This is a genomic window from Mycobacterium sp. IDUB_21 (genome assembly GCF_055419425.1).
Genome location: NZ_JBVAXQ010000001.1, coordinates 391,871 through 433,661, shown reverse-complemented (window position 1 = coordinate 433,661; position 41,791 = coordinate 391,871). Strand labels below are relative to the sequence as shown.

Genomic DNA, 41,791 nt, shown 5'->3' with positions numbered 1-41,791 from the left:
GCCACTGTTGTCAGTACCGGCCGCCCCATCAGCGCCACCACCACCAACCCCACCGACACCACCATTGCCGCCATCACCTTGAGCGCCCGCCACACCCGTGGCACCCGAAGCCGCCTGCCCGTCTCGGCCCGTACCACCGGCACCGCCCTGGCCGGCCGCGCCCGCGGCGCCACCAGTGCCACCGGCGCCACCCGCCGCGGCGTCACCACCATTGGTGCCCGCCGCCGCATTCGGATCTATCGCGGCGTCATACCCATTACCGCCGTTACCGCCGGTGCCACCGACACCACCGGTGCCGCCATTGCCGCCGGCACCGCCGACACCACCAAGACCTTCGACGCCATCGGTGGAGCCATGACCCGCTGCGCCGCCCTTGCCGCCGGAACCACCATTGCTGCCGGCCCCGCCGGCATCACCGGTGCCACCGGTATCACCGGCCGCACTCGCCGTGGTCGCCGTGCCGTCCGTGCCGTTGCCGCCGGTGTTGCCGACCCCACCGGTCGCCCCATCGAACCCGCGGCCACCCACACCGCCATCGCCACCGTCGCCACCAGCGCCCTGGGCGCCATCCAAACCACTGGCCGTCCCGGCAGCCGTCAAACCACCCGTACCGCCGGCGCCGCCGTCGCCACCCACACCACCATCACCGCCAGCACCACCGGCCACCCCCGCCGCCGTCGAGTCCACCCCGGCCACACCATCAGCACCCGCACCACCGACACCACCATTGCCACCCACACCCGCCGTGCCATCCACACCATCAGCGGCCGGGCCATTGAGGCCACTGCCGCCAGTACCACCGGCAGCGGCATTACCACCGTTGCCGCCCGTACCACCGGTGCCACCGTTATCACCCAGATTCACACCATCGACACCGACCGCACCGGTGGAACCATCCCCACCAGAACCACCGGCGCCACCGACACCACCCTCGCCCTGAACACCCGTGCTGCCATCAGCACCCGAGGCGACCTGGCCCGTGCGGCCGGTACCACCGGCACCACCATTGCCGGCCGCACCCCCGGCACCACCATTGCCGCCGCCGCCGCCGACCGCGCCATCACCACCACTAGTGCCCGCCAGCGCATTCGCATCGGTGGCCCCGTCATACCCATCGCCACCAGCGCCACCGGTGCCACCATTGCCGCCGGTGCCACCGTTTCCGCCGACACCACCCACGCCACCCAAGCCCTGCAGGCCATCGACAGAACCCTGCCCACCAGCCCCACCATTGCCACCGACACCACCATCGCTGCCGGCCCCACCAGCACCACCATCGGTGCCCTCAGTGCCCGCCGTACTCATCGTCGTCGCGGTGCCATCCGTGCCATTAGTGCCCGCGTCACCGACCCCACCAGCGCCACCATCAAAGCCCCGGCCACCCACACCACCATTGCCGCCAGCACCACCGATTCCCTGGACACCATCGAGACCACTGGCCGTCCCGGCCGCCGTCAAACCACCCGTACCGCCGGCACCGCCGTCGCCACCAACACCACCATCACCGCCGACACCACCCGCGACCCCCGCCGCCGTCGAGTCCACCCCGGCCACACCATCAGCACCCGCACCACCGACACCACCATTGCCACCCACACCCGCCGTGCCATCCACACCGCTGCCGGCGCCGCCGGTACCGCCCGCACCGGCATTGCCGCCGTTGCCGCCCGCACCACCGATGCCACCGTTATCACCCAGATTCACACCATCGACACCGACCGCACCCGTGGAACCATCCCCACCAGAACCACCGGCGCCACCGACACCCAGCGCGCTTCCGGTCCCGCCCACGCCGGCGTTACCGCCGCTGGTGCCCGCCGGAGCATTCGGATCACTCGCGGCGTCGTAGCCGTCGCCGCCGACGCCACCGTTGCCCTGCGGGCCGGTCGGGCCGGCACCGGCCTGCCCGTCACCGCCCGGTGTCGAGCCGGAGCCGCCCGTACCGCCCGCACCGGCGTCCCCGAGCGCACCGCCGTTGCCGCCGTTGCCGGCGTCGTGATGCAGCGCAGTGCCATCGGCGCCATCGCCGCCGTCGCCGGCCACACCCGCGTCGCCCCCGTCGCCGCCGGCGCCGCCGGCACCCTGAAGACCCGCGGTCGCGCCGTTGAGGCCCTGGCCACCGGCACCGCCCACACCGCCCGCGCCACCCGCCGCGCCACTCCCCCCGGCACCGCCGTCACCACCGTTGCCGTTACCGCCGTTCGCGAAGGTGCCCGCGGCGCCGAGGGCACCGTCACCACCGTTGCCACCCTGGCCGCCGTCGGCGCCGATTCCGCCCTGGCCGCCGTGCTTGCCGGCACCCGAACCGCTGCCACCGACACCGCCGGTGCCACCGGTTTGACCCGCGGTGCCGTCACCACCGGCCCCACCGGGCTGCGTGGCAGTGGCGCCGTTCGCGCCGGCTGCGCCCACGGTGCCGTCGCCACCGTTACCGCCGTTGCCGCTGCCGACGGCGTCGCCACCATTGCCGCCGCTGCCGCCGTTGGCTCCGCCGCTTCCGGCGTTACCTCCGTCGCCCTGCACGGTGCCGCCGTCGCCGCCGTCGCCGCCCTGGCCGCCGGTGCTTCCACCGGTTCCGGTGCCGCCTCCACCGGCGCCACCATTACCGCCATCGCCGATCGTCCCGCCGCTGCCGCCGGCACCGCCCGCACCCCCGGACACCCCCGGTGTCGTCGAGGTGAAGCCATCACCACCGTTACCGCCATGCGTCGCCGTGGGCGCCGGGTCCGATCCGTCGGCTCCGCCGGTGCCCGCCTGCCCGGTATCGGTTGCCCCGCCGGTACCGGCTGCGCCACCGGCACCACCTGCACCGGCAGCTCCGGCGTCACCGGCGTCGCCACCCTGACCGCCATCCGGATGAGTCACATCTCCGTCAGCGCCGTCCCCGCCGACACCTCCGGCCGCCGCATTGCCTCCGGCACCGCCGTCGCCGCCATTGCCGTTGGTGCCGGCCGTGCCGGTCGACGAGGTCGCCGCGCCGCCGCTGCCTCCGATGCCACCGGCCCCACCGGAACCGCCGTCGCCACCGGAGTGCCCGTCGGTTCCGGCGTCACCCGGGTTGGCGCCGTTCGTTCCGGCAAGGCCGGCCACTCCGTCACCGCCGCGACCGCCATCGCCCGCATTACCGCCGGCGCCTCCGTCGGCACCGGTCCCGCCGGCACCGCCAGCACCGCCGCTGCCGCCGTTGCCGCCCGAAATCCCCGGTGCGGCACCGGGATCGGCCGCCGGGTTGTAGCCGACACCGCCATTGCCGCCGACACCACCGGCACCGCCATCGCCGTCGGCGGCGTACGTTGCGCCGTCGGCTTCCAGTCCCCCGTGGCCGCCGTTGCCACCCGTGCCGCCGTTGCCACCCGCCGTCCCGTCGGGGTCGGCTGCGGTTCCATCGACACCGTCGATCCCGTTACCGCCGTTGCCGCCGCTACCGCCGACACCCCCGGCACCATCCGCGCCGCTGCCCTCGTGATCGGCGCTACCGGCCGCACCGCCATTACCGCCGACGCCACCGTTACCGCCGGAACCACCATTACCACCGTCAGCGGCGGTTCCACCGGCACCGGCCTGGCCGCCCTGACCACCAGCACCACCGTTACCGCCGTTGCCATACACCGCACCGCCGGCACCACCAACACCACCGTTGCCGCCGGCAGCACCCGCGCTGCCAGCCGTGCCGTTGCCGTCGGCGTCGGTAACCCCCTGCAAGCCCTGGCCACCGATACCACCGGCGCCACCATTACCACCGTTGCCGGTGTGCGGCCCGGCAGCACCACCGTTACCACCCAGTCCACCAGCGGTGGCCGCATAGCCATCGGTGGCATCCAAGCCATGCCCACCAACACCGCCGGCACCGCCGTTGCCGATACCGAGCTGACCCATGCCGTCGCCACCGTTACCACCGGCGCCCGCCAGGACCACGTTCCCGCTGTCGTCGACGAAAGCATCGGCACCGTTACCACCGGCACCGCCGTAACCCATCAGGCCGCCACCGGCACCGCCATCGCCACCGCTGCCCGCATACATGACGTCGTCGATGGTCACCGTCGAACCAGCAGCCGCATCCCCACCGGCGCCGCCGTTACCGAACAGGCCCGCCACACCACCATCAGAACCATCAATACCGTCGCCGCCATCACCGAACCAAGACCCACCATCCTGGGCAGCCACCAGATCACCATCACCGTTGATGAAGGCATCCGCGCCGTTGCACAACACGCCACACGAATCTCCCGTGGCGAACATCTGGTTCATCGGGTCCAGCCACCAGTCGTTGGCCGAATTGTTGATCGTGGCCTGCATCGAGTCATAGATCGACAGATACAACTGGTCATCGAAACTCACCCAGGCACCCGGGTCGCCACCGAACAACCCATCCCAGTCGTCAAAGGTCCACGCCGCCGACCCCGGCAGGTCCACCGCCGCACTCGAGTCGAACCACGCCAACGGGTCCAACCAGTCGAAGTCGAAATCAGCGTGAGCCGGCGAAGCCGCCAACGGCGACATCCCGAACGCCAGGAACGCCGCAACCGCACTGCCGGCACCCGCTACCCGGCGAGTGGCGCTGCCGCGCCGCCCGTTGGAGCCTGAACGCAACCGACGCCTCATGTGATCGCTGCCTTCCCACAGCCTCCACCCGGATCAGTGCCGCAGGTCACGTCCGCTCACGATTGTTACGTAAGGCTGTGAGACACATAGTAAGCTTTTATTTTTCCTGCACGTAAAAACAGCCGTTAAACAACAAAATCGCACCCCATCCGGTCAGATGGGGTGCGAGATTGTGACGTGTTTTTTCGGAAAAGCCTTACAGCTCGGTGGCCGAGCCTCCCGCTGCGGTGATCTTCTCGCGGGCGCTACCGCTGAACTTGTGCGCGGTGACGTCGGCCTTGACGCTGAGCTTGCCGTCGCCGAGCACCTTGACCAGCGTGTTCTTGCGAACCGCGCCCTTGGCGACCAGCTCGTCGAGGCCGATGGTGCCGCCGGACGGGAACAGCCGGTTGATGTCGCCGACGTTGACGACCTCGTACTCGGTGCGGAACCGGTTGCGGAAGCCCTTCAGCTTGGGCAGCCGCATGTGGATCGGCATCTGCCCACCCTCGAACCGGACCGGCACGTTCTTACGGGCCTTGGTGCCCTTGGTGCCGCGGCCCGCGGTCTTACCCTTGGAGCCTTCACCGCGACCGACGCGGGTGCGCTTGGTCTTCGACCCGGGCGCGGGGCGCAGGTCGTGCAGCTTGATGGTCATTCGGCTTCCTCCACTTGTACGAGGTGGTGGACAACCTTGATCAGCCCACGGGTCTGGGGGTTGTCCTCACGCACCACCGACTGGCGGATCTTGCGCAGGCCCAGGGTACGCAGGCTCTCACGCTGCTTCCAGCGCGCGCCGATCGTTCCCCGGACCTGGGTGATCTTCAGATTTGCCATGGTTATGCCGTGCCTTCCCGCGCGGCACTGGCGGCAAGCGCCTCGCTCTCCCGACGCGCCTTGAGCATCGCGGCCGGCGCGACGTCTTCGATGGGCAGACCGCGACGGGCCGCCACCTCTTCGGGACGCTGGATCATCTTGAGCGCGGCCACGGTGGCGTGCACCACGTTGATCGCGTTGTCGCTGCCCAGCGACTTGGACAGGATGTCGTGCACCCCGGCGCATTCCAGCACGGCACGCACCGCGCCGCCGGCGATCACACCGGTACCCGGGCTGGCCGGACGCAGGAACACCACACCGGCGGCGGCCTCACCCTGCACCGGGTGGACGATGGTGCCACCGATCAGCGGCACCCGGAAGAAGCTCTTGCGGGCCTCCTCGACGCCCTTGGCGATCGCGGCCGGCACCTCCTTGGCCTTGCCGTAGCCGACCCCGACCATGCCCTTGCCGTCGCCGACGATCACCAGCGCGGTGAAGCTGAACCGGCGGCCACCCTTGACCACCTTGGACACCCGGTTGATCGCGACAACGCGCTCCAGGTAGTTGCTCTTGTCGCCGTCCCGGTTGTCACGACCGCCGCGACCACCGTCGCGGCCACCGCGCCCGCCCCGGTTGTCACGGTTATCACGCCCGTCGGTACGGGGGGCGCTGCCCGTGTCGGGACCCGTCGAGGAGGCCCCTGTCGGCTGCTCCGCCATCATGCGGTCCTTCCAGTCATGTTCATGAAGTCAGTCATCTGGCGCATCAGAACTTCAATCCGCCCTCGCGCGCCGCGTCGGCCAGCGCCGCGATCCGTCCACCGTAGGTGTAGCCACCGCGGTCGAACACCACGGTGTCGACGCCGGCGGCCTTGGCGCGCTCGGCGATCAGTTGGCCGACCCGCACACTGTGCGCCTTCTTGTCGCCGTCCACACCCCGCACGTCGGCCTCGATCGAGGACGCCGCAGCCACGGTGTGACCGGCCAGGTCGTCGACCAGCTGGACGTGGATGTGCCGCGCGGAGCGGTTCACCACCAGGCGGGGACGCTCCGCCGTGCCGGCGAGCTTCTTGCGCAGCCGTGCGTGCCGACGCACCCGGTGGGTGCGACGGGCCTCCGAGACGCTCTGCCCGATGGGCTTGCGGGCCCCGGTGCCTGCTTGTGATTGCGCCATGACTACTTACCTGTCTTTCCGACCTTGCGGCGAACCTGTTCACCCTCGTAGCGCACGCCCTTGCCCTTGTAGGGGTCGGGGCGGCGCAGGCGACGGATGTTCGCCGAGATCTGACCGACCTTCTGCTTGTCGATGCCCGTGATCGAGAACTTGGTGGGCGTCTCCACCGCGAAGGTGATGCCGTCGGGAGCCTTGATCAGCACCGGGTGGCTGTAGCCCAGGGCGAACTCCAAGTCGGAGCCCTTGAGCACCACGCGGTAACCGACGCCGAAGATCTCCATCTTGCGGACGTAACCCTCGGAGACTCCGGTGACCAGGTTCGCCACCAGGGTGCGACTCAGGCCGTGCAACGAGCGGTTGCGACGCTCGTCGTCGGGACGGGTGACCACCAGGGCACCGTCGTCGTTGCGTGCCACCCGGATGGGCTCGGCCACCGTGAGTTCCAGGGTGCCCTTGGGCCCCTTGACCGAGACCTGCTGGCCGTCGATCGTCACGTCGACCCCGGACGGAACCGGGACCGGCTGCTTACCAATACGCGACATGTCTGCTACTCCCTCACCACACGTACGCGAGGACTTCGCCGCCCACGCCCTGTCTGGCAGCCTGACGGTCGGTGAGCAGGCCCGAGGACGTGGAGATGATCGCCACGCCCAGGCCGCCGAGCACCCGCGGCAGGCTGGTCGACTTCGCGTAGACCCGCAGTCCGGGCTTGGACACCCGGCGCAGACCGGCGAGACTGCGCTCCCGGTTCGGGCCGTACTTGAGGTTGACCACCAGCGCCTTGCCCACCCGGGCTTCTTCGACGTGGTAGTCGGTGATGTAACCCTCGCGCTTGAGGATCTCGGCGATGTTGGCCTTGATCTTCGAGTGCGGCAGGGTCACCTCGTCGTGATACGCCGAGTTGGCGTTACGCAGACGCGTCAAGAAGTCCGCGATCGGGTCCGTCATAGTCATTTAGCGCTGCTCCTCCGCCGTCACCAGCTGCTCTTCTGCACACCGGGCAGTTCGCCGGCGTGCGCCATCTCGCGAAGGCAGATTCGGCACAGGCCGAACTTGCGGAGTACCGCGCGCGGACGGCCGCACTTGTTGCAGCGGGTGTAGGCGCGCACCGCAAACTTGGGCTTGCGGGCCGCCTTGTTAACCAACGCCTTCTTCGCCATCAGGTCACTTCTCCTTGAACGGAAAGCCGAGTGCCCGCAGCAGCGCTCGTCCTTCGTCGTCGTTCGTCGCCGAGGTGACGACGGTGATGTTCATCCCCCGCGGGCGGTCGATGGAGTCCACGTCGATCTCGTGGAACATCGACTGCTCGGCCAGCCCGAAGGTGTAGTTGCCGGAGCCGTCGAACTGCTTGGGCGACAGGCCGCGGAAGTCGCGGATACGCGGCAGCGCAATCGAGGTGAGCCGGTCCAGGAACTCCCACATCCGGTCGCCGCGCAGCGTCACCCGGGCGCCGATCGGCATGCCTTCGCGCAGCTTGAACTGGGCGATCGACAGCCGCGCCTTGCGGATCTCCGGCCGCTGGCCGGTGATCAACGCCAGGTCGTTGACCGCGTTGTTGATCAGTTTGGCGTCGCGGGCGGCTTCTCCGACGCCCATGTTGACGACAACCTTCACCACGCCCGGGATCTGCATCACGTTGGCGTAGTTGAACTCTTTGTTCAGCGCGTCGCGGATTTCGTCGCGGTAACGCACCTTCAGCCGGGGCTGGGTCTTTTCTGCCGTAGTCATCCCTAGATGTCCTTGCCGTTGCGCTTGGAGACGCGAACCTTCTTGCCGGACTCGGCGTCCACCCGGTAGGCGACCCGGGTGGGCTTACCGTCGGAGTCGACGACCATCACGTTGGAGATGTGGATCGAGGCCTCCTGCGTGACGATCCCGCCCGAGGACGCGCCGGCCTGGTTGGCCGAGTCCGCGACGTGCTTCTTGATCCGGTTGACGCCCTGGACCAGCACCCGGTTACGGGTGGGGAAAGCCTTGAGGACCTTGCCCTTGGCGCCCTTGTCCTTGCCGGCGATGACCAGCACCGTGTCGCCCTTGTGGACCTTCATTTACAACACCTCCGGGGCCAGCGAGACGATCTTCATGAACCGCTTCTCGCGCAGTTCACGGCCGACCGGCCCGAAGATGCGCGTCCCGCGCGGGTCGTTGTCGGGCTTGATGATCACCGCGGCGTTCTCGTCGAACTTGATGTAACTGCCGTCGGCACGGCGACGCTCCTTGACGGTGCGCACCACCACGGCCTTGACGACGTCACCGCGCTTGACGTTGCCGCCCGGGATGGCGTCCTTGACGGTCGCGACGATGACATCACCGATGCCCGCGTAGCGCCGCCCGGAGCCGCCGAGCACCCGGATGCACAAGATCTCCTTGGCGCCGGTGTTGTCGGCGACCTTCAACCGCGATTCCTGCTGAATCACCAGATCTCCTCAATATTCGGGGCGACGCGCGGCATGGCGGTACCAGCCGGAGTCTCCCCGGACGTGCGTTGTCCTACAGTTCTTGCGAGGCCGAAGTGCACGCAGGGCCAACTTTCGCTGGCCGAGGTCTGCTCACGGCAACCCCTAGAGCTTAGGTGACGAGGCTCCCAGCACCAAATCGGTCTCCCACTACCCGCGAGCGTGCGTGCCCCCGGCCGACACGCCGCAGTTTTTACCGGAAGTACGCACCCTCACGAAGCCCATTAACATTGCTACCCTGCGGTGATGGCGACCCGCCTCGACACCGGTCGCATCCGGACTGCGCGTCAGGTGATCAACCCGATATTTCTCGACACCCCGCTGTATCGCTGCGAAGCTCTCGAACCCAGCCTGGGCTGCAGGTTGAGTATCAAACTCGAAACCGCAAACCCGGTGCGCAGCTTCAAGGCGCGGGGAACCGAGGTGGTCACCAGCCGACTGGCCGACAGTGGATTGCAGGCCGTGGTGTGTGCCAGCGCCGGCAATCTCGGCCACGCCCTGGCCTGGTCCGGCCGCCGCCGCGGAATCGACGTCACCGTCGTGGCATCGCGCTTCGCACCGCCAGCCAAGCTCGACCGCATCCGCGCCCTGGGTGCCAGGTTGAAACTGGCGGACGGCGACTTCGACACGGCACGCGAGCAGGCGGCCGCAATCGCTCAATCCGAGGGCATCCGGCTGATCGAAGACAGCCTGGATATCGAGACTTGCGAGGGTGCGGCGACCATCGGCCTGGAACTGGTGAACGCCGCGGGGTCGTTCGACTCCGTCCTGATCGCTCTCGGTGGCGGGGCACTGGCCACCGGTGTTGGTCATGTACTGAAAGCTCTCGCGCCTGAAGTAGAAGTGATCTGCGTCCAGCCTGCGGGCGCCCCGGCGATGACGCATTCGTGGCGCCAAAGACGGATCGTCACCACGGATTCGATCGACACCATCGCCGAAGGCGTCGCCAGCGGCCGTCCCATTCCCGCCGTACTGGACGACCTCCTGCTGGTCGCCGACGACGCGCTCCTGGTACAGGAGTCCTCGATCATCGCCGGCATGCGAATGCTTTTCGCCCATGCCGGTCTCGTCGTGGAACCGTCAGCCGCGCTCGGCATCGCGGCGATCCTCGAAAACCGGGAACGATTCGCCGGCCGGCACGTGGTCACAATCGTGTGTGGCAGCAATGTCGACGCAGACACGTTCTATCGCTGGGTCGGGTCGGCCGAGGGCTGAGCGTGCGCAATTCCGGTCGCGACACGGCGTGTCAGGCCGGGGACACGCCCGCTCGGCGCAGGGTGCTCACCCGCGCCGGTTAGTCCGCCACGCAGCGGAACCCGATGTGGCTGGTGGCGGTGTCCTGCGACTGCGGGGAGCGCGCCGCGGGCCGGTAACGGTGGCAGTACTCCGGAGCGCACAGATGCGATCCGCCCTTGAGGGTCTGACTGACGGCCGGATCGGCGGGCCCGGCCGGCGCGCAACAGGACTTCGGCGGTGTGTCGAGCCGGTGATGGGCGCTGAACTCGGTGGTCGTCCACTCCCAGACATTGCCGACCATGTCCAGCAGGCCCCACCCGTTCGGCGGGAACGTCCCCACCGGCGACGTCGCGAACCAGCCCGCGGCGCCGTCGTTGCGATGGGGAAAGGCGCCCTGCCAGGTGTTGGCCATCAGCACCCCGCCCGGCCTCTCCTCCTCGCCCCAGGGGTAGGTGGTGCTGCGACCCGCACGGGCGGCGTACTCCCACTCGGCTTCGGTCGGCAGACGCCGGCCGCTCCACCGGGCGTAGGCGGCCGCGTCGGGATAGGCGACCTGGACCACCGGGTGATCGGGCTTGTCCTCGACGGTGCTGCGCGGGCCGATCGGATGGCGCCAGTTCGCGCCGGGAACCCACCGCCACCACTGTCGCCAATCACGCAGGTCGACCGGCCCGGCGGTGGGGGTGAAGACCAGGGCACCCGGTTCGGCGGCGTAAACCGGATCGGGTTCCACCTCGGCGACAGTCACATACCCTGTCGCGGCGACGAATTCGGCGAACCGGGCATTGGTCACCGGATGTCGCTCGATCGCGAACGCCGCCACGGCCACGGTGTGAATCGGGGCCTCTTCGGGATAGAAGCTCGTCGAGCCCATCCGAAACACCCCACCGGGAACGTCGACAAGTTCGGTCAGCATCGCCTCAGTCCCGCGAAAACGCCGCCGCCAGGCTACTTTTCACATCGAGGTACGGCTCACCACTGACATCCACCGCGACGTCCGCGATGGTGCCGCCGGTGAAGCCGAACGGCACCCGGTACGCCGACGACACCGCCTGGCCGGTATTGCGCCCGACGCTCACCCCGCCGCCGGCCAACGCGAACGCGCCCGGCTGGGTCATCATGTCGGGCAGCGTGGCGACCACCGTGTCGTCGATGTAGAGCGAGGAATCGCCGACCGGCGTGTGACTGCCTTCTACCGTGCCGCTGCGTTCGAAACGCACTCCGAACATGTGTTGTCCCAACGGAATCGGATCAGGAGATGACAACCACTGTTCGCGCTCACCCAGGAAGTTGTAGACGTAGTGCAGTCGACCGTCCTGGATGAACAGCACCTGGCCGCCGTGCCGGGCACCCTGTTTGAACAGCACACCCTCAGCGGTGGCGGATTCGACCGTGACGCGCGCCAGCACCGAAAACGAGCGGCCACGCAACTCCACGCACGCGCCCAACGGAACCTCGGCGGTGTTCGGGTAGTAGCTGTAGCCGGTGCGGTCGCCAGCCAGGTACGGCCGCTGCCGACTCGTCATCTCGAAAATGTTGAGGTCGGCCAGCGGTAGCCCGTTGTACTTCTCCGCCTCGGTGAACCACAGCTCCCGGAGTTCTTCGAACTTCTCGGGATGTTCACCGGCCAGGTCGCGGCATTGACTGCGATCCTCCTCGATGTTGTACAGCTCCCAACGGTCGGCGTCGAAGTGGCCCCAGCCGGACGGCGTCGCCGCATGCACGGTGTTGGCGAACCAGCCCCGGTGCCAGATCCCGCGAGTACCGAGCATCGTGTAGAACTGGGTGTGCTTGCCGGTGTCTGCCGCCGGATCTGCAAGCGCCGCTTTGAAACTGACTCCCTCGAGCGGCCGTTGTGCAATGCCGCGCACCGTCTCGGGTGGAGTGATACCGAGCAGGTCGTAGACCGTCGGGGTCACGTCGCACACATTGACGTAGGTGTCGCGTACCTCGCCGTGGGCGGCGATTCCGTTGGGCCAGCTCACGATCGCAGGATCGGCGATACCGCCCTCGTGGGAGGCGTACCGCTTGTAGAGCTTGTAAGGCGTGTTGAACGCCATCGCCCATCCGACCGGGTAATGGTTATAGGTCTCCGGGCTTCCCAACTGATCGAAGAGTTTCATCGCCTCCTCGACGGTGTCGAGATAGCCGTTGAAGAACTTGTTCTCGTTGGGTGAACCGTTGGGCCCGCCCTCCCCGCTGGCGCCGTTGTCGGAGATCACCACGACGATGGTGTTGTCGAGTTGGCCGGATTCCTCCAGATAGTCCAGGATCCGGCCGATCTGGGCGTCGGTGTAGCTCTGGAATCCGGCGAACACCTCGGCCATCCGGGCGAACAATCGCTTCTCGGTGTCGTCGAGGCTGTCCCACGGGCGCACCGTGTCCAGCGCGGGCCAGGGCTGACCGTCGGCGCTGGTGGCATCGAGGTAGGGGTTGATCTCCGAGAGCTCGGTGTCCGGCGGGACCAGGCCCAGCTGCTTCTGGTTGGCCAGCACGATCTCCCGATAGTGTTCGTAGCCCATGTCGAAGCGGCCGGCGTAGCGGTCTGCCCACTCGGCGAAGACGTGGTGCGGGGCGTGGCCGGCACCCGGGCAGACGTAGGAGAACCAGGGTTTGCCGGGAGCGATCGTCTGAGCATCGCGGATGAATTCGATCGTCTTGTCGGCGATGTCCTTGGACAGGTGATAGCCGTCCTCCGGTGTGGCCGGTGGCGCTACCGGGTGGTTGTCGTAGACCAGATCGGGATACCACTGGTTGGTCTCACCGCCCATGAACCCGTAGAACCGTTCGAATCCGCGCTGCGTCGGCCAGTGCCGCCTGGTGGCGGCCATGTTGGACTCTTCCAGCGGGGTCAGGTGCCACTTGCCGACGCAGAACGTGTTCCAGCCACGTTCGGCGAGGACCTCACTCAGCAGGGCGGTTTCGAACGGGATACGGCCGCTGCAGTTGGGGAATCCGTCGGTGAACTCTTCGATGGTGGCCATACCCACGCTGGTGGCGTTGCGACCGGTGAGCAGCGCCGCCCGCGTCGGGGAACACAGTGCGGTGGTGTGGAATTGGGACAGCCGAACACCACGCTCGGCGATCCGGCCCATCGCAGGCATCTCCACCAGTCCGCCGAAGCAGTCCCAGGTGGCGATACCGGTGTCGTCCCAGACCAGGTAGAGCACGTTCGGCGCGCCCTCCGGGGCGGTCGGCGCAGCGAACGGCCCCCAGTCCGGTTCGGAATCCCGGATATCGAGACCGATCTTGCCCTGAAATTCCACCATCGCTCACTCCGCTGTCCAGCCCCCCGGATCGGTGAGAGACTACCGGCCCGGCGATGCCCCCGCGGTCTTTCACACCGCAGATGGCTCCGCCCGCCCGGATAGCCGGCGCTGCCCGGCACCAGCCGACAGCAACTCACCGAGAAATGCCGCAGCCGCCGGCGAGGGCGCCCGCTCGCTCGGGGTGATCAACACCAGCTCACGCGGGATCGCCGGATCGGTCGCCACCCCGACGATGTACTCCGACTTCTCCACCAACGCCGGTGGCAGCAGGGCGATGCCCAGACCGGCGGCAACCAGGTCGACCAGGTCGTCCGGAGTGTTGGTCTCCGCACAGATGCTCCGTTGGAAACCGAGTTCGGCACAGATGCCATCGATGTGCAGCCGAGTCCGCAAGTCCGCCCGGCGTTCGACGAATTCCCGCTGCTGCAGATCGGTCAGGGCGACGATGTCGTTGCCGGCAAGCGGATCGTCGTGTCGCACCGCCAGGACCAGGTACTCGGTCCCCAGGGACAGTTCCTTGACCCGGGTCCCGTCGAACGGGCGGCTGACGAAAGCCAGGTCCAGGCCACCGTCGACGGTCGCGTGTACCAGCGCGTCGATGGCGTCGTGTCGCAGCGCGATATCGATGCGCGGGAAGCTCCGGTGATACCGCGCCAACAGCGCAGGCAAGTCGACGGTGCCCAAGCCCTGGATCGCCCCGATCGCCAGTTGCCCGGACAGCAGGCCTCGGACCGCGTCGACGGCCGCCCGTGCGTGGTCTGCGGCGGCCAGCGCGTTCTGCGCATCCGGCAGTAGCGCCTGACCGGCTGCCGTGAGGTCGACGCGACGGTTGTTGCGCACCAACAGCGCGGTGCCGAGTTCCTGTTCAAGGCCGCTGATCGAGGCGGACAGAGTGGACTGCACCACGTGGACTTTGGCGGCAGCGCGGGTGAAGTGCAGTTCCTCAGCCACGGCGACGAAATGCCTCAACTGCCGCAGTTCCATAGCGATCAGTGTGCCGTCCGGTACCGATTGGTCAAATCGAAAGTTCCATTCCGCCAACGTGATTACTTTGATTCCGCTGAGACCAAACCGGGATAAACGCTTATCTTTACCATAGGCGTACTGCCGCAAGGACTTACATCGTCGCCTTAACGTGCGTCTATCGATGACGACGATTCCCTAGATTGAGATTAACTGTTGAAATATCCGCCGACAGGGGTGGTGGCGACGTCGTCGACCCGTTAGCGTCTGACGAGGAAGCCACGGGGGGTTGAGGAAAAGCCCTCGGCATCTGGACATCCGTTGTCGCCCAACGTTATCAGTGCACTTCCGGCGGTCACGCCGCAGTCGGCCATGCGCGAGACACGGGGCAATCGACGATGTTGACCTACGCCCGGCGGGTTCGACGGTGAACGCACAGGCCGGGTTCATCAAAGAGCGGAAGGAACGTAGCGAAAAATGAATCGTCGGATCCTATTCTCGGTCGGTGGTGCCACCGCCGGTCTACTCACGACCACATTCCTGCCCCTAACAGTCGCTTTGGCCGACAGCGGTGCCGGTACGGTCGGCGATGTCGGCAGCACCGCCCTGCCCGTCGACCTGGCGAGCAACGTGGCCGGCACGGGAGGCGCGGCACCACTGGGCGACACCGGGGCTCTCAGCCCGCAGGTGAACGCACCCACCCCTACCTCGCTGGGCGATCTCGGCGCGATTCCCGGCGCGGGCACGCCCAGCCCGCAGCCGCTCGGCGATACCAGTAGCTTGCCGCCGATCAGCGGCACCCCTGCCGTCACCCCCGGCGGCACACCTGACGCCACACCCGACGCCACCCCCGGAGCCACACCGGACGCCACCCCCGGCGCCGGCGATAGCTTCACCATCGGAGACACCACCTTCAACCCGGTCCAAGCCGACGGCTCAGAGGGCTTCACCCCGCTCAGCCCGCTGTTCAGCGCCCCGCCGCTGTTCCAGGTCGCCGAGGGCGACCAATCGTTCGATGTCACCAGCGGCAGCCCGACCGGCGCCACCGACCTCGGCAACGTCACCGCCAGCGAGAACGTCACGAATCTGTTCGGCGGTATCCACAACACGGAGTTCACCATCACCGACGTGACTCCGGCCGGTGACGCAACCGCTTCGGACCTTCCCGCCGTCGGGACGGTCTATGACGTCATGAACTTCGGCAACGGATTCGAGAACATCTACACCGACATCCCCGGCGCGGACGGTGCCGCCAACTCCATCACCGACACCCTGATGACACCGTTCGGCGACTTCAACATTCCGACCGATTTCGATGCGGCCGGACTGCTTGATCCCGGCGATGCGTTCAGTGGTGTGTCCTCGTTGGGTGCGGACGCAGCAGGAGGTGCGACCGATGCAGCCAGCGGTGCAACCGCCGATGCCGCGGGCGGTGCCGCCGATGCGGCAGCCGGAGGCGCAGCCGATGCGGCAGCCGGGGGCGCAGCCGATGCCGCGGGAGGCGCCGCGGACGCCGCCGGAGGCGCAGCTGACGCCGCGGGAGGCGCCTCAGATATCGCGAGCATGTTCGACCCGCTGAGCTTCCTGGGCATCTGAGCAGGCTCTCGTTTCGACCGCAGCGATCGACCACCCCAAACATCCCAGGTCTCCAGCAGCGGGGGCCTGGGATGTTTGGTGTGCAACCGGACCGGAAAACCCGGTCACCGCACAAGCTATGGAAATTCTCGGGGGGACCATGAAACAGGCGCAACGATGAAGGCGCAGCATACCTTTGGGCTCAACCTGTCCTGGATGCGCGTGACGACGGTATTCCTCATCGATCTCGCAGTCTTGCGCATCGCCGGCCATTGGCCCGATCAACTCGGCACGGCGGGCCGCGCCTGGTGGCCGGGAGTCGGACTCGCGGCACTGGTGACGATGGGCGCGCTGATCACCCACCGCCGAGTCCCGCTGACGGCGATCGTGCTGGCGCGGGTACTGGATCGGTTCGCCAGCCCGGCCTCGTTTCTGAACGAGGGCTGTACACCCGGCTTCGATCACCGCCGCCGCTACGGCCATGACGTGGTCGGAATGCGCGAATATCGGGGCCAGCTGGTCACGGTGATCGCTGTCGAGCCGCCCCGACCGGAAAGCTCCGGCCGCCATGGGCGCGGCCCCCGGCCGTCGCCCGCACTGCAGGCCGGAATCGTTGCCGACGCCCTGCGGCAGTTCGATGTGCGGCTGGACGGCATCGACATCGTCTCAGTGCGAACGTGTGACGCTACTCCCGACGCTGACGCCGCGCCGGGCGATGACGGACAGACGCCGGCCGCGCCCGCGCCCTCCGGTCCCCGCGACACCTGGTTGATGCTGCGGATGGACCCGATGCGCAACGCCGACGCGGTGGCCGTACGCGACTCGGTCGCGGCGACCCTGGCGGCGGCTACCGAACGGCTCGCACACGACCTGCAGGACCGACAAATCATCGCTCGCGTGCTGACGGCCGAGGAGTTCGGTCATGTCGACGCGGCGGTGTTGGCCGGTCTGCAACCCACCCGGATCCGTCGGCGACGCCGCCGGTTGAAGCAGAAGCAGCCCAAGGGTCCCAAGCAGTACGCGGCCACCTTCTGGATGTCGCCGCGCGACATCAGCACGGCGAATCTGGAGCGGCTCTGGCTGCCCGCGGCCGACACCACGGCGATCACCGTCCGGCTGGCACCGCAGAACCACCACACCGAGGTATCGGTGTTGGTGCGCTACCACAGCGCCAACCGACTGCGCAGGAACATGTGGAGCGGATTGAACCGCCTCAACGGCCGTCAACTGACCGCGTTGCGGACCAGCCTGCCGACGCCCATGCGCCGGACGCTGGCGGTACCGGCCCGGCAGGTGGGCGAGCAAGACTCGCTGCAGATACCGCTCGGCCCCACCGCACAGCAACCGCTGGCGCGGGTCAGGGTGCCGGCGTAACGAGAACGGCCTTTACTTCGCCTTCTCGAGGATCTCCACCAGGCGCCACCGCTTCGTCGCCGACAGCGGACGGGTCTCCATCAGCGACACCCGGTCGCCGATGCCGGCCGTGTTGTTCTCGTCGTGCGCCTTGACCTTCTTGGTGGTCCGGATGATCTTGCCGTAGAGCGGGTGCTTCATCCGGTCTTCCAGCTCGACGACGATGGTCTTCTCCATCTTGTCGCTGACCACGTAGCCGATCTGGGTCTTACGGCGACCCCGCACATCCTCCATACGCGGAGTGTGCTTGGGGCCCTTCTCCGTGGCCTCAGCCTTTGTCGCCTTTGCCATTACGATCCCTCGCCTTCAGAACCATCGGGACCGGACGCCAGGCCCAGTTCACGCTCGCGCAACACGGTGTAGACGCGCGCGATCTGGTGGCGCACCGTGCGGAGCCGACGGTTGTTGTTGAGCTGTCCGGTCGCCATCTGGAAACGCAGGTTGAACAGCTCTTCTTTGGACTCGCGCAGCCGCTCGACAAGCTCGTCGGCGTTAAGCTCGCGCAGTTCGCCGGCGGTAACTCCCACTGCCATCAGAACTGCTCCTCTCGGGTGACGATGCGCGCCTTGATCGGCAGCTTGTGAATCGCGCGGGTCAGTGCCGCGCGGGCGATGGCCTCGTTGGGGTAGCTGAGCTCGAACAGCACCCGGCCCGGCTTGACGTTCGCGACCCACCACTCCGGCGAACCCTTACCCGAACCCATGCGGGTCTCGGCGGGCTTCTTGGTCAGCGGACGGTCCGGGAAGATGTTGATCCACACCTTGCCGCCACGCTTGATGTGCCGGTTGATGGCGATACGGGCCGACTCGATCTGCCGGTTGGTGACGTAGGCGTGCTCCAGTGCCTGGATGCCGTACTCGCCGAACGTCACCGCGGTGCCGCCGCTGGCGATACCGCGCTGCCGCGGGTGATGCTGCTTGCGGTGCTTGACCTTGCGGGGAATCAACATGACTCAGCTCTCCGTGCTCTGCGTTTCGGTGCCCGCCTCCGGGGCCGACGATGCAGCGGCTTCGGCGGCCGGCTCGGCGGACACGGGGGCTTCGGTGGCATCCGTGGCGACCGAGGCGGCCCGGCCGGCGTCGGTGCTGGTCGCGGTGGTGCCCGCCGCGCCACTACGGCGCGGACGAGTGCCGGTCGGCCGCTCCCGACGGGGACGGTCGCCACCGGACGGTGCGCCAACGGCCAGCTCGCGCTTGCCGCCGACGATGTCGCCCTTGTAGATCCAGACCTTCACGCCGATCCGGCCGAAGGTGGTCTTGGCCTCGTAGAGCCCGTAGTCGATGTCGGCACGCAACGTGTGCAGCGGCACCCGGCCCTCGCGGTAGAACTCCGAGCGGCTCATCTCGGCGCCGCCGAGACGGCCCGAGCACTGCACCCGGATGCCCTTGACGTTGGGCTGGCGCATCGCCGACTGAATCGCCTTGCGCATCGCCCGGCGGAACGCCACGCGGTTGCTCAGCTGCTCGGCGACGCCCTGGGCCACCAGCTGCGCCGTCGACTCGGGGTTCTTCACCTCGAGGATGTTGAGCTGCACCTGCTTGCCGGTCAGCTTCTCCAGGTCGGCACGAATCCGGTCGGCCTCGGTGCCGCGGCGGCCGATGACGATGCCCGGCCGGGCGGTGTGGATGTCTACTCGAACTCGGTCGCGAGTCCTTTCGATCTCGACGTCGGCGATGCCGGCGCGCTCCAGCCCGGTCGACAGCAGCCGACGGATCGCCACATCTTCCTTGACGTAGTCCGCGTACTGCTTGTCGGCGTACCACCGCGACTTCCAGTCGGTGGTGATCCCGAGCCGGAAGCCGTGCGGGTTGATCTTCTGGCCCATTACTCTGAGCCCTCCTTCGCGTCGGACGTCTCAGGCGCCTTCTTGGCTTTGGACTTGTCGGTCGACTTCACCGACGAAGCCTTCTTGGCGGGCGCCTTGTTCGCCGCCGCCTTCTCGGTTGCCTTGGCCCCCGGAGCCTTCGTGGCCGCGGCCTTGCTGGCCTGCGCACGACGCGCCCGGGTGGCACCGGCGGACTGTGCCGAACCGCCGCCCTTGCCCGGCCGGCTCTCCACCACCACGGTGATGTGGCTGGTGCGCCGGCGGATTCGGTAGGCACGCCCCTGGGCGCGTGGCTTGATCCGCTTGGCGGTCGGGCCCTCGTCTGCGTAGACGGTGGCCACCACCAGGGTGGACGGGTCCAGGCCGTTGTTGTTCTCGGCATTGGCCGCCGCGCTGGCGATGACCTTGGCCACCGGCAGGCTGGCCTGCTGCGGTGCCCAGCGCAGGATGTCCAGCGCTTCAGCCACGGACTTGCCGCGCACCAGGTTGATCACCCGGCGCGCTTTACTGGCCGAGATACCCACATGGCGGGCCTTGGCGACAGCAGACGGATATTCAGTCGTAACGCTCACCGGCGCTTAGCCTTCCGGTCGTCTTTGATGTGTCCCTTGAAGGTGCGCGTCGGAGCAAATTCGCCGAGCTTGTGCCCGACCATCGACTCGGTGACGAATACCGGAACATGCTTGCGGCCATCGTGAACGGCGAACGTGTGCCCGATGAAGTCCGGGATGATCGTCGACCGACGCGACCAGGTCTTGATGACCTGCTTGGTGTTCTTCTCGTTCTGAGCGTCGACCTTCTTGAGCACATGGTCGTCGACGAACGGACCCTTTTTGAGGCTGCGTGGCATCGCTTTCCCTCCGCTTCCTAGCGCTTGTTCTTGCCGGTGCGCCGGCGTCGGACGATGAGCTTGTCGCTGGGCTTGTTCGGCCGGCGGGTACGACCCTCCGGCTTACCCCACGGACTGACCGGGTGCCGGCCACCGGAGGTCTTGCCCTCACCACCACCATGCGGGTGGTCCACCGGGTTCATCACCACACCACGGACGGACGGGCGCTTGCCCTTCCACCGCATCCGGCCGGCCTTACCCCAGTTGATGTTGGCCTGCTCGGCGTTGCCCACCTCGCCGACGGTGGCGCGGCAGCGCACGTCGACCCGGCGGATCTCACCGGAAGGCATACGCAGCGAGGCGTAGGCGCCTTCCTTACCCAGCAGCTGGATGCTGGACCCGGCCGAGCGGGCCAACTTGGCGCCGCCGCCCGGCCGCAGCTCCACGGCGTGCACCAGCGTGCCCGCCGGGATGTTGCGCAGCGGCAGGTTGTTGCCGGGCTTGATGTCGGCGTTGGCGCCCGACTCCACCACGGCGCCCTGCGACAGACCCTGCGGGGCGATGATGTAGCGCTTCTCGCCGTCCAGGTAGTGCAGCAGCGCGATCCGAGCGGTGCGGTTCGGGTCGTACTCGATGTGCGCGACCTTCGCGTCGACGCCGTCCTTGTCGTGGCGACGGAAGTCGATCACCCGGAAGGCGCGCTTGTGGCCACCACCCTTGTGCCGAGTGGTGATCCGGCCGTGGGCGTTACGCCCGCCGCGGCCGTGCAGCGGCCGAACCAGCGACTTCTCCGGGTGGGAGCGGGTGAGCTCGGCAAAATCGGAGACGCTGGCACCGCGACGACCGGGGGTCGTCGGCTTGTACTTGCGGATTCCCATGTCAGTTAGATCTCTCTCTCACTCCGGTCAGGCCGGTGCGGCGAACAGGTCGATCGGCTTGCTGCCGGGCGCCAGGGTCACGATGGCGCGCTTGGTGTCCTTGCGCTTGCCGTAGCCGGCCCGAGCACGCTTGCGCTTACCCGGCCGGTTCGCGGTGTTCACCGACGCGACCTTGACGGCGAAGATCTTCTCGATCGCGATCTTGATCTGCGTCTTGTTCGAGTCGGGACGCACAACAAATGTGTAGGTGTTCTCCTCGATCAGCCCGTAGGACTTCTCGGAGATGACCGGCGCGAGGATGATGTCGCGAGGGTCGGTGATGGTCGCCATCAGGCCGAAACCTCCTCGGTTTTGGCGGTGTGCGCCTCGATGTAGGCATTGAGAGCCTCGACGCTGAACACCACGTCGTCGGCACGCAGCACGTCGTGGGTGTTGAGTTGATCCGCCGCCAGGATGTGCACACCCGGCAGGTTGCGCACGCTCTTGGCGCCCGTCTCATCGGTCCGCCCGATGACCACCAGGACCTGCTTGCGGTCGGTGATCGAGCCCAGGAACGCCTTGGCGCTCTTGGTCGAGGGGGTCTGTCCACTCACCAACTCGGTGATCGCGTGGATGCGGCCATTGCGCGCCCGGTCCGACAGCGCGCCACGCAGTGCGGCGGCGATCATCTTCTTCGGGGTGCGCTGGCTGTAGTCGCGCGGTTTCGGGCCGTGCACCACGCCACCGCCGGTGAACTGCGGCGCCCGGGTCGAACCCTGACGGGCCCGGCCGGTGCCCTTCTGCCGGTACGGCTTACGGCCACCGCCGCGAACCTCGCCGCGGGTCTTGGTCGAGTGCGTACCCTGCCGGGCCGCGGCCAACTGAGCGATGACCACCTGGTGCATCAACGCAATGTTGGCGGGAGCGTCGAACAGCTCGGCAGGCAGCTCGACCGAGCCGCTGGACTTGCCGTCCGGAGTCTTGACGTCAATCTTGCGTGCTGTTTGCTCTTTGGCGGCCATCACTTCTCACCCTTTTTGATCGCGCTGCGGACCAGAACCAGTCCACCGTTGCGTCCCGGAATGGCGCCCTTGATCAGCAGCACGCCGTTCTCGGCGTCCACCTTGTGCACCACCAGGTTCTGGGTGGTGACACGGTCGTTGCCCATCCGGCCCGACATCCGGGTGCCTTTGAACACCCGGCCCGGGGTCGAGCAGCCGCCGATCGAACCGGGCCGGCGGTGCACCGCCTGGGCGCCGTGACCGGCGCCCTGACCGGCAAAGCCGTGCCGCTTCATGGTGCCGGCGAAGCCCTTGCCCTTGGAGGTGCCGGTGACGTCGACGTAGGCGCCGTCGGCGAAGATCTCGGCGGTCAGCTCCTGGCCGACTTCATACGCCGCTGCGGCTTCTTCGCCGGCAAGGCGCAACTCGACGAGGTGACGGCGGGGGTTGACACCCGCGGCGGCGTACTGGCCGGTGACCGGCTTGTTCACCTTGCGGGGGCTGATCTCGCCGTATGCGAGCTGCACGGCGCTGTAGCCGTCGCGCTCGGCGGTGCGGATACGGGTCACCACGTTTGGCCCGGCCTTGACGACCGTGACCGGCACGACCTTGTTGTTCTCGTCGAACACCTGCGTCATGCCCAGTTTGGTACCCAAAATACCTTTGCGTGCCATGGTTTTTCGGTGCTCCTACTGAATGTTGACGTCGACGCTGGCCGGCAGATCGATGCGCATCAGGGCGTCAACGGTCTTCGGCGTGGGATCGAGGATGTCGATCAGCCTCTTGTGAGTGCGCATCTCGAAGTGCTCCCGCGAGTCCTTGTACTTGTGCGGGGACCGGATGACGCAATACACGTTCTTCTCGGTCGGCAGCGGCACCGGGCCCACCACGGACGCACCGGTGCGGGTGACCGTCTCGACGATCTTGCGCGCCGAGGCGTCAATAGCCTCATGGTCGTAGGCCTTGAGCCTGATGCGGATCTTTTGTCCCGCCACGCTTCTGCTACCTCACTCCTGCAAAGGGGGTCCGTCTCCGAACCCTTCGTGCCCCAGCGTGCTTCTGCCCTGTCGGGCCCTTCGGGCCCTGCGTGGACTCTGCACTGGGAGCCGCCGCCGCTGTTTACCTGTCCTGGTCCACCGGTCCCCGCGGTCGGGCGTGTCGCCCGCACACGGTCTCGCTCACGGTGAAAAATCTCCGCGCTGCGAGATTGGGACCGGACGCGCCCGGGTGGGCGCTGGTCGTATGCCCGGCCAGGGGCAACCCCGGCGCAGGCGAACCTGAACAGTATGCCCCAGATCGGGTCAGCGGCCAAATCCCCAGTCGTATCGGCGCCGGTCCCCCGGCCGGGTCTGCGCGGAGCCGCCCGACAGGTGATCTTACTTGTCGGTAAGATACTTTGTCGTGACCGGATCTACCAGTACATATCAGGCCTGGCGACGCCTTGCGGGCCTCCCCGGCGGCACCCGGCTGTTCTCGGCTGCGGCCATGGCGCGGGTCCCCTACTTCGCATCGGTACTGCCGCACGTGGTCCGGATGGAGCCCGGGCTGGCCGAGGTGCTGGTGCCGAAGTGGCCATTCGTTTACAACCACCTGCACACCGTGCACGCGATCGCCTCCTGCAACGCCGCCGAGGTGGCGATGGGGATGTTGATGGAGGCCACCGTGCCGCGCAGCCACCGCTGGATCCCCAAGGCGATGACCGTGCAGTACTTGGCCAAGGCGACGACGTCGCTGCGGGCCACCGCCCGGCTGGATCCACCGGACTTCGGTGCCATCACCGAGGGAGTCGAGGTCGTGGTGTCCGTCAGCGTCACCGACAAGGCCGGCGCCGAGGTCGTCCATGCCGACATCACCACCTGGGTGACGCCGGCCTAGCTCTCTAACGGCCGTCGTTCTCTAACGCACCGTCGCCCAGAAATCGCACTGGTGCTCGGCCGCGAAGTCGGTGATCACCCGGCTGCCGTCGGGCCGCAGCGACATCCACCGTCGATCGGCCCCGGCTGCCATTGCCGGCCAGTCGAGCTGGCCGACGCCAACCGGTGCGCCGGTGACCACGAAGCCGGTCCAGTACTCGATCATCTGGTCGGACAGCCGGCGCTGCGCGGGGTCCAGGGGCGGGGCGCCGCCGATGTCGAACAGATAGCGCATCTCCAGCGAGTGGGTGGCGCCGATCGGAAACGGCACGTGGTCGAACAGTTCCGGCGCCGGCGCGTGCGGGTCGGCGAACTCGTAGCCGTACACCGGTGCGCCGGCGGCCAGCCCGCGGGCCATCCGGTCGGCCACGCACGCGAAGATGTCGTCGGTCGCCGCCGCCGCATACGCCAGCGAGACGCTGCCGCCGAACCGCTCCGGCGGGTAGTGGTCGGCCACCGCGGCGGCTTCACCGGAGCCGAAGGTGTCCTTCAACTCCTCGAGGTACTCCGCGTCGGCGATCTCCCGGCCCACGCGCAGATAGCGCAGCGCGACGAACAGAGTGAACTCGTCGCGGTTGACGCCCAGCAGCACGGGCACCCGGGAGGCCTGGCCGACTTGGCCGTCGCGAAGCACCCGCGCCGGGTCCTCCGGCAGCAGCGGGGTTCCCACCGCCGGGCCGCTGAGCTGGTCGGTGCCGAACCGGGCGTACCACAGCGGCTTGGTCAGCCGATCGGCCGACAGCCGGCGCAGGCAGGCGGCGACCTCTGACTCCTCCGGGGTGCCTGCCTTGCCCGGGCCTGCGCAGCCCATGGATTCGGTGTAGTCGCGACTGATTCGCCGGGCGTCGGGGACCTCGACCTGCGCCTGGCACGGTCCGCTCTGGATGATCGCGGCCCGGAACAGGCCGGCCGACTCCGGCGCGGCGAGGTGATCGCAGACCGACATGCCGCCGGCCGACTCACCGGCGATGGTCACCTTGGTCGGGTCGCCGCCGAATGCGCCGGCGTTGTCCCGAATCCAGCGCAGCGCCGCCTGCTGATCGGCCAGCCCGTAGTTGCCGGCCTCACCCAGTGCGGGGTCGGCCAGGAACCCGAGGGCGCCCAATCGGTAGTTGATGGTGACGACGACGATGCGTCCGCGGACCGCCAGCCGTTGCGCGTCATAGATGTCGCCGGCGCCACGCATGAAACTGCCGCCGTGGATCCACACCATGACCGGCAGCGGCTCGGCTGCCGAACCGGTCGGCGTCCACACATTGAGGGTCAGGCAGTCCTCGCTGATCGGGTCCGCCTCGGCGGCGTCCGGCTGAATGCACCACGGCCCGCGTTTGACGGCCTCGCGCACCCCCTGCCACGCCGGCATCGGAGCCGGCGGCTGCCAACGCAGCGGCCCAACCGGCGGTGCGGCGTACGGGATCCCTTGAAACAGCCGGTGATCCGGCCCCACCACCCCGCGCAGCAGCCCGGCGGAGCTTCGCACCACGTCGGCGTTGAGCGCTACCGCGCGGGCCCCGAGGCCCGGTTGCGACGCCGCACCGTCGGAGCGCCCGCACCCGGCGGCCAACGCCGCGAGCAACGCCAGTGCGAGAGCGCCTGCCCGCAGGGCTCGGCGGCGACTAGATCCGGTCGACATGACCGATCAGCCTAATCTGCCGAATCCTCGTAAAGCGCCGCCACGACGGTGAATATCACCGACACTGGATCAAAGCTGACACGTGTCAAGAAAAACGGGCCGAGGAGCCGCCATGAGTGCACCGATAATCGATCAGGCCGCCCGGGTGTTCGCCGACCCGACCGCCTACGCCGACGAACCGCGACTGCACGCGGCCCTGACTCATCTGCGGGCGAACGCGCCGGTGTCGCTGGTCGATCACCCGCCCTACCGTCCGTTCTGGGCGATCACCCGGCACGCCGACATCATGGACATCGAACGCGACAACGTGCTGTGGGTCAACGAACCACGTCCGGTGCTGGCCCCCGCCGATGCCGACGATCTGCAGCGCTCCCTGCTGGAGTCCGGGATGGGACTGCGCACGCTGATCCACATGGACGATCCGCACCACCACAAGATGCGCACCATCGTCTCGGACTGGTTCCGGCCCAAGGCGATGCGGGCGATGAAGACTCGAATCGACGAACTCGCCAAACGCTACGTCGACAAGATGCTGCAGATCGGCTCGGAGTGCGACTTCGTTCAGGACATCGCGCTGAATTACCCGCTGTACGTGATCATGTCGCTGCTGGGCCTGCCGGAATCGGATTTCGGCCGGATGCTCCGGCTGACCCAGGAGCTGTTCGGCGGCGACGACGACGAGTACCGGCGCGGCATCACCCCGGAGGAACAGCTGCCGGTGCTGCTGGACTTCTTCGCCTACTTCAACGCCCTCACGGCCGAGCGTCGTGAACACCCCACCGAGGATCTCGCGTCGACCATCGCCAACGCCCGCATCGACGGGGAGCCGCTGTCAGACATCGACACCGTCTCCTACTACGTCATCATCGCCACCGCCGGCCACGACACCACCAGCGCGGCGATCGGCGGGGGGCTGCGAGCACTCATCGAACACCCTGAACAACGGGAGCGACTGCGCGCCGATCTCGGCCTGATGCCCACCGCGGTCGAGGAGATCATCCGCTGGGTGACCCCGGTCAAGGAGTTCATGCGTACCGCGACCGCTGACACCGAGGTCCGCGGAGTGCCGATCGCCAAGGGCGAGTCGGCCTATCTGTCCTATGTCTCGGCCAACCATGATGAGGACGTCTTCGACGACCCGTTCGCCTTCGACGTCGGCCGCGACCCGAACAAGCATCTGTCGTTCGGCTACGGCGTGCACTTCTGCGTGGCGTCCGCGCTGGCCCGAATGGAGATCGACAGCTTCTTTCGTGAACTCATCCCCCGTTTGGACGCCATCGAGATGGCCGGTGAACCGCAACTGATCTCGACCACATTCGTCGGCGGCGTCAAGCACCTGCCCATCCGCTACCGGCTGCGCGGCTGACTCGTAACTGGTTTTTCAGTGTGCAGTGCGGGCGGGATTCTCGCCGGATCATGACCCTGCCCGCACACTCAAACCGGCGCCGCCGGCTCTTAGCGGGCGAGTTCGGCGAGTTCCATCTCGTCGACGGACCGAGACCGGACTCGGCACCCCCAGTCCAGCATCTCCAGCGCGACCGCCACGCTCACGTGGGAGCCGTCCAGTGGCTGCGGCAGCAGCTCGTCCGCTTGAGAAAGACGACGCTGCAGGGTGTTTCGGTGGATGAACAACCGCGCTGCAGTTCGCGAGGCGCTGCATCCCTCGTGGATGAAGGTGCTGACGGTCCGACGAAGTTCGGCATCGGCCGACGCGAACGCGCCCAGCATGCGCTTGACGAATCGCTGCGCCCGTTTGGGATCGGCGACCAGCAGTGCGATCAACTCGATTTCGGCGTACCGGACGACCCGGCGGGTTATGCCGGCCTGAGCGACCATGCGCTGAGCGGTCAGCGCATCGAGATGGCTCTGCCGGAAGCCGTCGAGGCCGGCAGCTGCCGGCCCGACCGCAACCCGGATTCCGGGCAACTGGTCCAGAACGGCCACGACGCCGGACAGGTCGGAACCGTCCCGGCCGGGCAGCCATACCCACCTGGTAGCCGCATCAGCTCGCAGCAGAAGCGCCGGGCGCTCCCCGGCGGTGTCGAGCAACACCCGGGCGACACGGTCCAGATCGGCCCCGTGGACACGTTGGCCATTGGGTTGGTCGCTCCAGAGCACCGCCGCGGTGTGGTGCTGGCCGAGCAGGTAACCGAGCCGGTCCTCCGCGTTCGCCGGAGGCAATGCGCCATCGACGATCTGGGTCACGATCTCCTGAATTGCCGGGTCGGTCCCCCGCGCCAGCTGACCGCGCTCGGCTCTGATCATCTGGCACAGTTCGGCGACCACCGCTTCGATGAACGACCCGATAGAGCGTTGACAGACGTCGAGTACCTCGCGCAGCTGGCCGGGGTCGGATGTCACCTGAAACGCGACGGGCATCCAGGACCGCAAAGCCGCGTTCTGGGCGAGCCGGTAGGCGTCCATCACCGCCAACTCGTCCAGACCGCGGGAGACCACATTGCGGACCGCGACAAGCTCCGCCGCGGTCAGGTCGGCTGAGACCGGTTCGCCGGGGTGACTGATGTTTCTGGCCAGCCAGCGCAGGCAGCTTTCCCGGGTGCTTCGCCGAATGGTTTCGACGATCACGGGATCATCGGCGATGCGCCGGGTGTACCTCGACGCAAGCGCGCCCTGTTGTATCGCTTCGATCCACCACTCGGAACTGTCGAGCGTCATCTGGGCGCCGTGCCGGATCAGTTCGCGCACCGCCTCCGACGGGCGCTCCCATTCCACTGCGTCGATATCGGTCTCCATTCGCACACGGTACGCGGGATCCCCCGCATTGGGTACCCCGTCGACTCCTGGGCCGGCTGACGACTGAACCATCATGGGCCACAATGCAATCCGAGGTGGACCAGCTCGCTCAGACGGGAGAGAGCGAGTTGGTCCACCAGACCGGGCCTCACGCGTAGGCAGGGTTGAAAATGTCTTGTAGTGATTCCGCCAAGCTCGACCACAGTCCGCTGTCGCCGAGTCCGTTCGGGAACGCCGCCATCCACGCCGCCGAGTCGTTGATGGCCGCACCCGGATCCGCTCCGTCCGGAATGGTGATGGTGGTGGTCAAACCGTCGGTCGTCGCGACGCCGGTGGCGACGTCGGCCGGAGTCAATCCCAGGTACTCCAGATGGGTGGACGCAAGATGGTAGAGCGCGTTACCGAGGGCTTCCCACGCGTTGCCGTTGTTGGTGGCAAGGGCGGTGTCCCAATCCTTTTGCCAGTCCGCGACGCCGTCGGTGTGGATCGTGTAGATGGTCGTCTGATACAGATCATTCGGGGTGACACCGGCGAGCGGGCCACCGGGGGCGAATTGGTCCTCGTTGACGAACTTCAGCAGGCTATCGGTGAAGGACGTGCCGGACGCGCCGCCGCCGAATAGTTGAACCAGGTCATTGTGGATGTTGGGAGCCACCCCGTCCGCGGTGCTCGGGTCGCCGATGAACACGAAATGTAGGTCAGCCTGGGGAATGCCGTCTTTCGCCAGCACGGCTTCCGCCGCCGACGCGGCCATCGCGCTCTGCGAGTAGGCGAACACCGTCAGGGGGTCCGTCGCGCTCATATTCCCGGCCGCGTATTCGGCTTCCACCGCTTTGATGATGTCCTGCTCGGTCTCGAGCGTGCTCGGGCCCTCTTCGAGCAGTTCAGGCGTCGTCAGCACTTGCAACGGGGCGTCGCAGGGGGAGGTGCCGCTCATGTCGCAGATGGTCGTGTCGCCGGCGTCGGGCCCGGCGAAGCCCAGCGGGTCCAGGTAGCGCGTCTCCGCGGTGTCCACCCAGCTCGTCGACGGTGTCGGTTCAAAGGTCCCGCCGACGAACATCGCATTGGTGCTGTCCGACAACACAGCGGCCGAGGCCCGTAGCGCCACGTCGGCGTGGCCGAATAACGGGACCGACGCGACACTCGGGCCGATCATCATGGCGGCACCGCCCAAGCCGGCCACGGCGGCGGCGCCAACACATTCCAGATTCACAAACTTCACTCCCCTGAATTCGGCGGCGACGAGCCGCGCCACGTACCGAGAATCGAATCGCCACTTTGAAACTCGGAGCACGCCGGCCAATCACATGTTGTTAATGTCGAGATAAGGTTGTACATCCATTCGACCTGGCCGAACAAGGACATCCCGCACAAGAATCCGTCGTCCGGTGGTGCGAAATGCGCGGATGGTCAGGCGAAGCCGGTCAGGCCAGTGCCTTCAGGCCGACAGAAGCGCCGTCGCCCGCTGCGCCAGCATCGCTATCGACGCGTGCGGCCCGCGGCTGGGGATCGCCGGCACCGCCGAGCCGTCGATCACCCACAGGCCCTCGATGCCCCGTACCCGGCACTGCGCATCGAGCACCGCGGATGCGTCATCGTCGGAGCCCATCGGCGCGCTGCCGCACAGGTGTTGCGAAGTCGACCAATGCGGGTTGCCCACATCGACTTTCACGCCCAGCATGGCCCCCACGAGCCGCACTCCGGCTTTCAGCGCCGTCAGGTCGTCGGGTTCGGTGTCGTAGCGAAGCTCGATGCGCGGCGGCACCCGCGGATCGCCCGATACCAGTGTCAGCCGGCCGCGTGCTCGCGGCGACATCAACGCCACCCCGATCCGCGGCGGATCCCCGGGGCGGGTCTCGCCGACCATGTCGGCGAAGCCAGTGGTGTAGGGCCGGATTTCGAGGTTCTCGTTGTGCAGAACCGCCTCCAACGGCGGACGGCCCGGCGTTCCGTCCCAGCCGGCGGTCACCAGCCACTCCGGGTGGTCGGCACAACTCGCCCCGACCGGCAGCACCGATCGCACCGCGATACCCGCGTGCCGCAGCATCGCCTCCTCGCCGACACCGGACAGCATCAGCAAATGTGCTGATCCGATCGCACCGGCACACAAGATGATTCGGCGCGCCGTCAGTCGCAACGGCCCCTCCGGGCCCACCGCGCGAACCGCCACGGCGCGCTCCCCCACGATGTCGATCCCCAATGCCGCCGTCCCGGTCAGCAGCGTCAGGTTGTTCCGCCCCAGCGCCGGCAGCAGGTAGGCCGCTCCCGGCCCGATGCGCACCCCGTCAACGACATTGAGCGGTACCGCGCCCACTCCGGGCTGCGATCCGGCCGCCGCGCTGTTGAGGTCGGCAATCCAGCCGAAACCGGCTCGCTCCGCGGCGTCGATGAACCGTGCTGTGCCCTCGCACATTTGGCGAGTACGCCGAACGGGTATCGGGCCGGAGCCGCCATGCTGGGCACCGCCGAAGTCAAGGTCGGTCTCGATGGCACGAAAGGACTCCAGCACGTCGGGCCATGACCAACCGGTCGGCCAGGTTTCGAAGTCGACCGGCAGCCCCCGGCAGAAGTAGCCGCCGTTGACCGCGCCGGAACCGCCGACGGTCGCACCGCGCACAATCGTCATCGCGGCGCCCGGGCTGCCGGTCAACTCGGCCACATAGCGTCGCACCAGTGGGCTGTCCGCACCGATCGGCAACAGCGAGGTGTCCGCCACCCTTGCCGCCAGTACCGGATCGGCCAGCCCGACCCCGGCCTCCAGCACCGTCACGGCGCAGCCAGGATCCGACGAGAGCCGTTCCGCCACAATTGCTCCCGCACTGCCGGCCCCCACCACAAGGACATCGCTGTGCACCACCGGAGCCGACAAGGCTACCTAACTGCGGATCTGCGGTTTGAGTGCGGCGAGGTTGCGCTCCCGCAGCACGCCGACCCACAGGCCGGCGCCATAGGCCAGGTCGTCGACCCGTTTGAGCAGCAGGTAGGCGGGCAGCCCGAGCGGTCGGGCGTCGTCGCCATCGCAGCGCGCGTGCCGCAGCCAGTCCACTATCCCGTCGCTGATCGCCGCCAACAGCACCACCCGACGGCAGCGTTGCGACACGCACGCGGCCAACAGCGCGATCGGCCAGTAGTGCCGGCACAGGGCCGAGGCGATCTGCAGACCGGCGGCCGCCAGACCACGCAGGGTTACCGCCAGCACATCGGCGGGCGCGGTGTCGGGCCCCCGCATGGACCTGGCCACCCGGTGGCCGGTCAGCGCGGTGATCGCCAATGACACCAGGTAGCCCAGCGCCGATCCGAGCGCCATCAGTGCCCAGCCCGCCAGTGCCCAACCGGAGATCACCATCGGTGCGGTCTTATCCGGGTGGCGGGCCGACAGCGGTGCCGCCGATCCACCGTAAAAGGCTTTGCGCGCAACCCAATCCCGCAGTGCGACCCGGTGATCGTGGGCAACCAGTGCAATCGGCTCGTAGCGCAACCGGCTACCGGCGTCAACCAGCCGCCAACACAGGTCGACGTCCTCACCGGAGCGCAACGCTTCGTCGAAGCCGCCCAGATCACGCAGCGCCGAGCAGCGGCAGATGATCGCCGCACTCGGGACGTAGGCGACCTTGCCGTACGGGACCACGGGCGCCTCGCAAACGCCGAGGTCCAGTGACGAACGGATGGCCTCGTACCGCGCGACCAGGTGGTCGTGAGCGACCATGCCGACGATGCGTGGGGCGACCAGCGCCACGGTGGGATCGCAGAAGTGTCCCAGCAGCGCTTCCAGCCAGCCCCGGCGCGGCACCACATCGGAGTCCAGGAACGCCACGAAATCGGTCGTGCAGGCGCGCAGACCGGTGTTGCGCGCGGCCGCCGGACCCCGGCTCGCCGGGTGGCGCAGCAACTCGACGTCGCAGCAATGCGCCGCCGTCAGATCTTCCCGGCGGAGCGGGGCCTGCGATCCGTCGTCCACCACGACGACGCGCAGGCCGCGCAGCGCAGACATCAGCCGATTGAGGCCGATAACGTTGTCCCGCACCGGGATAACGACGGTCACATCCCGATGCGACGGCCCGCCGGCTGGGCGCGGATGGGCAACCGTGGCGTCCAGCAGGGTGCGGGCCAGTTGCGCGCTGACGGCGTCGCGTACTTCCAGGCGGCCGTCGGAGAGCATGCCCTGCGCGGCGGGCGCCAGCCGCAGCAGCCGGGTGGGTGAACCGCCCAACAGCGCCGAGCCACGGCCCAGCACCCGCACCTTCCGGTCAACCTGTACGGCGAAACCGTCAGGCAGCCGAGCCGGGGTCATCGCAGCATTCCGTCCGGTCCGGGAGCCCAGGATTGAATCGCAGCGACACTGTTGTCAACCATCTCGGAGAAGAGTCGACGTCCCTCGTCGGCGGTGGCGGTGGTCGGATCGCCGAGCACCCCGACCGCACTGACTGCGGCGACGCCGCCGCGGCGCATCTCCGGCAGCAGCTGCGCCAAGGGCGCGCTGTTACCCGGCCGCGCCTGCCCGATTCGCACGTCTTCTGGCGAAAGATAAAGCAGCAGAGACGTTTCAGTGTGACCCGCGTGGGCATCGGCATCCGCTGCGGAACACGACAACCACGCGACATCACGCGCCTCGAAGCGCAGTCGGCGCACCGCCTCGGCCAGCGCCGGCACGTTGCCGCCGTGGCCGTTGACGAAGAGGACCCGCTGCGCCCAGCAGCACGCGGACCGGCCGTACTCCACCAGCAGCCGGCTCAGCGCTTCGGTGCCGATCGAGATGGTCCCGGCGAAGCTCTGGTGCTCCCCGCTGGCGCCGTAAGCCACGGCCGGCGCCACCGGCCAGTCGTGCCCGGCGGGCCCCGCCGGGGACCCGTCCAACCGCTGCGACACCGCCCGGGCGAGCGCCTGGGCGATCCGGGTGTCGGTGTCCAGCGGTAGGTGCGGACCGTGCTGTTCGGTCGACCCGACCGGCACCAGCAGGGTCAACGACTGCCCCGGCAGTTGGGTCTGTAGCTGGCTCGACGTCGAACTGCCAAGCTCGCCACGAACCACCATCGCACGATGGTAAGCGAATTCACCTGCCGTACACCAGTTGTTGCTGATGCCGATCAGAAAATTTTCCGCCGTCGATGCCCCGGTTCGGTCCCGTACTATCACGCCTGTCCCGTCCGCCACGGGAGTATCAGGGTTCAGACGCTGAGTTCGCAGGTGGGCGCGCTGATCGGGCCAGCGGTGGTCGCAAGCGCGGCGGAGCCGGGCGCAGCGGGCCGCCGCCATCAGATCACCGGCGGTCGCAAGCGCGGGGAAGCCGGGCGCAGCGGGCCACCGCCATCAGATCACCGGCGGTCGCCAGCGCGGCGGAGCCGCCCACCCGCGTGCGGGGGCCGGGCCCGCCGCCGATCAGATCAGCGGGCGTCGTCGGACGGCACACCGAGCGGACGGGTGAAGCCGGGCGGAATCAGGATGTCGTCTGGCGACAGATCGTGCACGGAAGCCCGCCCGAGGCCCATCAGGGCCGAGTCGACGCCGCCGCGCAGGATGTCGAGGACGTTCTCCACCCCGGGCTGTCCGGCTGCGGCCAGCCCCCACAGGTAAGCGCGGCCGATCATCACCGCCCGGGCACCCAGCGCCAGGGCCTTGACGACATCGCTGCCGCGTCGGATGCCGCCGTCCAGCAGCACCTCCACCTGCTCACCCACCGCCTCTGCGACGGCCGGCAGGGCCCGGATCGCGGCCGGCGTGCTGTCTAAGTTGTTGCCACCGTGGTTGGACACCGAGATCGCTGAAACCCCGGCATCGACAGCCCTTTTCGCGTCGTCGACGCGCATGACGCCCTTGAGCATGAACGGCCCACCCCAGAGCTCACGCAGCCAGGCGATGTCCTCCCAGGTCGGCGGCGGGGTTCCCATCCACTCGCCGTAGGCCTGGAAGAACGGCGGACCCGGCTCGCCGCGCCGGCCCTGGTTGGGCACCCGCAGGCTCGGCGGACGCATGGTCTTGGCCCATTGCAGGAACCACCGCGGCCGGGTCAGGGCCTCGGGCATCATCTTGACCATGGTCTTGAGATCCATCCGCTCCGGGATGGTGGGGCTGCCCCAGTCCCGGCCGTGGGAGAAGGACCAGTCGGTGGTGGCGATGAGGCCCACCGCACCGGCGTCCCGGGCGCGCTCGACGCGTTCGGCGATCGCGTCGCGGCCCCCCAGCCAGTAGATCTGGAAGAAGGTCTTGGGATTGGCCGCGATGACCTCTTCCATCGGCTTGCTGGCGAACGAAGACAGGCCCATCGCGGTGCCGCGCGCGGCAGCGGCTCGTGCGACGGCCACCTCGCCGTCCGGATCGACGGCCTGCACGCCCGTCGGCGAGATCATCACCGGAAACGAAAGATCCTGGCCCATAACGGTAGTCGACAGATCACGCTTCTCGGATGCGCCGACGACGTGCGGAGCGAAGCCCAGCTCGCTGAACGCCTCGACATTGTCGGAGACGGTGAGGCCCTTCTCGCTGGCCGAGATCAGCGACGAGTATGCGGACTTCGGGAGACGCTTTTTGGCCCGCTCCTGGGCGATGGCGACGGTTTCGAACCAGATATCACGGGCCATGAGTTAGATCGGGCTTTCGTCGCAGAGCCGCTTGGGCGGCTTCGTCGGGCTGACCGAGACCGGCGCAGCGAGCACTGTCAGGGATCGCGGTGCGCTACTGCGCTTTCCGCGTGAGTGGTCGCTGCTGGGACGCGGCTTCTGTCGCTCCCCGGCCAGCGCCTCCTCGCCGAGCCCGCGAACGCACTCCGGGTCCGGACCGTCCATCGGCAGGCCGGTGAAGAACTTGGCGGCCATGCAGCCGCCCCGGCAGGTCTCAAACAGCGGGCAGCTGGCACAGGCGCCGCCCACCTTCGGGTTCCGAAGCTCTTTGAACAGCTTGGAGTGCTTCCACACATGATCGAACCCGCCGTCGGTCAACACGTTTCCGGCCAGGAACTCGTCGTGGATGGCGAAGGGGCAGGCGTAGACGTCGCCGATCGGGTCGATCAGGCAGACCACCCGCCCGGCCCCGCACATGTTCAGGCCGGCCAGCGCGCCGGACTCGCCGAGCGGCGCGAGGTGGAAGAACGAGTCGCCGGTGAGCACGCCCTCACCCCTGGCGACCAGCCAGTTGTAGAGCTGAAGCTGTTGGTCGGCCGTCGGGTGCAGATCGTCCCAGACGTCCACGCCCCGACCGGACGGCCGAAGCCGGGTGATCCGCAGGGTGGCACCGTATCGCGCAGCCAACGCGGCGAATTCGTCGAGTTGGTCGATGTTGTGGCGGGTCGCCACAACGGAGATCTTGGTGTCGGAGAAGCCGGCGGCGGACAGGTTCTCCAACGCGCGGATCGCCATGTCGTAGGAGCCTTTGCCGCGGATCGGATCGTTGACCTCGGCGGTTGCTCCGTCCAGGGAGATCTGCACGTCGACATAGTCGCTGGCTGCCAGTTTGGCGGCCACCTCAGGCGTGATCCGGAAGCCGTTGGTGGAGAACTTCACCCCGACGTGGTGGTCGGTGGCATAGTCCACCAGTTCCCAGAAGTCGTCTCGGACAGTGGGTTCCCCGCCACCGATGTTGACGTAGAACACCTGCATGCGTTCCAGCTCGTCGATGATGTCCTTGCATTGTTGCGTGGACAGCTCACGCGGGTCACGCCGGCCCGACGCGGACAGGCAGTGCACACACGCCAGGTTGCAGGCGTAGGTGAGTTCCCAGGTCAGGCAGATCGGCGCATCGAGGCCGTGCTCGAAATGCTCGACCAGGCTCGGGGCCACGGCTGGGGCGGTCACGGTGTCTCCTTCGGGTCCACGGCGATCAAGATGTCGGACGCCGCCAGGACGCCCAGGGCGCGCAGGTAGGTCGGCTCCGCGGCGGAGTCGATGCCCGCGGCGCGGCAGGCCGACCGGGCATCGGGATTATCGGCCAGCGAGTTGACCAGCTTGACCATGGTGAGGTTCTTCAGGAACGAGAGCTTGCGCGTCCCGAAGTGATACAGCAGCGCGCCGAAGCTCTCCGGCCGCACCGACACCTGCGGATGCAGGCGCCAACCTCGGTCCGGGTCGAAATCCTCGGTGACGCGCGCCGCTTCGGCGGCGACGGACACGATCAGTAGACCCCGCACATGCCGTCGATGGACACTTCTTCGACCAGGTTCTCGACGACGAGGTCGCTCTCGGTGCTGGTTTCGACCTGCTGGTTCTGGTCCATGGGTCCGGCCTTTCATCACGGTTGGGTCGACAGCGCACTGTCGGATCGGTCACAATCCCGGTAAGGATATGGCATCGAGTGCCAGAACGGAAGATGGGCCGGAAGAATGGTGGCCGTGACCAGACCGCAGGCGCAGGCTCGGGTCGGTCGTCGCCGCTCGACTACGCGGGACGAGATCGCCGACGTAGCCATCGACCTGTTCGCCACCCGAGGGTTCGGCGAGGTCAACGTCGACGATGTCGCGCACGCCGCCGGCATCGCCCGCCGCACTCTGTTCCGGTACTACGCCTCGAAGAACGCCATCCCGTGGGGCGACTTCGACGCCCACCTGCAGCAGCTGCGCGAGCTGCTGGACCGCATCGATCCCGCCGCCCCACTCGGCGACGCGCTGCGCGCGGCGCTGTTGGCGTTCAACACCTTCGACGACGGCGAGACGGCCCGGCATCGGCGCCGGATGCGGGTGATCCTGCAGACCGACGAGCTGCAGGCGTACTCGATGACGATGTACGCGGGCTGGCGCGGCGTCATCGCAGAGTTCGTCGCCCGCCGGGCCGGCGTGGCGCCGTCCGACCTGCGGCCGCAGACGGTGGCGTGGATGATGCTCGGGGTGGCGCTGAGCGCCTACGAACGCTGGCTGGACGACGAGTCGCTGGCACTGCCCCAGGCCCTCGGTGACGCGTTCGACGCCATCCGCGGCGGTCTGGACTGACCGCCGCGCCGACTCAGAGAGCTCAGTTCACAATCTCGCGGTAGGCGCTGACGACCGGGTCCAACTCGTCCGGAGTGGCGCCGTGCATGATCACCGCGTCGGCGCCGTAGTCGAACTCGGCCCGGATGCGCTCCGCGCAGCGGCGAGCCGGCCCGGTCGCAGACGGTTCCAGCCAGTCCGCGGGGATCAACGTGGCGATGTGCTCGATCTGCTCGGCGGTCGCCTTGTGATCGATGCCTCCGGGGATCGAGGTCACCACCGGGTCCGCCCGGAAGCGTTGCAGCACGGCGGGATCCCAGTTATTGGTGCGCACCATCAGATCGCCGTAGCCCTGCAGATAGGTGGCCAGCCGGGCAACGGTCTTCTTCAGCCGCAGCTCTTCGGGAAGATGATCACCGACGGTGGCAAAGCATGACCACACCCGCACCTTCTCCGGGTCGCGGCCCTCCCGTTCGGCGGCATCTTTGACCGTCTTCACGCAGCGCTGCACCGTTTCCGGAGTGAAGAAGGTGTGCAGAATGACATCGTCGAACAGTCGGCCACCCAGCGCCAGCGAGTTGGGGCCGAACGCGACCAGTGCCAGCCGGATGTCTTCATCGAAGTCGGGGTCAAGCGCCAGTACCGGATAGCTGCCCATCGGGCCCTGGTGGTTGACAATCACCTCACCGTGCCACAACCGTCGCACCACCTGCGCCCAGTCGGCCATCTGCGCGGTCGTCACCGCCGGGATGCCGAAAGCGGAGTACACCGGGCCGATCCCACGGCCGATGCCCAGGGTGAATCGCCCGCCGGACAGCCGGTGCAAGGTCGTTGCCCAGGAAGCGGTGATCAGCGGATGACGGGTGTTGTGATTGGTTGCCGCGGTTGCGATCTGCATCCTGCTGGTGACCGCGCATGCCGCACCGGCCAGCGATGACGCTTCCTTGACGTTCCAGCGCTCGGAGATGAACGCAGTGCCGAAGCCCAGCTCTTCGCCTCGGCGGGCTTCTTCCATGAGCGTGGCCGGGCCTTCGCCACCGGCGCCGGCCAGCAGGTAGTAGCCCAGCTCGTCGAGCACGGAATCGTTCATGACCCAGCCACCTCCGTGAGGAATCGTTCCGTCTCCGCCTGCACCCGCCGGGAGAAGATGTGTCCGGCGTGGCCACCATCATGCCAATACAGCCGGCCGCCCCACCGATCATGCAGGGCCACCGCAGGTTCCGGGTACGCCATCCGATCGTGCCGCGCCGCCACGATCAGCCGACGCTCGGCGGGCGGCGCCGGTTCGGTTTCGAGCAGGTCCACCACGGACATCAACGCCGCGGCGGTCTCGGAGCGCAACGCGTCGGCGACGGAGAGCCCCGCGGGACCCCACCGCCACAGATGGTGCGCGATCATCGAGTTGAGCCCGGCGATCGGGGTGTACACCGCGACGGCGTCGACTTCGGTCTCCAGGTGGGACACCAGAGCGGCGACCGGGCTGCCCAACGACACGCCGGCCACCGTCACCGCGGTCGCCTGCGGCGCTACCCACCGCACCACCGCACGGACTTCGGAGATCGCACGCATCATGCCGGCGATATTGGCCAGCGGATCATGTCCGGGGTAGGGCGGCCAGGCGCGGCGACGCACACCGTGGCCGGGCTGCACCGGCAGCGCGATGTTGAAGCCCAGGCGGTGCAGCCGCTGCACGCGCGCCACCAGCAGATCGGGCCAACTGCCCTGACCGGCCCCGTGCACCCAGACCAGCCAGGGCCGCGGACCACCCTCGTGGCGGCACACCACTACGGCGGCCGTCGCCGGGCCGGCGAACTCTGCCAACGAGGGCGGCAGCTGCGGATCGTGCCGGAATCTGAGCTGCTCGAAGGTGAGGCCGGCCAGGCGGCGCCGGCGAATTGCCGCCACCCGCAGCGGGTTCGGTGCGGTGTGCGCGGCATCGATACCCAGACCGGACAGCTCCTCGGCGGCCGCCAGGCACCCGGAAAGTGGTCGTGCCAGCTCCGGGGCCGGAGCCAGCAGCGTCATACCGGTCAACGTCAGCTCGTCGAGCAGCACCTCCCCCAGCTGACGCATTCCGCCGGGAGAGGCCACCCTCCAGTCCGACGCGCCCCTCAGCGCGTGGACCGACCGGGGCAGCACCCCGCCCAGTCCCCGGATGATCTGCGGTACCCGTTGCACCGATGCCATCGTCGTCATCCCAGCCTGAAGCCGGTGTAGCCGGCCGCGGCGATCTCGTCGCAGCGGCGGCGGTATTCCGGAATGCCACCGGTATATCCCATATACATTCGCTTCTTGCCGGGGACGTTTCCGCCGTTGTACCAGGAATTGCACGTCGGGTGAACCAGAACCGTCGCCGCGACCAGTGCTGTGGTGTGTTCGATCCATTCGGCCTGCGCGGCCGGCAATGCCTCGATCGTGCGATACCCACCGGCCCGCAAGTAGGCGATGCAGTCGCCGATCCACTCCACATGCTGTTCCAGCGCGGCGACGAAGTTGGTTGCCGCGCTGGGGCTGCCGGGCCCCTGGACGGTGAACAGATTCGGGAATCCGGCCACGTGCAATCCCAGGTAGGACACCGGTCCCTCATTCGCCCAGACGTCTCGGAGCAAGACCCCGTCGCGACTGCGGATATCGATACGGCTCAGCGCACCGGTCATGGCGTCGAAGCCGGTGGCGTAGATGATCACATCGAGGTCATAAGGATCGTGGCCGGTTCGGATACCGGTCGGCGTCACCGTCTGAATCGGCTCGCGGCGAAGATCGACCAGGGTCACGTTGTCGCGGTTGAAGGTTTCGTAGTAGCCCTGGTCGATGATCGGGCGCTTGCAGGCGAAGGGGTGGCTTGGCACCAAGGCGGCCGCCGTCTCTGGGTCGCGCACGATCCGGGCAATGGCTTCGCCATAGAGCCGGGTGGCCATCCGATTCGCCTCGATGTCGAAGAAGAGGTCGCCCCAGTTGAGCGCCCCCAGCACACCGTGCTCCTCGACGGCACGCAGTTGCTCCTCGCGTAACGCCGACTTCAGCGGCGGCCGGCTGAGCATGTCGAGCAGCACCGAGAACGCCGAGAGCCGGGCCGCGCCCACCGGGTGGTCTCGTTGCGCGGCGCGGATCTGGCTGTAGTCCGCCTTCAGCGCGTCCAGTTCACCCGGCGCGAACTGCCGGACCTGCCACGGCAGTGTGTAGGCCGCCGAGCGCTGGAACACGTACAGCTGTGCGGCTTCTCGGGCGACGACCGGAATCAGTTGGACACCGGTGGATCCGGTGCCGATGACGCCGACGCGCTTGCCGGTCAGGTCATGGCCTTCTTTCGGCCACCGGCTGGTGTACAGCGAGGTCCCCGCGAAGCTGTCGATGCCGGCGATATCGGGCTGCAGCGGCACCGACAGGATGCCGGAGGCGGCGACCACGAAGGAGGCGAGCAGCCGCTCTCCCGCCGCCGTGGTCACCGCCCAGGCGGCGGCGTCCTCGTCGAAGACCATCGCGACAACGGTCGTGTTGAATGCGATATCGCGGCGCAGATCGAGTCGGTCGGCGACAAAGTTCAGGTACGCCTCGATCTCCGGCTGGGCCGGCATCGTCTCCGTCCAGACCCACTCCTGCTGAATCTCCTCGGAGAAGCTGTAGGAGTACTCGATGCTCTCGATGTCGCAGCGCGCGCCCGGATACCGGTTGACCCGCCATGTCCCGCCGACGTTTTCGGCCGCCTCCAGCACGCGGGTGCGGATACCCCGCTCGCGCAGGTAGTGCAGCGCATACAGACCCGAAAACCCGGCGCCGATGATCAGCGCGTCGAGGGTCTCGGTCACCGTTCGGCCGCCTTCCGTCGCCTCCGCAGGGTGTGCTTATCGATAGGCCTACGGTACGGTATTCGGTTAGGTGTCGTGAGAGGAAATACGATGAAGGTTCCGTTCACCTGGAAGGTCACCGGTTGGTTCATGGTCGGCTGGTCTCCCGACTTCGAGGTCGGCAAGACCCGCCCGCTGCACTATTTCGGTGAGGATCTGGTCGCCTACCGGGACGAATCCGGTGAGCTGCACGTGATGGAGGCGCACTGCAAGCACCTCGGCGCCCATCTCGGCCACGGCGGCAAGGTCATCGAGGACCGCGTCGAGTGCCCGTTCCACGGGTGGCAGTGGGGTCCCGACGGCTGCAACAAGTTCATCCCCTACCAGCCGGATCGACCGAACAAGGCGCTGCGACTTCGGGTCTACCCGGTCCGCGAGCAGCACGGCTGCGTATTCATCTGGCACCATCCCGACGGCACGGAACCCGGATGGGAGATGCCGGACATCTTCGCCAAATTCCCGCAGTTCACCACCGGCCCGCAGGACTACTACCGGGCCTATCCGGAGTTCTCCCGGCGCTTGGAGGGCGAGCCGGTTCATCCGCAGATCGTCGCCGAGAACGCCGCTGACAGCTCACATTTCCAGTATGTGCATCATGCGACGGTGACCCCGCGGGTGCTGGACTGGAAGATGGCCGACCACGAATGGCACTTCGTCGCCGGCTTTCCCGATGAGAACAGCGATGACCCCGAGCAGATGGCGCTTCGCTTCCACTCGCACCTCTTCGGTCTCGGCGGAGCGATCAGCATCTTCGAAGGCGTG

The 41,791-nt window shown here is 67.8% G+C and carries 44 protein-coding genes and 1 pseudogene (1 of these 45 only partly in view); 7 read left to right on the top strand and 38 right to left on the bottom strand.

Going from position 1 to position 41,791, the window contains the following annotated elements; genetic code table 11:
- From ACZYY4_RS02125 to rplN, 11 genes and pseudogenes are all read right to left on the bottom strand, one after another.
- Positions 1–4,602, bottom strand: a pseudogene (locus ACZYY4_RS02125) (PE family protein); the annotation flags it as partial.
- 196 nt (positions 4,603–4,798) lie between these two features.
- Positions 4,799–5,239 (bottom strand): 50S ribosomal protein L15, encoded by a 441-nt coding sequence (rplO, locus tag ACZYY4_RS02120; protein ID WP_463807761.1) that lies wholly within the window; start codon positions 5,237–5,239, stop codon positions 4,799–4,801.
- Complete coding sequence (gene rpmD / locus ACZYY4_RS02115) at positions 5,236–5,418, bottom strand: 50S ribosomal protein L30 (RefSeq protein ID WP_463807759.1); 183 nt, start codon at positions 5,416–5,418, stop codon at positions 5,236–5,238. The genes rplO and rpmD overlap by 4 nt, the downstream gene beginning before the upstream one ends.
- Positions 5,419–5,420: 2 nt before the next feature.
- Positions 5,421–6,116 (bottom strand): 30S ribosomal protein S5, encoded by a 696-nt coding sequence (gene rpsE / locus ACZYY4_RS02110; protein ID WP_463807758.1) that lies wholly within the window; start codon positions 6,114–6,116, stop codon positions 5,421–5,423.
- Positions 6,117–6,162: 46 nt separating this feature from the next.
- Entirely contained in the window at positions 6,163–6,531 is a 369-nt protein-coding gene (rplR, locus tag ACZYY4_RS02105; protein WP_463807958.1) for a 50S ribosomal protein L18, read from the bottom strand.
- 41 nt (positions 6,532–6,572) lie between these two features.
- Positions 6,573–7,112: a 50S ribosomal protein L6 gene (gene rplF / locus ACZYY4_RS02100; RefSeq protein ID WP_463807757.1), complete on the bottom strand. Its 540-nt coding sequence runs from the start codon at positions 7,110–7,112 to the stop codon at positions 6,573–6,575.
- Positions 7,113–7,125: 13 nt separating this feature from the next.
- Complete coding sequence (rpsH, locus tag ACZYY4_RS02095) at positions 7,126–7,524, bottom strand: 30S ribosomal protein S8 (RefSeq protein ID WP_463807756.1); 399 nt, start codon at positions 7,522–7,524, stop codon at positions 7,126–7,128.
- Positions 7,525–7,544: 20 nt separating this feature from the next.
- A complete protein-coding gene (locus ACZYY4_RS02090) occupies positions 7,545–7,730 on the bottom strand; it encodes a type Z 30S ribosomal protein S14 (RefSeq protein ID WP_019737213.1) in 186 nt (61 codons plus the stop codon).
- A 4-nt stretch (positions 7,731–7,734) separates the two neighbouring features.
- Complete coding sequence (gene rplE, locus ACZYY4_RS02085) at positions 7,735–8,298, bottom strand: 50S ribosomal protein L5 (RefSeq protein WP_463807755.1); 564 nt, start codon at positions 8,296–8,298, stop codon at positions 7,735–7,737.
- A 2-nt stretch (positions 8,299–8,300) separates the two neighbouring features.
- On the bottom strand, positions 8,301–8,618 hold the full coding sequence (gene rplX / locus ACZYY4_RS02080; protein ID WP_463807754.1) for a 50S ribosomal protein L24: 318 nt from the start codon (positions 8,616–8,618) through the stop codon (positions 8,301–8,303).
- Entirely contained in the window at positions 8,619–8,987 is a 369-nt protein-coding gene (rplN, locus tag ACZYY4_RS02075) for a 50S ribosomal protein L14 (protein ID WP_463807753.1), read from the bottom strand.
- A 285-nt stretch (positions 8,988–9,272) separates the two neighbouring features.
- Between rplN and ACZYY4_RS02070 the strand changes: the two genes are divergently transcribed.
- The gene (locus ACZYY4_RS02070) at positions 9,273–10,241 is read left to right on the top strand and encodes a threonine ammonia-lyase (RefSeq protein ID WP_463807752.1); all 969 of its coding nucleotides are present in this window, start codon (positions 9,273–9,275) and stop codon (positions 10,239–10,241) included.
- A gap of 79 nt (positions 10,242–10,320) precedes the next feature.
- Here ACZYY4_RS02070 and ACZYY4_RS02065 read toward each other — a convergent pair whose 3' ends face one another.
- The 3 genes from ACZYY4_RS02065 to ACZYY4_RS02055 form a co-directional block, all read right to left on the bottom strand.
- Positions 10,321–11,178: a formylglycine-generating enzyme family protein gene (locus ACZYY4_RS02065; RefSeq protein ID WP_463807751.1), complete on the bottom strand. Its 858-nt coding sequence runs from the start codon at positions 11,176–11,178 to the stop codon at positions 10,321–10,323.
- A 4-nt stretch (positions 11,179–11,182) separates the two neighbouring features.
- A complete protein-coding gene (locus ACZYY4_RS02060) occupies positions 11,183–13,531 on the bottom strand; it encodes an arylsulfatase (RefSeq protein ID WP_463807750.1) in 2,349 nt (782 codons plus the stop codon).
- A gap of 69 nt (positions 13,532–13,600) precedes the next feature.
- Positions 13,601–14,515 (bottom strand): LysR family transcriptional regulator, encoded by a 915-nt coding sequence (locus ACZYY4_RS02055; RefSeq protein ID WP_463807749.1) that lies wholly within the window; start codon positions 14,513–14,515, stop codon positions 13,601–13,603.
- Between the two features lie 456 nt (positions 14,516–14,971).
- Here ACZYY4_RS02055 and ACZYY4_RS02050 point away from each other — a divergent pair, with 456 nt between their 5' ends.
- Both ACZYY4_RS02050 and eccE read left to right on the top strand, forming a co-directional pair.
- Complete coding sequence (locus tag ACZYY4_RS02050) at positions 14,972–16,090, top strand: hypothetical protein (protein ID WP_463807748.1); 1,119 nt, start codon at positions 14,972–14,974, stop codon at positions 16,088–16,090.
- Positions 16,091–16,246: 156 nt separating this feature from the next.
- Positions 16,247–17,443, top strand: coding sequence for a type VII secretion protein EccE (gene eccE, locus ACZYY4_RS02045; RefSeq protein WP_463807747.1), 1,197 nt, complete (start codon positions 16,247–16,249; stop codon positions 17,441–17,443).
- Positions 17,444–17,455: 12 nt separating this feature from the next.
- Here eccE and rpsQ read toward each other — a convergent pair whose 3' ends face one another.
- The 11 genes from rpsQ to rpsJ are packed head-to-tail and all read right to left on the bottom strand — an operon-like array spanning position 17,456 to position 22,989.
- Positions 17,456–17,773 (bottom strand): 30S ribosomal protein S17, encoded by a 318-nt coding sequence (gene rpsQ / locus ACZYY4_RS02040; RefSeq protein WP_463807746.1) that lies wholly within the window; start codon positions 17,771–17,773, stop codon positions 17,456–17,458.
- Positions 17,773–18,015 (bottom strand): 50S ribosomal protein L29, encoded by a 243-nt coding sequence (rpmC, locus tag ACZYY4_RS02035; RefSeq protein ID WP_463807745.1) that lies wholly within the window; start codon positions 18,013–18,015, stop codon positions 17,773–17,775. The genes rpsQ and rpmC overlap by 1 nt, the downstream gene beginning before the upstream one ends.
- On the bottom strand, positions 18,015–18,431 hold the full coding sequence (gene rplP, locus ACZYY4_RS02030; RefSeq protein WP_463807744.1) for a 50S ribosomal protein L16: 417 nt from the start codon (positions 18,429–18,431) through the stop codon (positions 18,015–18,017). The genes rpmC and rplP overlap by 1 nt, the downstream gene beginning before the upstream one ends.
- Before the next feature lie 3 nt (positions 18,432–18,434).
- A complete protein-coding gene (gene rpsC / locus ACZYY4_RS02025; protein ID WP_463807743.1) occupies positions 18,435–19,307 on the bottom strand; it encodes a 30S ribosomal protein S3 in 873 nt (290 codons plus the stop codon).
- The gene (gene rplV / locus ACZYY4_RS02020; RefSeq protein WP_463807742.1) at positions 19,307–19,879 is read right to left on the bottom strand and encodes a 50S ribosomal protein L22; all 573 of its coding nucleotides are present in this window, start codon (positions 19,877–19,879) and stop codon (positions 19,307–19,309) included. Before rplV ends, rpsC begins: the two co-directional genes overlap by 1 nt.
- On the bottom strand, positions 19,876–20,157 hold the full coding sequence (gene rpsS, locus ACZYY4_RS02015) for a 30S ribosomal protein S19 (protein WP_224973161.1): 282 nt from the start codon (positions 20,155–20,157) through the stop codon (positions 19,876–19,878). Before rpsS ends, rplV begins: the two co-directional genes overlap by 4 nt.
- A 17-nt stretch (positions 20,158–20,174) precedes the next feature.
- Entirely contained in the window at positions 20,175–21,014 is an 840-nt protein-coding gene (gene rplB / locus ACZYY4_RS02010; RefSeq protein WP_463807741.1) for a 50S ribosomal protein L2, read from the bottom strand.
- Positions 21,015–21,041: 27 nt separating this feature from the next.
- Positions 21,042–21,344 carry a 50S ribosomal protein L23 gene (gene rplW, locus ACZYY4_RS02005; RefSeq protein ID WP_463807740.1) on the bottom strand — a complete coding sequence of 101 codons (303 nt, stop codon included), beginning with the start codon at positions 21,342–21,344 and terminating at the stop codon, positions 21,042–21,044.
- Entirely contained in the window at positions 21,344–22,015 is a 672-nt protein-coding gene (gene rplD / locus ACZYY4_RS02000; protein WP_463807739.1) for a 50S ribosomal protein L4, read from the bottom strand. Before rplD ends, rplW begins: the two co-directional genes overlap by 1 nt.
- Positions 22,015–22,668: a 50S ribosomal protein L3 gene (gene rplC, locus ACZYY4_RS01995; protein ID WP_463807738.1), complete on the bottom strand. Its 654-nt coding sequence runs from the start codon at positions 22,666–22,668 to the stop codon at positions 22,015–22,017. The genes rplD and rplC overlap by 1 nt, the downstream gene beginning before the upstream one ends.
- A 15-nt stretch (positions 22,669–22,683) precedes the next feature.
- Positions 22,684–22,989: a 30S ribosomal protein S10 gene (gene rpsJ / locus ACZYY4_RS01990; RefSeq protein ID WP_003883485.1), complete on the bottom strand. Its 306-nt coding sequence runs from the start codon at positions 22,987–22,989 to the stop codon at positions 22,684–22,686.
- A gap of 406 nt (positions 22,990–23,395) precedes the next feature.
- Between rpsJ and ACZYY4_RS01985 the strand changes: the two genes are divergently transcribed.
- On the top strand, positions 23,396–23,869 hold the full coding sequence (locus tag ACZYY4_RS01985; protein WP_463807737.1) for a hotdog fold domain-containing protein: 474 nt from the start codon (positions 23,396–23,398) through the stop codon (positions 23,867–23,869).
- A gap of 21 nt (positions 23,870–23,890) precedes the next feature.
- Here ACZYY4_RS01985 and ACZYY4_RS01980 read toward each other — a convergent pair whose 3' ends face one another.
- Positions 23,891–25,540, bottom strand: a complete 1,650-nt coding sequence (locus ACZYY4_RS01980; protein WP_463807736.1) for a carboxylesterase/lipase family protein — start codon at positions 25,538–25,540, stop codon at positions 23,891–23,893.
- A gap of 112 nt (positions 25,541–25,652) precedes the next feature.
- On the opposite strand from ACZYY4_RS01980, the gene ACZYY4_RS01975 reads away from it, so the two are divergent.
- Entirely contained in the window at positions 25,653–26,906 is a 1,254-nt protein-coding gene (locus ACZYY4_RS01975; RefSeq protein WP_463807735.1) for a cytochrome P450, read from the top strand.
- 89 nt (positions 26,907–26,995) lie between these two features.
- On the opposite strand, the gene ACZYY4_RS01970 is transcribed toward ACZYY4_RS01975, so the two are convergent.
- The 9 genes from ACZYY4_RS01970 to mftA all read right to left on the bottom strand — a co-directional run bounded on the left by ACZYY4_RS01970 (position 26,996) and on the right by mftA (position 36,496).
- Positions 26,996–28,294: a PucR family transcriptional regulator gene (locus ACZYY4_RS01970; RefSeq protein WP_463807734.1), complete on the bottom strand. Its 1,299-nt coding sequence runs from the start codon at positions 28,292–28,294 to the stop codon at positions 26,996–26,998.
- A 148-nt stretch (positions 28,295–28,442) separates the two neighbouring features.
- A complete protein-coding gene (locus tag ACZYY4_RS01965; protein ID WP_463807733.1) occupies positions 28,443–29,516 on the bottom strand; it encodes a PE-PPE domain-containing protein in 1,074 nt (357 codons plus the stop codon).
- Positions 29,517–29,732: 216 nt separating this feature from the next.
- The gene (gene mftG, locus ACZYY4_RS01960) at positions 29,733–31,163 is read right to left on the bottom strand and encodes a mycofactocin dehydrogenase MftG (RefSeq protein WP_463807732.1); all 1,431 of its coding nucleotides are present in this window, start codon (positions 31,161–31,163) and stop codon (positions 29,733–29,735) included.
- 6 nt (positions 31,164–31,169) lie between these two features.
- On the bottom strand, positions 31,170–32,585 hold the full coding sequence (gene mftF / locus ACZYY4_RS01955) for a mycofactocin biosynthesis glycosyltransferase MftF (protein WP_463807731.1): 1,416 nt from the start codon (positions 32,583–32,585) through the stop codon (positions 31,170–31,172).
- Positions 32,582–33,325, bottom strand: coding sequence for a mycofactocin biosynthesis peptidyl-dipeptidase MftE (mftE, locus tag ACZYY4_RS01950; RefSeq protein ID WP_463807730.1), 744 nt, complete (start codon positions 33,323–33,325; stop codon positions 32,582–32,584). The genes mftF and mftE overlap by 4 nt, the downstream gene beginning before the upstream one ends.
- Positions 33,326–33,675: 350 nt before the next feature.
- A complete protein-coding gene (mftD, locus tag ACZYY4_RS01945) occupies positions 33,676–34,869 on the bottom strand; it encodes a pre-mycofactocin synthase MftD (RefSeq protein WP_463807729.1) in 1,194 nt (397 codons plus the stop codon).
- A gap of 3 nt (positions 34,870–34,872) precedes the next feature.
- Entirely contained in the window at positions 34,873–36,078 is a 1,206-nt protein-coding gene (mftC, locus tag ACZYY4_RS01940) for a mycofactocin radical SAM maturase (protein ID WP_463807728.1), read from the bottom strand.
- Positions 36,075–36,392 (bottom strand): mycofactocin biosynthesis chaperone MftB, encoded by a 318-nt coding sequence (mftB, locus tag ACZYY4_RS01935; protein ID WP_463807727.1) that lies wholly within the window; start codon positions 36,390–36,392, stop codon positions 36,075–36,077. Before mftB ends, mftC begins: the two co-directional genes overlap by 4 nt.
- A 2-nt stretch (positions 36,393–36,394) precedes the next feature.
- Positions 36,395–36,496 (bottom strand): mycofactocin precursor MftA, encoded by a 102-nt coding sequence (gene mftA, locus ACZYY4_RS01930; RefSeq protein ID WP_463807726.1) that lies wholly within the window; start codon positions 36,494–36,496, stop codon positions 36,395–36,397.
- Between the two features lie 106 nt (positions 36,497–36,602).
- Between mftA and mftR the strand changes: the two genes are divergently transcribed.
- Positions 36,603–37,205: a mycofactocin system transcriptional regulator gene (mftR, locus tag ACZYY4_RS01925; protein ID WP_463807725.1), complete on the top strand. Its 603-nt coding sequence runs from the start codon at positions 36,603–36,605 to the stop codon at positions 37,203–37,205.
- A gap of 22 nt (positions 37,206–37,227) precedes the next feature.
- Here the strand turns inward: mftR and ACZYY4_RS01920 are convergent, their stop codons facing one another.
- The 3 genes from ACZYY4_RS01920 to ACZYY4_RS01910 are packed head-to-tail and all read right to left on the bottom strand — an operon-like array spanning position 37,228 to position 40,990.
- Positions 37,228–38,274 (bottom strand): TIGR03857 family LLM class F420-dependent oxidoreductase, encoded by a 1,047-nt coding sequence (locus ACZYY4_RS01920; RefSeq protein ID WP_463807724.1) that lies wholly within the window; start codon positions 38,272–38,274, stop codon positions 37,228–37,230.
- Entirely contained in the window at positions 38,271–39,371 is a 1,101-nt protein-coding gene (locus ACZYY4_RS01915; protein WP_463807723.1) for an alpha/beta hydrolase, read from the bottom strand. Before ACZYY4_RS01915 ends, ACZYY4_RS01920 begins: the two co-directional genes overlap by 4 nt.
- A gap of 5 nt (positions 39,372–39,376) precedes the next feature.
- Positions 39,377–40,990, bottom strand: coding sequence for a flavin-containing monooxygenase (locus ACZYY4_RS01910; protein WP_463807722.1), 1,614 nt, complete (start codon positions 40,988–40,990; stop codon positions 39,377–39,379).
- Between the two features lie 90 nt (positions 40,991–41,080).
- Between ACZYY4_RS01910 and ACZYY4_RS01905 the strand changes: the two genes are divergently transcribed.
- Positions 41,081–41,791 carry the 5' portion of an aromatic ring-hydroxylating oxygenase subunit alpha gene (locus ACZYY4_RS01905; RefSeq protein WP_463807721.1) on the top strand. The gene runs 300 nt beyond the window's last position, so only the first 711 of its 1,011 coding nucleotides appear in the window; the start codon lies at positions 41,081–41,083; its stop codon lies off the right edge, out of view.

Bases quoted from the DNA above. Each gene is read 5' to 3' on its own strand.
- rplO (WP_463807761.1), bottom strand. From the start codon at position 5,239: ATGACCATCAAGCTGCACGACCTGCGCCCCGCGCCCGGGTCGAAGACC.
- rpmD (WP_463807759.1), bottom strand. From the start codon at position 5,418: ATGGCAAATCTGAAGATCACCCAGGTCCGGGGAACGATCGGCGCGCGC.
- rpsE (WP_463807758.1), bottom strand. From the start codon at position 6,116: ATGGCGGAGCAGCCGACAGGGGCCTCCTCGACGGGTCCCGACACGGGC.
- rplF (WP_463807757.1), bottom strand. From the start codon at position 7,112: ATGTCGCGTATTGGTAAGCAGCCGGTCCCGGTTCCGTCCGGGGTCGAC.
- rpsH (WP_463807756.1), bottom strand. From the start codon at position 7,524: ATGACTATGACGGACCCGATCGCGGACTTCTTGACGCGTCTGCGTAAC.
- ACZYY4_RS02090 (WP_019737213.1), bottom strand. From the start codon at position 7,730: ATGGCGAAGAAGGCGTTGGTTAACAAGGCGGCCCGCAAGCCCAAGTTT.
- rplE (WP_463807755.1), bottom strand. From the start codon at position 8,298: ATGACTACGGCAGAAAAGACCCAGCCCCGGCTGAAGGTGCGTTACCGC.
- rplX (WP_463807754.1), bottom strand. From the start codon at position 8,618: ATGAAGGTCCACAAGGGCGACACGGTGCTGGTCATCGCCGGCAAGGAC.
- ACZYY4_RS02070 (WP_463807752.1), top strand. From the start codon at position 9,273: ATGGCGACCCGCCTCGACACCGGTCGCATCCGGACTGCGCGTCAGGTG.
- ACZYY4_RS02065 (WP_463807751.1), bottom strand. From the start codon at position 11,178: ATGCTGACCGAACTTGTCGACGTTCCCGGTGGGGTGTTTCGGATGGGC.
- ACZYY4_RS02060 (WP_463807750.1), bottom strand. From the start codon at position 13,531: ATGGTGGAATTTCAGGGCAAGATCGGTCTCGATATCCGGGATTCCGAA.
- ACZYY4_RS02055 (WP_463807749.1), bottom strand. From the start codon at position 14,515: ATGGAACTGCGGCAGTTGAGGCATTTCGTCGCCGTGGCTGAGGAACTG.
- ACZYY4_RS02050 (WP_463807748.1), top strand. From the start codon at position 14,972: ATGAATCGTCGGATCCTATTCTCGGTCGGTGGTGCCACCGCCGGTCTA.
- eccE (WP_463807747.1), top strand. From the start codon at position 16,247: ATGAAGGCGCAGCATACCTTTGGGCTCAACCTGTCCTGGATGCGCGTG.
- rpsQ (WP_463807746.1), bottom strand. From the start codon at position 17,773: ATGGCAAAGGCGACAAAGGCTGAGGCCACGGAGAAGGGCCCCAAGCAC.
- rpmC (WP_463807745.1), bottom strand. From the start codon at position 18,015: ATGGCAGTGGGAGTTACCGCCGGCGAACTGCGCGAGCTTAACGCCGAC.
- rplP (WP_463807744.1), bottom strand. From the start codon at position 18,431: ATGTTGATTCCCCGCAAGGTCAAGCACCGCAAGCAGCATCACCCGCGG.
- rpsC (WP_463807743.1), bottom strand. From the start codon at position 19,307: ATGGGCCAGAAGATCAACCCGCACGGCTTCCGGCTCGGGATCACCACC.
- rpsS (WP_224973161.1), bottom strand. From the start codon at position 20,157: ATGCCACGCAGCCTCAAAAAGGGTCCGTTCGTCGACGACCATGTGCTC.
- rplB (WP_463807741.1), bottom strand. From the start codon at position 21,014: ATGGGAATCCGCAAGTACAAGCCGACGACCCCCGGTCGTCGCGGTGCC.
- rplW (WP_463807740.1), bottom strand. From the start codon at position 21,344: ATGGCGACCATCACCGACCCTCGCGACATCATCCTCGCGCCGGTCATC.
- rplD (WP_463807739.1), bottom strand. From the start codon at position 22,015: ATGGCCGCCAAAGAGCAAACAGCACGCAAGATTGACGTCAAGACTCCG.
- rplC (WP_463807738.1), bottom strand. From the start codon at position 22,668: ATGGCACGCAAAGGTATTTTGGGTACCAAACTGGGCATGACGCAGGTG.
- ACZYY4_RS01980 (WP_463807736.1), bottom strand. From the start codon at position 25,540: ATGTCGACCGGATCTAGTCGCCGCCGAGCCCTGCGGGCAGGCGCTCTC.
- ACZYY4_RS01975 (WP_463807735.1), top strand. From the start codon at position 25,653: ATGAGTGCACCGATAATCGATCAGGCCGCCCGGGTGTTCGCCGACCCG.
- ACZYY4_RS01970 (WP_463807734.1), bottom strand. From the start codon at position 28,294: ATGGAGACCGATATCGACGCAGTGGAATGGGAGCGCCCGTCGGAGGCG.
- mftF (WP_463807731.1), bottom strand. From the start codon at position 32,585: ATGACCCCGGCTCGGCTGCCTGACGGTTTCGCCGTACAGGTTGACCGG.
- mftE (WP_463807730.1), bottom strand. From the start codon at position 33,325: ATGGTGGTTCGTGGCGAGCTTGGCAGTTCGACGTCGAGCCAGCTACAG.
- mftD (WP_463807729.1), bottom strand. From the start codon at position 34,869: ATGGCCCGTGATATCTGGTTCGAAACCGTCGCCATCGCCCAGGAGCGG.
- mftA (WP_463807726.1), bottom strand. From the start codon at position 36,496: ATGGACCAGAACCAGCAGGTCGAAACCAGCACCGAGAGCGACCTCGTC.
- mftR (WP_463807725.1), top strand. From the start codon at position 36,603: ATGGTGGCCGTGACCAGACCGCAGGCGCAGGCTCGGGTCGGTCGTCGC.
- ACZYY4_RS01920 (WP_463807724.1), bottom strand. From the start codon at position 38,274: ATGAACGATTCCGTGCTCGACGAGCTGGGCTACTACCTGCTGGCCGGC.
- ACZYY4_RS01915 (WP_463807723.1), bottom strand. From the start codon at position 39,371: ATGGCATCGGTGCAACGGGTACCGCAGATCATCCGGGGACTGGGCGGG.